This is a genomic window from Acinetobacter sp. WCHA39, from assembly GCF_002165385.1.
Lineage (GTDB): Bacteria > Pseudomonadota > Gammaproteobacteria > Pseudomonadales > Moraxellaceae > Acinetobacter.
The window spans coordinates 31,863-89,533 of the sequence record NZ_NHRP01000012.1 but is presented as its reverse complement, the minus strand read 5'-3'; the positions used below and the strand labels follow the sequence as shown (position 1 = coordinate 89,533).

Genomic DNA, 57,671 nt, shown 5'->3' with positions numbered 1-57,671 from the left:
AGGGATGTAAGCCGATTAACTATGAAGTATTAGTCGTCTGTCCGGGCTTAAAATTAAATTGGCATGGAATAGAAGGTTTAGTTGAAACGCTAGGTAAAAATGGTGTGACTTCAAACTATCGTTATGATCTTGCGCCCTATACGTGGGACTTGGTTCGTAATATGAAGCAGGGTAAAGCTGTTTTTACACAGCCACCTATGCCAATTAAATGTGCTGGTGCTCCACAAAAAGCAATGTATTTGTCAGCTGATTATTGGCAAAAACAAGGTGTATTAAAAGATATTGAAATTGATTTTTATAATACAGGTGCGGTGTTATTTGGTGTACAAGCTTATGTTCCAGCTTTGATGGAATATATTAAACGTTACAATGCCAATTTACACTTTAATCATCAATTGATTAAAGTCGATGGAAGCCAAAAGCGAGCTTGGTTTAAGGTCAGTGAAGGGGAAAATACTTCGGTGATTGAAACTGATTTCGACATGATTCATGTTGTTCCTCCACAGCAAGCACCTGATTTTATCCGAGCGAGTAACTTGGTTGATACTGCAGGTTGGGTCAGTGTTGATCAGCATACCTTACAGCATAGTAAGTATCCTTATATCTTTGCTTTGGGTGATGTCACTAATGCACCAAATGCGAAAACGGCAGCAGCTGCACGAAAGCAAGCACCTATTGTTGCAGTGAATGTATTGCAGTACTTAAAAGGTAATCAGAATTTTGCGCAATATGACGGTTATGGATCTTGTCCGCTCACAGTTGAGCGTGGAAAGATTGTGTTGGCAGAATTTGGTTATGGCGGAAAACTGTTACCTAGTTTCCCTAAGTGGTTGCTCGATGGGCAAAAACCTTCACAGCTTGCATGGTTGTTAAAAGAGCAAATTCTACCACCGATGTATTGGGATGGAATGCTCAAAGGTCGTGAATGGCTGGTGAAGCCAAAACTATAGTTTATTCAGCTTAAATAAATCAAATACTTAGTCCTGATTCAGAGCTGAGTTAGGGTAGTATTTTCTCCATAAATGGGTTCATCCTTGTACGAGGACATTGCATATCATGTGGTTATTAGTCTTAGAAGGTCTTGCGATCGGATGTTTACTTGGATTGACAGGTGCAGGTGGCGGTATTTTGGCTGTACCAGCATTGATGGCGAGTCAAGGATGGACAGTGTCTCAAGCTGCACCAGTAGGTTTGTTGGCAGTAACACTTTCTGCATTTGTTGGCATGGTTCAAGGCTTATTCAAGAAAATCGTACGTTATCGTGCCGCAATATGGATCGCTTTAATCAGCTTGCCATCAGCACGTTATGGGATCCATCTTGCGAGTATTATTTCTCCAGTTTGGTTAAGCCTTGGTTTTAGTATCGTGATGATGATTGTGGCTTATCGTATTTTCTTCAATAAGGTGAATGATTTTGAAGATCCGCCGTGTAAGGTCAATCAATCAACAGGGCAACTGATTTGGAATGTTAAAACTGCTTCAGTGTTGGGTATTATCGGTGTGATTGCAGGTCTATTAACTGGATTATTAGGAGTTGGTGGTGGTTTCGTGATTGTGCCAGCTTTGCGTAAAGTCACTGATCTAGATATGCGTAGTATCGTTGCAACGTCACTGATGATCATTTTCTTAATTGGTGGTGTAAGTATTTCAATACACATCATAGATGGCTTTCAGTATCCAATCGTTGTAACTGTTAGCTTTGTTGTGGCTTGTATTATCGGCATGCTAATTGGCAGAAGATTAATCAGCCTGATTGATATCAAAACGGTACAAAAGGTATTTGCTGTAGTGGTAATTTGTGTTGCGATTTATTTGGTGATTTCAAGCGTATCGAAAATCTTGCCCATGATTTCACTTTAATTATATTGTTATCTATTTGACTTTTAGTTTCTAAAACTGAGCCTAGACTCAAACGATCAGGTTTTGAGTTTAGGTTAAAAGATACATACATTTATGTTTCCTATGTAATTTTGTATTATGATGCTAAGAGTTCACTAGCATGCCTAAAAGGATGCTTCACATAAACTTCATATGATTTCTATTAATATCATAAATATAAAAAGAGATTGGGTCAGGAAGAATCAATGTTTAAATTTTTTCTGCGATGGATGGATAGTTGGTCACTGACTGATACTTTAGATAAACAGCATATTCCTTTTCAAGAAAGCTCAAAAGATACCAAGATTCAGTGGTTTAGAATTTTACCATTCATTTTGCTGCATATCGCTTGTCTTGCAGTTTTTTGGGTGGGTGTGTCTTGGTTTGCTATCGCATTCATGCTGTTTTTTTATTTTATTCGTATGTTTGCGATCACTGCTTTTTTTCATCGTTATCTTTCGCATAAAACCTTTCAAACTTCGCGTCCAATACAATTCTTTTTTGTGTTGATCGGAACCATGAGTGCACAGCGAGGGCCTTTATGGTGGGCAGCTCATCATCGTTATCATCATCGTTTTACTGACACAGATCACGATCCGCATTCATCTACACATGGATTTTGGTACAGTCATATTGGATGGTTTTTAAATGAACAGAATTTTTCTACACGAAAAGAAGTCATTAAAGACTGGCTAAAGTTTCCTGAAATTGTTTGGTTAGACCGTTTTAGTTTACCTGTGGTCTTGTTCACTGCTTTTGCAATTTATGGTTTAGGTGAGTGGTTGAGTATTGCTTATCCGAGTTTAGGTACTTCAGGCTTACAGCTATTGGTATGGGGATTTGTGATTTCAACTGTTTTGCTGATTCATGCGACTTTATGTATCAATTCACTTGCGCATTTGTATGGCAGTCGAGACTTCGAGACGAAGGATAACAGCCGAAATAATTTATTTTTATCGATTATTACATTGGGTGAGGGCTGGCATAACAACCATCATTATTATGCGGGGAGTACTCGGCAAGGTTTCTTCTGGTGGCAAATCGACATTACTTATTACATTTTAAAAATGATGTCTTTTTTCGGTTTGATTTGGGGAATTAAACCTGTACCACAACGTATTTATGATACCCATAAAAGTCATCAATTAAATCTCAAAATAAACACGAGTAAAATTCAAAGCGAGGAGTCTTGATGAAGATTGCAATCGTAGGCTCTGGTATTTCAGGTATATACGCTGCGTGGAAATTATCAAAACAGCATGAAGTCACTATCTTTGAGAAAGAACAGTATTTCGGTGGACATACGGATACACATGATCTTTGGATTGAACGTAAAAACGTTGCTGTAGATAGCGGTTTTATTGTATTCAATGATTATAATTATCCTCTATTTAGCGCCATGCTTGCCGAATTAGGTGTGGAAGCACAGAATAGTGACATGAGCTTTTCAGTCAACAATCAAGTGACAGGGCTTCAATATAATCCATCAAAAAAATGGTCACTATTAACGCGACCTCAGAATTTTTTAAATAAGAAATTTCGGACCATGCTGTCCGACTTGATTCGCTTTTATCAAGACAACAAAGATATTCAGTTAGATCAGTGCAACGCTGAACTGAGTATCGAAGACTATCTGAATCAAAATGATTATTCAGAGGTATTTCGCCAAGAACATTTATACCCAATGTGTGGTGCATTGTGGTCAAGCCCAGTGGATCAAGTTGGAAATATTCCTTATAAATTTGTCGTAAGCTTTTTTCAACATCATCGTATGTTGCAATTGGAAGACCGCCCTCAATGGCAGACGGTCAAAGGTGGTTCAGCTTCTTATATACGAGCGATTCAAAAAGCTTGTCCATCAATTATTTGGAAAAAATCGCAAGTTCAACAAGTGATTCGTGAAAATGATTTAGTTCATATTGTCACGAATCAAGAACAAGAAACTTTTGATTGGGTTGTGTTTGCGAGTCATGCTGATGATACGTTAAAGCTGATTCAAGATCCTTCGGCAGATGAGCGAGATGTATTAGGTTGTTTTGATTATCAAGATAACTTTATGGTGGTACATTCTGATACTTCGATTATGCCGAAGCGTCAATCTCAATGGGCAAGTTGGCATGTGCATGTCACTGCTCAAGAAAAACATCAAAAAAATAGCAAAGCTCATCAAGTACACTATGGATTTACTTACTGGATGAACAGTTTGCAGAAGCTACCGTGTAAGACTCAGATCTTTTCTACACTCAATCCGAATATGCCGATCGCAAAAGATAAGATTTATGTCGAACGTCGTTATCGACATCCTGTTTTTGATAAAAAAGCAATTGAATCACAAGCGCGTTGGGATTTGATCGATGGTCAAAACCGCAGTTCATTCTGTGGGGCATATTGGGGTTGGGGCTTTCATGAAGATGGGGCGAGAAGTGCTCAACGTGTAGTCGATGAACTATTAAAATTGAACGGCTAAATTTGGAGGTGATCACATGTTTGAAGATTCACTTTCCATAGCCAAAGCTCAGATTAGACATCGGCGCTTTTATCCTAAAGCACACGATTTTGAGTCTAGTTTGAGCTATTTATGTTTTGATCCAGATCGTATCGATCAAAACCTAGATCGTTCATGGCTTTGTTCAACTTCGCGTTGGAATATCTTAAATCTTTATGAAAATGATTTTCTAAAAGGCTATACAGGTTCGATCAGAGAACGAATTAAGAAAATCCTTTTGCAGCAAGCGGATACGATTTTATCGACACAATCAGAAATTCGTGTGCTCGCATTGCCAAGAACTTTAGGATTTAGTTTTAATTCAGTCATCTTTTATTTTGTACTCAATCCTCAAAAACAACCTGTTTTCATATTGAGTGAAATCACCAATACCCCTTGGAATGAACGTAAAGTTTATGTGCATGACTGTCGTCAAAAATTAAAAGAGCACAGTCATTTCAAAAGTTATGAATTCGAGTTTGAAAAGAGTTTTCATGTCTCTCCATTCATGCCAATGGATATTCAGTACAAATGGCGATTTAACTTTTCAGATGAACAAAATGTGATTCATATGCAGCTTTATCAATCAGATAAATTTATCTTTGATGCAACGATGCGTTTCACTTTAACCAGCATCACAGTTCCTTCACAACTGAATCGTTATGCTATTTATCATATCTTTGAACCTTTCAAGATGTTAGCTTCGATCTACCTTCAAGCTTTTCATCTATGGCGAAAGAAAGTTCCATTTTATCGGCACCCAAAAAAAGATAAGGATTTAAAACAATATGATGAAAACGCTTATTTTCGGTGAACAGGATTCACTGCCTTTGGTTCTTCGAAGCTTGCTCAAACTTCGTCATGGACAAATTCATTTTCGTGGAGAATGGAATGGTACCGTGGGAGAGCTTTCTGATTTAGAAGCGACGATAGAGATTCATAATAAAGAATTGATTGATCTGATTTTTAAAAATGGTGTACTTGGTGCAGCTGAAGGTTATATTCGCGGCTATTGGAGCAGTGAACACCTCGTTGAAGTCATTCAAATTTTGGCGAGAAACCGTCATGTGCTTGATAAGATTAATCAGAATGTGATTTCTCAAACCAGCCAACTTGTATTAAAAGCTTGGTACAAAACACGTAAAAATTCATTGTCAGGAAGTCGAAAAAATATTGCAGAGCATTACGACCTGAGCAATGACTTTTTCAAACTCTTTCTTGATTCTTCAATGATGTATTCCAGTGCAGTATATAAGCACAAAGATATGACTCTAGAAGAAGCTTCTGATTATAAAAAAGAGCTGATTTGTCAGAAATTACAACTCAAACCGATGGATCACTTGGTTGAGATCGGAAGTGGTTGGGGCGGATTTGCGATTTACGCTGCTCAGCATTATGGCTGTAAAGTGACCACGATCACCATTTCTCAAGCACAATACGATGAAGCAACTAAACGTATCGCCGATGCGGGTCTCAGTCATCGTGTCAATGTTCAGCTCAAAGATTACCGATTGTTAGAAGGCAAGTTCGACAAGTTGGTTTCGATCGAAATGATTGAAGCGGTGGGTGAGCAATATCTATCGACTTACTTTAATAAATGCCGATCCTTATTAAAACCGAACGGTTTGGGATTGATTCAAGCTATTACGATTGAAGATGCACGCTATAAAAAAGCCTTGAATACCGTGGATTACATTAAACGCTATATTTTCCCAGGGAGCTTTATCCCTTGTATCAGCGTTTTAACTCAAGCGGCATCTGAACAACAGTTACGCTTAAAACATCTTGAAGATATTGGCTTGAGCTATGCTGAGACGATTCATCAATGGCGTGAGCGTTTCTTAAATGCTAAAGAACAAGTTTTGGCTTTGGGATTTGATGAAAACTTTATTCGGATGTGGGATTTCTATCTTTGCTATTGCGAAGGTGGCTTTAAAGAAGGGGTGATCAGCGATGTACACCTGTTATTTGAAGCAAGTCCTTATTAATTTCTCATTATTTTAAGCATCAAGGAGGCAGTTATGATATGGCAATTGTTTTTACTTGATGCCGTTGTGATGACGCTTTGTTGGTTGTGGGCAACAGTTAACCATCGTGCTGGTATCGTAGATGTCGCATGGAGTTTTTGTATTGTTCTCAATATTGCCATTACAGCATTGTTTGTTGAGATCGCTCCGTTAAATGTCAGATTGTTTCTCGGCGTATTCAGTTCAATATGGTTCTTGCGTCTAACTTTGCATCTATTCCGTCGTTATTTAGCTGAGCATGAAGAAGATCGTCGATATGCCAACATGCGTAGAGCAATGGGCAAATATCAACATTTTGGTTTCTTTCTATTTTTCATGTTTCAGGCTGGATTAGCCATTTTATTTAGCATTCCGATGTGGAGCTTGCTCAATGTGCCAAGCATGTCTTGGAGCATGGATACCAATGATTATCTGATTATTGCAGGTCTAATTATGTTTGTTGCATTCGTCGGTGAGACGGTTGCAGATCAACAATTATATCGTTTCAAGCAAAATCCTAAAAATCATGGCAAAACAATGGATCAAGGTCTGTGGAAGTATTCAAGGCATCCAAACTACTTCTTTGAATGGCTGCATTGGTTTGTTTATCCCATCATAGGAGTAGCTGCAGGATTATTAAGCTTGTGGATCTATCCAATTTTGATGTGGTTATTCTTGTATTACATCACGGGTATTCCATTCAGTGAGCAACAAGCATTAAAAAATCGAGGTCAAAATTATCTCGATTATCAAAAACGAACTTCAATGTTTATTCCGTGGAAACCCAAACAGTAGGTACTGCACATGGACTTTATTATTCAAAAATCTTTAAAACTCGTTGAAAGCGGTTTAGTTCCAGATCAGGCAATTCGTGCAGCAATCCGTGCATTGAGTAAAAAGCGTTTGATTCAAGAAGGGCGCTATGATCCTGAGCAAGGTGCACAGCGTTATATGGACGTGCTCAATATGTTGAAGCACAGTGAGATTGCGATTGAAACGGACAAAGCCAACGAGCAGCATTATGAATTACCTACAGCATTCTTTCAGGCGGTTCTGGGAAAACGTTTGAAATATAGTGCATGTTTCTTTCCCCATGATCGAACAAATTTGGATGAAGCTGAAGAGTTTGCACTACAGATATATAGTGATCGTGCTCAATTACATGATGGTCAACAAATTTTAGAGTTGGGTTGTGGGTGGGGATCATTTACCTTATGGATGGCAGAGCGTTATCCAAATGCAAAAATTACGGGAGTGTCTAATTCAGCTACTCAACGCCAACATATTCTTGCAGAAGCTCAAAAGCGTGGTCTAAACAACGTAGAAATCTTAACCTGTGATGTTAATGTGCTTGAGTTAAAAGCGAATACTTTTGATCGTGTGGTTTCGGTTGAAATGTTTGAACATGTTCGAAACTATCAAAAGCTTTTTGAGAAAATTCAGTCTTGGCTCAAAGCAGATGGGATGTTGTGGTGTCATATTTTTTGTCATCGTTTCTTACATTATCCATTTGAAATTAAAAGTGAATATGATTGGATGTCGCGCTACTTCTTTACAGGTGGTCTGATGCCATCAACGTCTACATTCTTACATTTCCAAGATCATTTAGAGCTATCTAAACATTGGCAATGGTCGGGTACTCATTACGAGAAAACAGCGAATGCTTGGTTAGAAAATATGGATCGCAATGTCGAACAATTAAAACCACTTTTTGAACAAGTTTACGCTCAAGATGCAGATGCATGGTGGCAACGTTGGCGTATTTTCTTTATGGCTTGTGCAGAATTATTTGGGTTTGAACAAGGGCAAGAGTGGGTTGTCGGTCACTTCCTGTTTAAAAAGAAAGTCGTATAATTAAAGATAGCTCTGTAAGTAGATCAGCCAATGTTTAGATCGAAACAAAATGACGGAAATCATCATCCACTCGGTGAGATGTTTAATCGCTATTATTGGTTGCAGATCGGGCTGATCGCACTCTCAATTATTATTGGTATTGCTTGTAGCGCATGGGTGATTAAAGGTTCATTACTCAAAACTGCGCTTGAACAAGAAATGGAACATTATTGGATACGTGTTGATCGTAATCCAAATGCCGATCTTCCAGACACTAAAAATTTATATGGCTATCGTTGGTCATCAAACAAGCCTCCGCAACCACTTCGTGATTTGACTTTACAGCAAGGCGTGCATCGTATTTTTGTAGATGGCAAAGATCGTATGACTGTTTATGGCAAGCGCAATGGTCAGCATGTGTTGTTGGTGTTCGGTGAAAGTAACGTCAATAAAATTGTTTGGATGTTTGGTCTTGCGCCATTAATGTTTAGTTTGATTGTGCTCTATAGCATTTTATGGTGGTCAAATCGCCGTGCGAAACGTTATTTCTCACCGATTACCCGTCTTGCAAATGCGCTAGAACAAATAGACTGGGTTCATCAAAGTAAAGAGGCTTCTCCATTTCAAGATATTAGTACCAATGGCAACTTGGAAGCAGAATATCTAAAACAGGCATTAGAAAAGTACCATGAAGTATTGAGTGAGTTTATTTATCGTGAACGCGAGTTTACGGGGGATGTTAGTCACGAATTACGTACGCCTTTGACGATTTTGAAAGGTAATGTCCAAATCTGCCAAGCAAGATATGGTAATGATAAATCATTGAACCGTATAGCAAATACCATTGAGGACATGCAATTACTCGTAGATACTTTACTTGCAATTGCACGTAACACCACCAATACCCTAAATGCTGAGCAAACCCGATTATCTGCCATTATTACTGATCTCGTTCACGATTTAGATATGGTGAGCCAAAGTAAAGGAATAGAGATCTTGGTGCAGTATGATGATTCAGAATCAACACGTTTATTATATCCATCAATGACAAAAATGGTGTTTAGCAATATTTTGCGTAATGCGCTAAATTATTCTCAAGGCTCAAGTATTCATATTATTCAACAGAAAAATCGCATCATCATTGCTGATAACGGCATTGGAATTAGCCTACCAGATGAATTAAAAGTTCGAGAGTTAAGTCGTAGTCAGCTAAAACTTAATCCTAAAGGACATGGCATAGGTCTGCAGTTAGTAGAAAAACTATGTATGCAACTAGGCTGGAGAGTCGAGTTGTTCGATCGTCAATATTATTTAAATACACATACTGACCTTGAACTGCCCAATGCAACAGGATTAATTGTTGTGGTATATATGAATTAAAGCACTTAATCCTCAAGTGCGATTTTTAAACCAACACCCGAAATCGTATGAATGAGTTTTTGTTGAAAAGGTTTATCCACCATTTTACGTAAATTATAAATATGACTACGTAAAGCATCGCTTTCAGGCTCTTCATCACCCCAAAGCTCAATAATAATTTCTTGTTTGGTTATTACTCTTGGTGAGTTTCTCATTAAAATTTTAAGTAATTTAAATTGAATCCGTGGTAATTCAATGTGTTGCCCTGCACGAATAATGGTTTGTGTGGAGCTATCTAAAATTAAGTCATGGATTTGAATTTTATTTTTGGAAACTTCGCCTAATGAACGCTTAATTAGGGCACGAATACGCATGACTAATTCATTGAAATCAAAAGGTTTAACTAGATAATCATCTGTACCTGCAACAAAACCTTTCAATTTATCATCTAAGGTGTCACGAGCGGTAAGCATAAGCACGGGAATATCCATACCTTGTTCTGTTCTTAACCATTCGCATAAATCGTAACCAGAGCCATCAGGTAAATTTATGTCTAATAAAAGCAGATGATATGCCTGTGTTTTAAGAAAATTACGTGCAGCATCCAAGTTACGCGCATGATCAATTACAAAACCATGTTCCTCTAAAAACTCACATACAGTTGCCGCAAGTTCATAGTGGTCTTCAACCATCAGGATAAATTGGTTGCTCATAATAATATCCACTATGGATTAAGTAATTGTTGTTTTAATTTAGCATTAAAAGGTGAATTTCCAAACCAAATTTTAAAATACTGATTTGCTTTTTGATCTGTAATCGCACCGAGAGTCTTTTGATTTAAAGATAATGTAAGTGTATTGCTATTTTGATTGTAGCTGAGGCTATAGAGATCACCTTTTTTTACAGGGTGATATAATTCTGTGATGTTATTCAGTGGTGAGTTATCTGAGAAGTCTGCAATATTTTTCTTAAGGAAATGAGTCGCTGCGCGTTTAAATGCCCATTCAGGAATGTTTTGACGATAAGAAAAGTCTAGGCGTATGTTTTGGTTTTCCCAGTTTTTTTTACAATCCTCTGCAAAGTATGTCACTGAACCAACAACTTTTCCCGTAACAATTAGTGGGGCATTCCGACAAGTTTGAACACTTGCATGCACTACATGAGTACCTACTATTAAGTTAATGGCACAAAATGAAAATATTTTCTTCGTTAAATTAGAATTCATTTTTAGCTCCATTGTGCAAAGAAATACTCAATTCAAAGCTCATTTAATAAGATATATTTTTAATAGGCATAAAAATTCAGATTTTTTTCAATACGTTCAATTTCGTAACGTGCATATGCAGGATTTGTTAGAGTATGATCTAAAATTGCATATAAAAATAGGTTTTGATTACTTTCAAGGGGAGTAATCATATGATATTGATTGTGTAAACTGATAAATATACCTTCAAGATAATCCATTGGATCAAACTGACGTGTCAGCTTTATTTGCATGTTATATATATTCGTAACTTCAAGTATAGCACTATCTATATTTATATGATGATCTCCTATAGATTTTAATATAGAACCATCATAATTATCTATCACAGCAAGGAAGATTAAACCATCAATGTGACTAAATTGATTTAATAAGAAATTATCGTTCATATATATCACCCTTGAATTATTACAAATTTATGATGGCCGAATTTTAAACTATTTTTTGAAAGGTAAAACCAGAGAGTAACCCTTTCCAATATATGGTAATGAACGATATAAGCCATTGGCAGGATCCCAATAATCTTGTTGAAAAACTATTTGGCTAGAGGAGTTGATTTTGATTTCGCTTATGCCATACGATGCCATAGTTTTACTACGACCAAACATTTTAAAATCATAAGACATATACCAATGTATATAGGCTGAATCTTTTTGATAAGTGGCACTAATAAGTTTGACATTGACGTTACTCACATGCTCATTCATACCTGAAAAATGTTTTACCAAATCTTGTTTGTTCGAAAACTGGGATAAGGTGTCATTAATGTATAGGTCATTAGCATAAAGTTGGCTTGCATTTTTAATAAAACTTGGTGTTCCAAGCGTATTGAACGCTGAAGTGAACCGCTTACCGATCTCAGTCGCTTGTTCTTGCGTCAAAGCAATGCCTGATATTTCTTTACTTGCTTTGCTATAGTCAGATGAATAGCTTGGTATACTTTTACACGAAGCTAAAGAGAATAAGGCTAATGTTGAAACCGCTAAAGTTCGTATAAATGCCATGCTCGTAAACTCATTTCATTTTATAAATAGTTTAGAGCGCGTTATGTGAATCTGATGTGAACTGATTATTAAACCTAATACGTTATTCATAGCCTAAGAAAATAATTTCTTGGTGGTGTTTCAAAAAGTATGCTGAAACAAAGCAGGTTGAATTTTGATAAAAATAGAGAAATGCGAATAACTCTAGAAATCAAATGTCCAACCTGCCTCAGTGACAGTATCAAGAAAAATGGCATCAAAGTAGATGGGAAACAAAACTATCAGTGCAAAGACTGTAAACGTCAGTTTATTGGTGACCATGCTCTGAGCTATCTAGGATGTAATTCAGGCATTACTCGTAAAATATTACAGTTAATGGTCAGAGGCAGCGGTATACGAGATATCGCTGAAGTTGAGCGAATCAGTATCGGTAAAGTTTTACGTACTTTAACCGAATCGACCTACCAAATTCAGCCTAAACAAAGTCATTATGAGTCTCTTGAAGTTGATGAGTTTTGGACTTTTGTGGGAAATAAAAATAATAAACAATAGCTTATTTACGCCGACCATCGAGAAACAGGTGAGATTGTTGCTTATGTTTGGGGTAAAAGAGACTTAGCTACAGTTCAACGATTGAAAACAAAGCTTAAACAATTAGGTATTCACTACACTCGAATTGCAAGTGATCATTGGGACAGTTTCATAACTGCTTTTAAAAACTGCAAGCAAAGTATTGGTAAATTTTTACTGTAGGTATTGAAGGTAATAATTGCAAAATAAGGCATCGAATTAGGCGTGGTTTTAGAAGGAGTTGTAATTTTTCAAAAAAGATTGAAAACCATTTTAAAGCTTTCGACTTAACCTTTTTTACATCAATAATGGCTTCATTTAATGTCAGCGTACTTTTTGAAACACCACCAATTTTCTTTGCTTTTGAAACGGCCTTAAGACACATGTTTTAAGGTCGTTTTTTCATTGTTGGATCAATCCAAAAAGAAATCTTTCTGTAGATTGGTATTTCCAGCGACACATGCATATTGAGAAAAGTCAGTGATGCCAATACGAGACAAAGCTTGTTCATCAGTGAGGCTTTGTCCTGTAAGTTCACCTCTAGCCGTGCTATAAATCGCAAAAGCTGCATCAGCCATGATCTGTGGTTTACGGCTGACCTGTAAGGTATTTTCTTCGCCTAAATTCTTCGAAACGGCTGCGGTTGCGATATAAGTTTCAGGCCAAAGCGTATTACATGAAATACCATAGTGACGAAATTCTTCCGCCATGCCTAAAGTCAAAATCGTCATACCATATTTAGATAGGGCATAAGGTGCAAGCATCCCGAGCCATTTCTGTGACATATTTACAGGCGGTGATAAGCTTAAAATATGTGGATTTTCAGCTTGCTTTAAAAAGGGCAATGCAGCTTGTGCGCAGATAAAGGTTGCACGATGGTTAATGGTTTGGATCAGGTCATATTGTTTTAATGAGGTGGATTCCACTCCCATTAATGCAATTGCACCTGCGTTATTAATCAGCACATCAATTCCGCCAAAGGCTTTGGCGGCTTGTTGAATAGCGGTATGGATTTGCTGTTCATCTCTAACATCTAGTAACAGTGGCAATGCTTTGCCACCAGCAGCTTCAATTTCTTCAGCCACACTATAAATTGTACCTGTTAATTTAGTGGTCTCGACTTCGGTTTTTGCTGCAATCACGACATTCGCACCTGTCTGAGCTGCTTTTAACGCAATCGCTCTGCCAATACCTCGACTGCCGCCAGTGATAAAAACAGTTCTTCCTTGCATATTATTCATTGATATTTCCTAGATTTGACTTGTTGTAAACGTTGAATTAGATCATAAAAGGGTGAGCAAATTTTTCAGGATCATAGAGTCGACGTTGCTTGGCAATCTCTACAATTCGATGGCGGAGCTGACGTTTGATCACGGCATAGGTTTGGCGGTGTTTTTGTGCCATATCTTCTGCAAATTTAAACACCTCATGACTTAATGCTTCGATCGGTTCAATTTGGTGAACGATTTGGGATTGTAGACATTCAGTGCCTGTCATGGTTTTGCCTGTCAAAGACATTTCCCAAATTGCATGTTGATTAGGAAGTAGTTGCACAATTTCAGCAATGATATCTGTAAAAGGAATGCCCAGATGGACTTCTGGAAAGCAAAAACGTCCTCGATCTGATCGCATAAATCGGAAGTCACAAGCAGACGCGAGAATTGCACCGCCTGCATAAGCATTACCACCGATTTCAGCAATTACAGGTAAGTTGAGTAATGCTAAACGGAGCAACATATTTTCAAGTTGCAGGGTAAAGGCTTTTTTACCTTCCAAAGATTGTTGCATTAACCAAGCAAGGTCTAAGCCGTTACAAAAGGTTTTAGGATGCTCACTTCGAATAATTAAACAGGCATTATTTTTATCACTTTCAATTTCATCAAAAATAGCAAAATATTCTTCTAATACCGCTTTATTTAAAGCATTTTCCTGATTGCCATTCGTCAAATTCAGCACATAGGTCGATTGCTGTTTATCGAGTGTCATGGTTGCCATTTCAGCAATTCCCCATTGTTTTAGTCATCAATCTTGAGGTTATTATTTCGAAGAAAATACTCGCTCAATAGGGGAGACTATGCCATATTAATGATCATTTTAGGACATAGGATGTGTCATGCGTGATCCTTTTGGATTGTTTCAAGAAACCATCTCTGTTTCTTATGCCCATGTATTATTAGAAATCGTTTATGAATACGGCATTGATGCACACATCGCTTTGTATGGAACGGGATTGATTCCGACTGAAATGCAACAAGCCGATGCCAAGATGAGTGCGCATCAATGGTCAAAATTGGTGGTGAATGCGTTACGATTGACGGGGAATCCGCGTCTTGGGATTGAATATGGGTTTAGGTTACGTCCAACTTCGCATGGGGCTTTAGGGTTTGCATTTCTCAGTTGTGCGGATGTTGAAACGGCGTTAAGTCTTTGTCAGCAGTATTTTTGTACTCGAATTCAAAATTTTACCCCTGAATGGCACATTGATGAAACGTTTATCTATGTTTATCTAGATGATGTTCATCCAGTGAAATTAGGTGATACAGAACAATCTGATCAGTTAAGACATTTCCTGATCGAGAGCTTATTATTTGGAGCAATTCATTTTCTCACTTTATTTTCTGACAAAATTGCAGAAAGTTGTGAGGTTTTTGTGGATTGGGCAGATGCTCAGAATTATGAAAAAATTGATTTATCCCAGATAAAGATTCATTTTAATCAACCACGTAATGGTTTTCGATTTTCTAAAAAATATTTACATTGTAAGAATTTGAATGCAGATCAAGTCGCATTCCAACAGGCTATTTTGTATTGTGAAAATGACAAGCTTAAACTCGTAAAAGTAAGTACACGTGACTTACAAAAAAGTATTCGTTCTGAGTTGTTGCATCATTCTAGTCACGGTTATCCCTCACTTCCATTGATTGCACAGCGCTTAAATATGTCAGAACGAACGATTAAGCGGCATTTGCAAGCACAAGGCATCACATTTTTGCAAATCTTGGCTGAGGTTCGGTTTAATCAAGCCAAGAAATTACTACAACAGCAGCAATATAGTATTCAGGATATTGCTGGCTTGGTAGGGTATGAAGAAGCCACCAATTTTATTCGTGCCTTTAAAAAGACGTTTGGGGAAACACCGAGTCAGTATCGCAAGAATAATCTATCCAAACTGAATTAATTGGGTATTTGACGTTGAATCGTTGTAATGAATAACTCTAGCGAATGCTGAATTTGCTCTGTCCATTCAAAAGAACAATTCATACGAATAAAATGTTGATGTGAGGGCAACACATTAAATAAGGGACTTGGCGCAACACCAATATGATGCTGAATCAGTTGCTCATAGATTTGCATACTACTGACTTTGTCAGGGAGTTGAATCCAGAGAAAATAACCATTTGGATAGTTATACACCTTACAGTCTTTCGGTAGATGTTGTTTGAGATATTGAAAGAATTGCTTTTTATTCTTTTCTAAGGCACGTCGCAGAGTTCTTAAATGCTTTTCATAATGATGATGAGAGAGGAACTCCACCAGCGCATTTTGAATCAGCGCATTGGCAGAAATAGTACTCATCAATTGTAAATGTTGAATATGTTCAGAGAATTTACCTGCATAGACCCAGCCCATACGGAAACTTGAACCTAAGGTTTTAGAAAAAGAAGAGCAGTGTAATACCAGATTTTGTTGGTCAAAATACTTCATTGGCAATGGTTTTTGGCTGCCATAAAACATTTCTTCATAAACATCATCTTCGATTAAATGAATTTGATGTTCATGCAACAATTTAGCGATTTTATATTTAATGTCATCGCTGACAGTAAAACCAATTGGGTTATGTGCATTCAGCATAAACCAACAGACTTTGATTGGATAATTTTTGATGACTTGTTCAAAAGCTTCAATATCAAAGCCATGCTGTGGATGTTCTGGGATGGTGATGACTTTTAAACCCAAACGTTCAGCAGCTTGCCAAGCACCATAAAAAATTGTTTGCTGCAATAAAATATAATCACCAGGTTGCGTAATGGCTTGTAGTGAAAGATTTAATGCTTCTAGTCCACCTGATGTAATGACAATGTCATCTGCATCGGTTGGAATGCCTTGCATACAATAGCGTTGCGCAATTAGCTTTCTGAGTGCCAAATTACCGGGAGGTAAATTTGAAGTTTGGTCATAACTATGGCGATTGCGGGAAAGTTGTCCCATGATCTGAATCAGTTTTGGGGGATACAGCAACTGACTGTCTGGAAAGGCAGAACCTAAGGGGCTAACGTTGGGAGATTGAATTGATTTGAGATATTTAAAAACGAGTGAGTTAATTTCAATTTTCGGATTTAAAGACACCACTGAATAGGCTTGTGGAATCTGAATATGATTTTGCTCAGCCACAAAATAACCTGACTTTTCTTTTGAATAAATCAGCCCTTGTGCTTCCAGTTCTTGGTAAGCATTCATGACGGTAATAAGACTGAAACCTGATCGTTGTACTTGCTCACGTAAAGAGGGTAACTTGGTGTGTGGCTGCCAAGAACCATTTTCAATAAGCAGTTTCAAGTTATGTGCTAATTGTTCTGATTTATACATAAAATAAAGTAAATCCGTATTGATGGAATAGACCTCATCTAAAAGCTATTCCACCCATTTTTTAATAAGCAAACATCAAGAGTAATCTAAATAGACCTGCAAAGATGGCGAGTGCAAAAAATCCGAATAACCATAAGATTATAAACCATTGGGCTGGATTTAAATGCAGCGATTTTATTTTCATACAAAGCTCCTAGTGATAGCCTTCATCATCAATACGGACTTTATTCCGAAATACTCAGTACGACTTTCTATGCTAAAGTCTTGCGGTGTTTGCATCCAACTGTTAGAGGATACTATCCAAAACATGGAAATACAGATGCCGATTGCAACCATGAGGGTAGCAAAAAATGCGCTTTGGGGTTGACCCGTCCCCAACCAAAGAGCATGATGCCGAGGAACCCCGCATTATAAATGGGATTTTGACTACATAGCCATTTGCATTCCAGCATAGCAAGAAAACAAGCGAGACCAATCGAGGCGGCAGGAAAGATAATGTGAAATGAAACAGTAAATGCAAACTGTATTCGAGCTAATTCTAAAGCAGTTAGACCAAGATTCATAAATGATCTGTTATATTTTTTTAGCGAAACTCTGTAGCTATTCAGTTGTTTGTACCTGATTCAAAATAGCATCAAGCAACGATGCAGTGTGTTAAATATTGATCAAGCATTGTAAGTCGTTTGAATGACACTAATTCGGACTGAATAGCGTATGACTATGTTTATCACTAAAGAACTTAATGCGTTGACTCAGCTTTTTCAAAGCAAAGTCCCTTCGCAAGCAGTACAACAACAGCTAAGTCTAGAATATGTAAATCTGGAAGCCACTTTATTAAGGGGCAAGATACTGAGAGATTTTTCTAAGGAGAAGGTCGCTTATATTGCTCAAGCTGAAATAGTGGAAAATGATAATAATCTCGCCTATTTATTTGCACCATTTATGATTGCTAATTTAAATCAGCCTGTGATTTATACCACGCCAGTCTCATCCTCTGTACTTAAGATATTGAATCAATACTATCAAGCTGAGAAAAGTGTCAATCTTAAAATCGAAGATGTCATCCATAGCCTCAAGCTTTATATCGAGCTGGTCGATGATGCAAAAGCAGAGCAAGATTTTCTGTTCCGTTGTTTAGTCAAAGCATTGTGTCGTACAGATATTTTTCATATTTTCTTGGTTACACATTTATCTTTAGATCAGCAACAGATTCAAATCCTAGAAGATTGTTTTGATGTAAAAATTGATGTGATTCACGCTGATCGTAGGCCAAGCATGCTCAATGATGAATTGATTGATATGCGTAGGCTGCTATTTAAAAACAAAGATGAAGCACACAAAAGCTTATGTACTTTGTTTTCCAGTCTTAATGCAAATCTAGTCGCGAAGATTGGTCAGTTTAGTCCGGCCCAAGCGGCACATTTAATCGAGGATATGTTCTATTCGGAACATATTTTTGAAAAGTTATCGGTCTATGCCGAATACATGCAAACCCGTATTCAAAATGGCGCTAGTTTTAAGGCTCTATCCACTATGTAGATTGTTATGAATTAAATTTTAGTCTTTCAATAGGAGCAGAACTTATGTCTCAACAGCAATCAAAATTCCCATACCTTGCGGTTGGAATCAGTATTTTATTGGGTTGTTTATTTTTAGTCTTTTTCTTTCTGGCTGTGAGCAACCAACCTGATTATATGCCATCGCAACAGAAGCAAAATGCTGCTCATGTACAATCATCAGCTCAATCGAAGCAATAGCTTATGTTTTTTAATCCTAAGCTTGGTTTTTCTCTTTTACTGGTGATTTTGAGCAATTGCCAGTAAGTTTTTTGTTTTGGGCTTGGTTGTAATTGTTAAAATCAAGAGAGATTTTAACGCTCTAATTGTTCGAATGAGACAAATCAAGAATAGATAAGAAGCATAATTCATGTTAATCCTATCTGTAGCAAATGTTAAAAAATAGCTCAGATGAGGGCAACATGATTGATAACTCAGAACAAACCATTCATAAGCAAGAAAATACTAATTTTGCCAGAATTGAACCCTATACCCAACCCGCAGGTGGATGGGGCGCATTACTGAGTGTCGCTCGAAATCTAAAAAGGCAAGATATTTTAAAAAAAGGTTCGATTACTTTACTGAATATTAATCAACCTACAGGTTTTGATTGTCCGGGTTGTGCGTGGCCTGAAAAAAAAGATGCGCATGCTTTTAACTTTTGTGAGAATGGTGCTAAAGCCGTTGCTTTTGAAGCCACCAGTAAAACAGTGACTCCTGAATTTTTTGCACAGCATACCGTGAGTTGGCTGGCTGAACAGAATGATTTCTATCTGGAAGACCTTGGACGTTTAACTGACCCGATGCGTTATGACTCTGTGTCAGATAAATATGTGCCGATTTCTTGGGATGAAGCCTTCCAGTTGATTGCTAAACATCTACAAGCACTCGATCACCCTGATCAAGCTGCATTTTATACGTCTGGTCGTGCCAGTAACGAAGCGGCTTTTTTATATCAACTTTTTGTCAGAAGCTTCGGGACCAATAACTTTCCTGATTGTTCCAATATGTGCCACGAAACCACCAGTGTTGGCTTAAAAGATGCGATTGGTTTAGGTAAGGGCACGGTCATTTTGGATGATTTCGATCAAGCAGATGCCATTTTTAGCTTTGGGCATAATCCAGGCACCAACCATCCACGTATGTTAGCAACCTTGAGAGAGGTCTCAAGACGCGGTGGTAACATTGTTGCGATTAACCCGATCAAAGAACGTGGCCTAGAGCGTTTTCAAGACCCGCAAGCACCACTGGAAATGATGACCAATGGCAGTACGCCAATCAGCCGTTACTATTTCCAACCTAAAATTGGTGGTGACTATGCGCTGATGTTTGGGGTGATGAAGCATTTATTGGAGTGGGATAGAAAGGCACGGGCTAAAGGAAAATCAAGTGTTTTTGATCGTAGCTTCATTGAAATGAATACGATTGGTTTTGATGAGATGCTGGCTGAGATTGATGGTACGGCTTGGTCTGAAATTCATAAGCATACAGGGCTTTCACCTGAGCATTTAGAATCAATTGCCAAGATGTATTTGGAGGCAAAAACCGCCATTTTCTGTTGGGGTATGGGAATTACCCAACACAGGCATGGCACAGCCAATATTCACATGCTGGCGAATCTGATGTTAGCAAGAGGACATATCGGACGGCCAGGTTCGGGGCTTTGTCCAGTGCGTGGGCATAGCAATGTGCAGGGTGACCGTACTATGGGTATCAATGAAAACCCAAGTGATAAGCTACTCGATAGTATTGATCGCGTATTTGGCATCAAGTCGCCGCGTAAACATGGTTTTGGTGTGGTCGATACCATCAAGGCGATGTATGAAGGTGATGTAAAAGTCTTTATTGGTTTAGGCGGAAACTTTGCGGTCGCAACGCCTGATACACCTTATACTCAAGAAGCTTTACGCCGTTGTAATTTAACGGTCAATATCACGACCAAGTTGAATCGTAGCCATCTGGTGTGTGGTAAAGATGCTTTGATGCTGCCGTGTTTAGGGCGTACCGAAGTGGATATGCAGATGCATGGACCTCAAGCGATTTCAGTAGAAGATTCGATGAGTAATGTGCATCTTTCAGCGGGACGTAATCCACCAATCTCTGAAAATATCTTATCTGAGCCTGATATTGTAGCCCGTATGGCTGAAGCGGCTTTGCCTAACAGTCAAGTGAAATGGCGTTGGTATATTGAAAGTTATGATCGTATTCGTGATTCGATTGCCGATGTTTTTGATGAGTTTCATGACTTCAATCAACGGGTCTATCAACCGAATGGTTTTCATTTAGAGCATCCAGCCAATCAGCATGTCTGGAATACGCCAAGCGGTAAAGCACAATTTTTGATTACACCATTGGCTGAAGTATATGAAGATAAAGAAAATCAGTATGCCGCAGCTTATAGTGATCAACAAGTTTATACCTTGATGACCACACGTTCGCATGACCAATATAACACTACATTATATGGTTTGGATGACCGCTATCGTGGTGTATTCGGGCAACGCAGAGTGTTATTTATGAATCAGGCGGATATCGATGCAGCAGGCTTTGAGGCTGATCAGTGGGTCGATATCGAAAGTGTGTTCTCGGATGGGGTTAAACGGATTGTCCATAGTTTCCGTATCGTGCCTTATAACATCCCGCAAGGTAGTCTGGCGGCTTATTATCCTGAAACCAATCCATTGGTAGCATTGGGTAGTCATGATAAATACGCCAAAATTCCGGCATCAAAAAGCATCCCTGTGATCCTGCATGCGGGTCAGGCGCCTGAACATTTTAACTTAGCGATTGCAGTTGATCCTGAACACGCCAATGAACGCGTTAGTGGCGCATAGTTGCACGGATAGAGAAGAGGTCAATTGTGGATACCAAAACACGTGGCTATGAAACGATGCAAGTGCATCGTTTTCATCAGGATCATTCTGAAAATGATATGGATTATATCGTTCAGGAGTATCCTGTTGCACTGATTTACAATGGAATTTCCCATGCCGTGATGATGGCAACACCGTCGGACCTTGAGGTATTTGCCAAAGGTTTTAGCCTTTCGGAAGGGATATTGCATAGTCTAAGCGAGCTATATTCACTTGAGATTCGTCACAATTCATTAGGGGTTGAAGTCGATATGACGATTTCCTCTCGTGCATTTATGGCGCTCAAAGAGCATCGCCGAATGATGGTGGGACGTACAGGCTGTGGTTTGTGTGGGATTGAGAGTTTAAAGCAATTCTATTCCGAGCTGCCGTTGGTCAGTAGCAAAGTTCCATCTGTGTGGCTTAATCAAATTCCAAGTGCCATTGCTCAACTGAAAGCCAGACAAAGAATTAGTGAACTCACTGGTGGTGCACATGCTGCGGCTTGGGTGGTGAAAGGACAAATTGTGGTGCTATTTGAGGATGTCGGGCGACACAATGCCTTAGATAAATTACTCGGCCATCTGGCAGAGCAAAAGTTGAATGTTAAGGAGGGTTTTGTGGTGATGACCAGCCGTGCCAGTTATGAGCTGATTCGTAAATGCGCACAATATAATATTGGACTATTGGCAACTATTTCCGCACCAACCAGTATGGCGATTGAGATGGCAAAAAAATTAAATCTGACCTTGGCCAGTTTTTGCCGTGGTGATAGCTTTGTTTTATATACGCAATAATAGTAAAAATTTGTGATTTGCTTGATTTCTAATGCATTGATTTGTGTAGGATATGAGCATTAAGTTTTTTTATTCCCAAATATTATGAATATACCTTTAAGACCTCAACCTGTGATCAATAATCTTTCAGGTTAAAATGCTTTATTTATCGTACTTGGAATCAATACCAATCCTGATCATTCAGGAGTGATCGATTTTCTCTCTAATTTCTGAGCGTTGGTCCGCAGTCTAAGCAATCGTTTTCCAAACAGTAATTTCAGTGCTTCGGTGGGGATTGGCTCAAATGCTTGGGATTTGCTGTTTGCAGATTTAAATAAATTTTTGAGATCTGTCGATGCATAGGTTAAATGCAAGCGTAAAGAGTGGTTGGTTGATTCAATTGATCAATTATTTCGCTTCTTTTTCAACAAATGTATGAATAATAAAACGGTTTTACTATAACAGGCATCTACAGGTTTTTTACAAATGATAGTCTGTAAGAAAAAAATCACCTTTTTGTTAATTTGCGTGTTCAAGTCGATATTTTTGTAGTATTCTTTCGTGAAGATTGTCAATAAAACCGTACAATTTATCAATAAAAAATCAATTTTACATTTTTGTGGGTTATGAAACATGATAAGCCGATTCAAAAAAAGTGCTGTCTCAAAAACTTCATTTATCGCTTTATTTGGCTTGTTTATTGGATTTCATAGTTCTATTGCATTTGCTCAACCAAAAGCAGGAAGTAGTATCACCAATATTGCAAGTGGTGACTTCTATGATGAACAAGGTAATTTGCAAGTTATTAATTCAAATGCAGTTATTTTAACTGTTCAACCAATTTACTCTTTAACTTTACAAAGTAATCAACAAAATATCGGGACTATTGGAAGCAAAGTTAACTTCCCGCATGTTTTAACCAATACTGGTAACATTGTAGACGACTATAAATTAAGCCTTACTCAGTTAACGAATGATCAATTTGATCTGGAAAATATCGCAGTTTACATCGATCGGGATCAGAATGGCGAGCCTGATGATAATAATAATTTACTGAATTCAACCACAAGTTTTCGCTTAGAAGGTGGCGAGTTTGCCTCATTAATTGTCGTTGGAAGTATCCCAACCAACCTAACTGCAAATAACGTCGCTAATTTTACTTTAACAGCTACAAGCCAGCATGATAATGCAATCGCTATGACCGTAAGTGATACAGCAAAAGTTGTGGATGATGCTGTAATTCAAGTGACGAAATCACAGAATATCAGCACAGGTAAAACTGGCACGGAAATTACTTATACCTTAGCGTATACAAATACGGGTACTGCGGCAGCAAGACTCGTATTAAGAGATATATTAGCTACAGATGTAACATATAAATTGGGTAGCGGTAGTTGGGGGAATGGTTCAGGATCGTTAACTGATGCTGATGATGTTGAGACGGGTGCAAATGCGCCAATAAAATATAAAGTGAGTAATGGGCAAGTAGATGTAGAGCTTGCAAGTGTGGCAGCTTTAAGTAAAGGTACGGTGAGTTTTAAAGTCACTGTGAATGCGAATGCTGCCGAAAAAGTTGCGAATACCGCCGATTATCAACAATACAATGCATCAAATGCTATTCTGAAAAATACGCTAACCAATACTGTAATTTTTAACGTTCAGCAAACCTTAGGTGTTGTACTTAATAATAGCCCAAGTAACGCGAATGATGACGGAGAGCCAAACGGTGGCTTGAATAACTTACAAACCCAAAACAATACTTTCGGGGGTGTAGCAAAAGAAATCCAGTTTGATAATTATGTTTGGAATACAGGGCAGGCGACAGATACTTATAATTTAAGCTTCGTTAAAAGTAACGTACCAAGTTGTGCTGTAGTTCGTTTATATCATGCAGATGGTCGGACATTGCTGACAGATACTAATGGCGATGGTGTCATTGATACAGGTGGATTGGCTAACGGCACTTCAAAAAGAATTAAATTAGGGGTTTATTTCCCAGCGAATTGTACTTCTACAAGTACAATGGATTTCGACATTACCGCGACTTCCGTAACAGACACTAGTGTAAAAAATAGTACGCGTGATCGATTAGTTAATACAGTTGCTGTGGGCGAAAGCGATTTGTATAACAGTAACAATTCAGGTGTGGGAGTTGGAAACGTTACTGGTTCAGGTGGGCAAGCCTTATTGGTGAAAAATGCTGTAAAAGGTGCAACCGCTGTTTTCCCACTTGTTATTCGGAATAATAGCACGGCCTCAAATAATTATAATTTGTATGCATCGAGTACAGAGATTGACATTAATAGTATCAATACGACATTACCAACAGATTGGGTAGTGAAGTTTTATAATGGTGATGCAACATGTCAGACCTTACAAGGTGAAATTACCAGTACTGGCAACATGGCGGCTGGAACAACTAAACAGTATTGTGCCGTTGTCACTGTTCCTGCAAATACGACTTTAACAAGTTTACCAATTTGGTTTGCTATGAAATCACCGATGAATGCTCAAGGTGATAGTATTAAAGATCAAGTTGATGTAGCAGTACGCAAGTTGACTTTAGCAAATGATCAACAAGGGCGGATTAATGTCGGCGGTACGGTTGTATATCTGCATACATTAAAAAATATGGGTACATTTGTTGAAGGTGATACAAGCGGAAAAGTAAGTCTTAGCGTAGTCCCTCAAAACATTAATGATGGTTTTATTTATACTTTGTATTACGATGCCAATAATAATGGTGTATTAGATACTACAGATCCGATCGCTACTGATTTGTCTATAACAGGTGGATTAAACCCTCAAAGTTCAGTTCAACTAATTTTAAAAGTTCAAGCTCCATTAACTGCAGTAAATGGTATTTCTAGTGCAGCAAATATCGTCGTCTCTGCCACGAATACAATCCAAGGTTTAACACTTACAACAATTCAAAATACAGATTTAACAACAGTTGATCCTACGCAACTTCGTCTGACCAAAGAACAGTCTAAAGATGAAGCATGTGCACTTATGAATGTTGCCACTGCGACCTATGCAAGTAACCCATTGACGATTAAGCCAAATCAATGCGTTACCTATCGTTTAACAATTAAAAATGATGGTTCAACACCAGCAGCGAATGTTGTGATTAATGATGTTGTACCTGCTTATAGTATTTTGCGAAATGCATTGCCGCCGTCAGTGAGTAAGGGTTCTGTAGCTGTGAGTGGAGATCAAATATCTGGAAATATTGGAGCACTTGCACCACAGGAGCAAGCAGCGTTGTATTTTTCTATTCAGGTTACACCTTAAGTTAGGCGGATGCTAGAAGATGAATATAATCAATACATTAGAAAATATCCGCAATAGCAAGATCACTTTAGGGATTTTGTTGGTTACTTTGTTGGGAGTGTATCAGTCTAGCTCTGCTGCTGTTCCTACACGCCAAATCATTAGTAATATGGCGATCGGTGAGTACACTGAAGAAGGTTCAACCGTTGTTCAAGTCAGCCGTTCGAATTTAGTTCAAACAACGATTCTTCCAGTTTATTCTGTTAATTTGACGGCAAATAATACTAAAAATGTCGTAGCGGGTCAGACTGTATATTTTAACCATACTTTGACTAACACGGGTAATGAAGTCGACCAGTATACCTTTGCAGTAACAAATAATACTGGAGATAGCTATGACTACAGTAATCTATCTGTATTTTTAGATAAAGATAATGATGGCGTGCCTGATGGCGCAGCGATTACTTCTTATTCTTTAAGTGCGGGCGAGTCAGTTGGTCTTATTGTGGCGGCAAATGTACCGAGTGGTGCAACGGTTAGTCAAAATGGATCATTAACATTAACTGTAAATTCTTTAAATAGTGCATCTGGAACAAAGACCAATGTCGATACAGCAACTGTTACGAATCAGTCTGCTTTAGTTGTTCGTAAAAAGTTTTCTCAAACAAGCGTGGCAAATGGAGACGTTGTTACCGTTCGTTTAGATTATCAAAATTTAGGTAGTACAGCGACAGGCTCTGTAACTTTAACAGATACACTCAATTCAAGTTTGGTTTATCAACTAAATGCTGGTGAGAATTGGAACGGTACAACTGTAAATCCAAGTACTGGGAGTAACGATCCAGCAGGAATCAATTACAGTGTGACATCAAATACTGTAACTGCAGTCATTAGCTCAGTACCAGCAAATACAACTGGCTATATTGAATTTAAAGTTAAAGTAAATAAAACAACTGCTGGACCAATTAATAATACCGTTAATTTTGGGTATGATCATGATAATAATACAACAACAGCAAATATATCTGATCTCAGTAACATAGCTGTACTTAATGTTGCTTCAATTTATGCTGTCAAAATTAATGGTAGTGCAACTGATGCAAACAATAGTGCTACGGTTTTTGCTTCTGCTGCGGCTCAAGGTGGGGAGCTTAGCTTTAATAACTATGTTTGGAATAATGGTAATAATACTGATGTATTTAATGTAACAATGACAGGTAGTACATTTCCGACAGGTAGCCAAATTGAATTTTATCGTGCAGATGGCGTAACCCCATTATTAGATAGCAATGGAGATGGTATTCCTGATACAGGTTTATTATCCGCAGGCGTAAATTTACCAATCGTTGTTAAAGTACGTTTACCTAGTAGTTATGCTGTAACGACTGATACGACATTCGAAGTTTTACCTCAAGCTCAGTCTTTAGGTGATATTAGCAAAACGAGTTTGATTAAAGATCAGGGTAATTTACTTGCCACAACGGTAGCACGTTTAGTTGATTTGACGAATAGTCCTGAAAATAATGGTTCGGGTAATGGGAATGTTGATAATGCTGGTAATCCGTGGAAAATCGTGATTGCCGCAACAAGTACCAATCCTGTTGCCGGTGGGCAAGCAATATTTCCATTAAAAGTGAGCCATATTGGTATTGGAACTGAATATTTACTTAGTGCGAACTCGACGAGTAATTTTACAAGCTTAACTTTGCCTAATGGTGTGAACCGTGTTCGTTTTTATGTTTCTGGAAATGGTTCAAACTGTAGTGTCATGGGTAGCGAAACAGGTAAAACCATCTATCTGAATAATGGTGAAAGTCAGTTAATCTGTGCTGTTGTTGAAGTGGATCAATTGAACAGTAGTGTAACTACACCGATCTATTTCCGCGCTCTTTCTACAAGTTTTGTAAGTGGTAATAATAGTAGTAATCCGAGCCAAGATATTATTATGGATGCGATTACTATTCAAAGTGTCAATTCTGTAGCTAAAGTAGAATTCACTCCAAATTCTCGTGGACAAGTCTCGCCATTAGGCACCGTCATTTATAGTCATCTTTTAATCAATAATACTGATGTTGATTTTACAGGGAACTATAGTTTTCTTTCGAATAACGATCAGGTTGAGTTTAACAGCACTCTTTTCTATGACGTAAATGGAAATGGTGTTTTTGATGCTGGGGATTTGGTGATGAGAAGTTTAGCTGACTTGCCGGGTGGAAAATTAGCAGCACATACACAAGTCAAATTATTGCTTCAGGTTAAAAATCTTGTAGCAAATAATATTGCCCAAGCGAATACCACCACGATTAATTTAACGAATAATGCTAATGGTCAAGTTTTGGCATCAATTACTGATGTAACTACAGTGAATCAGAGACAATTGAAGTTGAGTAAGTTGCAAGCACGTGATTTTGATTGTAATGGCACAGCTGATGAGTCCTATACAACAAATAGTCTCAATATCGGTAAACAAGCAAATGGCCAAGGTCAATGTGTTTTGTATAAGGTGATTTTAACCAATACAAGTGCGACTGCTATGAGTACTGCATTTACCTTTAGAGACATGACGCCTGCCTATACAGTTTTATCTCAATCACCTATCTGCACATCATGTAGTAGTATGACTGCTCCCTCAGTCGGTAATGCTGGTGCGGTTTCAGGAACATTAAATAGTGTAGCTGCAAACCAAAGTTACGAATTTAGTTTTGGGGTGCGCTATGTGGGTCAGTAAGCAAAAAATGAAAAAGAATATCTCTAATTACAGCATGATGAATCATAAAGTTAGTTATATATATACTTTGGTTTTGTTTATCTTAACTTGTTTGATGTGTAGTCAAGCTGTATTGGCTGCACCGCCAACGATTGAGATTTTTGGAAACTCAGGTTCAGGAAATGGGCCAACACAAGGTCCTGTAACGCATACTTTTAAGTTAAATACAAATAACCCAACTGATAATGTAGGCACAACATATGCTCCGACTACTACAGTTACTTATACTGTGACAAATTCATTAGCTACAGCAGCTGACCCGGATATAGTTATGGGGGGAACGCTAGATACTAGTTCAGGAGTAATATCTACAAGTTCTGTTCTTAAAGATTTAAATGCAATTGGTGGTGGCGGAAATACTATGTTTGCAGCTTCCCTGCAAAATGCACCAACAAGTTGTAGTAATGGTATGGATAAAGTTGCATGTGCAAGCACAAATGGTGGAATTGAGGTAACAGCCAATCAGGGCGTGGCAATGATTGTAAAGACCAAATCATTAAGAGATGTGACAAATGCATATAAAGGTCGAGTAAAAATTGGAGCAATCAAAATAGTATTTAATCGTCCTGTAAATAATCCTATTTTACAAGCATCGGGGATGGGAGCTGGAACAGATAATGCAACAGCAAATAATGATTTAGGTTTTTCTGCCGAATTTACATTAACAACTAGTAATACTCCAGTTATATTGCAACGGATTGCAGGAAATAAAAATTTTGCTGTGAATGGCAATAATATTATTAATACCGCAGATAAAATTACATCACAATCAACTCTTAATGGTGCAAGTGGTAGCGTGTATATCAAAGGTAAAGCTATTACGGAATTAAATTTTGATATTTATGTTCGTGGAGATGGTGATAAGCGGACATCTGCTCCAAATTACTTATTAACAACAGGCGATGCTTTTTTCTTTGGTATGTCCAGTATGGACGCTGATAGTGATGTCACCTTGGTTAAAAAACAACGTGTAGGCAACACAAGCACATTTGTATCAACTCAGTTGAACAATGTGCCTCTCGGTTCATTAATGCAATATCAATTGGAAATTACCAACAATACGCCATCAGGTGCAACATTGGGTGGCACAGTTGTAAATTTACCTTTTAATGACACACTCCCAGTCAGTTTAAAAAATGTTTCTATTGTCGGAACACCAGCTACGACACAAGGTACAGGAGGTTCAAGCCCTCTTACTACCTCCTGTACTCCTACATTAACAGGCGATAATACCGCAGGCTGGAAAGTCTCTGGGCTATTTACGGGAGCAACAACTGCAACCTGTATAATCACGATTCAGGGTACAGCAACCGCAGCAGGTACGTTAACCAATACAGCAACAATAGAGTCAACCTCATCGAATGCGCCTGTCAGTAGTTCAGTCAATGCGATCATTGTAGCCCCGACACCTGATCCAGCGGTTAAGGAAGCTCGTTTTACAATTACTCCTGATTTACCCACGATTGTACGAGGACGAGTTGGTACACAAACCATCAATATTAAAAATGAAGGGCCGAACGATGCAACCAATGCCATCGCAACCTATATTGCCGCACCACAAACTGGTGTGACAGTAACGGGTGTAAGTGTTGTCGGTGGGGGGGTGTGTGCCCAAAGTGGTAGCAACTGGACATGCCCTTTAGGGAGCGTGGCGAATGGAGCTACAAAACAATTATCTGTGAGTTACAGCACAACAGCGGCTTCCTCTACAGGTACTGCTCAGCAAGCGACCGTTAAAGTTTCGAGTGATGAGTTTAACCCGGGTAGCGGCGCAGGCGAAACACTGTATAAGGTTTGGGGTAGCAACCAGCAAAATGAGTCAACAACCAATGGTGCCTTTTGGGTGGGTTATGAAGGAACTGGGGGAAGTACGCCTGTAGGCAGTAATGTAAATCAGGGAAGTTCACTTGCAGCAGCTTGGCCTCCAAGCCAAGCTAGCCCGACGGGTGCTTATCTTTCCTATGGTGGGCCAGCACTCGGCGACTCAGTTTATTTGGCATCCAGCAGCACCGCTGCACCCATGATCCAACGCATTATTGGCAATATGGGGGCAGCTGCTGAAAGAACGGTATCACTCCCTACAATGCAGACTGCCGATAACCGCCGTGCTTGGGAATTTACCACAGGGGTCTATATTCCGAGTTCGCAAACATTAACAGTTTGTACTGGAAATACGAGTGTTGGCGTGGATGATGGCGCATATATTATGGTGGATGGTAATGTCGTGGCGAGCACAAACGGATGGGCACCAGGTGGTGTAACTGTTACCACAGCTTCCGCCTTCAGTGCTGGTTATCATCGCATTAGCTATCGTATCGTCAATCGTAATACCTACAATTTATCAGGGTCGGATGCAGAAAACTCCGCAGGTGGTTATGGACCAATTGGTTTGTCTTTAAGTGGGAATTGTTCGACTGCAAACTATGACACAGTCACAGGTACAGGTGTTCCTGTCAGTATTAACATTATAGATGGTGCAAAAATTAAAATTGCTAAAAACTCTGTGAATGGGACGGGTACGTTTAACTATATTAATCTTAGCAATCTTGTAAATAGTACAACAGCAGTTACCACGGATTCTGTAACTACAGTCACAGCAGGAACCACAGCAACCTCTGCACAACAGCTTTGGGCGCAAACATTGAATACAGATGTTTCTTTTACAGAAAGTGCTTTAGCAGGATATGTTTTATCAGGTGTTAGCTGTGTAGATGCAAATAGCGGTGTAACAGGGAATACAGGTACTTTTTGGACGCGTGTAAATAATATTGTGACGATTCCCGCTGTTCGCATAAAAGAGGGCGCCGATATTACTTGTACGTTTACAAATACGAAGCTTATTTACGTTGATATTACTGGACGAGTATTTGTTGATAATAGCGGAACAACGCTAGATGCGAGTAAAGCATATAATGGCATACAAGATGCAGGTGAAGTTGGGATTGCAAATAGCAAAATTCGTTTGATTAACTGTAATACTACTACACAACTAGCTTCAACAGTGACAAGTGCAAATGGTGATTATGCTTTCTCAATTGAACAAAGCTTGTTGCCATCATCATTTTGTATTGTTCAGCAGAATTTACCTGAATATATTTCTGTCAGTGGCGCAACGGGCTACACCCGTTCATCAGATACAATTGCTTTAACCAAGACAAGTGCGACAAGCTATGCAGCAAATAATTTTGGTGATGTGATTGTTAATGTTGTGTTGAATGAAGATGGGCAGCATACAGCTATTGCTGGAGATGTCACGGACTATCCTCACCGTTTAAGCACACAAATTCCAGTTCAACTCACTCAATTAGTACAGACTCAGACTCAGCGACCAAATGCTAGCGCCGATCAACCTTGGCAAGCATTGGTTTATCGAGATACGAACTGTAATGGTCAAGTAGATATGGGTGAAGTTGTATTTAACCCAACTGCTGCAAGTACTGTTCTATTACAGCCAGGTGCTGATATTTGTTTAGTACAGCGAGTTCATGTGCCAACTAATGTTGTTGCGGGCGCACAACATATTGGAACTCTTCAAGCAAACTATCAATTTGCTCTGACAAATCCATCACAAACGATTCCAGGGCAAACGCTTAAACGTCAGGATGTGACACTAATTGGCAGTGCTGGTTTGACACTGACAAAAAAGGTACGTACAGTAAGCAGTTGTCCATCTACTTCTTCCGATACAAATCCATTTGTCATCACGAATCAAGCTGCTAAGCAGAATAATTTAGAATATGAGATCACCTATAAAAATAACAGTACCAAGAAATTACAGAACGTAAAAGTGAAGGATAGTTTACCAATTGGTACCAATTTTGGTAGTGTAAGTTGTGGACTGACACCAAGTGGAAATACTTGTAATACAAGCGCTTCTGGTTCTTCTCTTGAGTGGGGGTTGACTGGGTCATTAAATCCATCAGCTTCAGGTACTCTGAGATTTTGTGTGTCTCAACAGTAAATAATAGATAAAGTATGTCGAAAATATTATTTACTTGGCATACTTTGTGCTGATAGCTGGTATAGAGTTTTTCAATTGTTTGAACCAGTAGATGTTTTTTTACAAAAAAAGTGATTTTTTTCAACAAAAATACATAAAAGTATTGTATTTTAGTAATGTTAAAAATTATTTTGAACTTTGTCTATAGAATAGAATATGTTCAGAAGTTTAGGATGTTGAGTGTGGAAACAATAAACATGCATTTAAAAGATAATTGGAAAAAAGGTTTACTTGGTGCAGCTAGTTTGGTTTTGGCGGTTAGTGTTTCTGCTGAAACTAAAGTTGCAAAAGATCCTGTATCCGTAGAATTAAAAACCTATCTCATTAGTGTAAGCACAGATGGGAAGCCAGTAGCTAAGTTAGTCAATAAAGTGAAGCCAAATGATGTAATTGAGTATCGTGCAACGTATACAAATAATACATCAGGAAAAATTAAAAACTTAGCTGCGACGTTACCAATACCCGTAGAAACTTTATTTTTGGCGAAATCTGAGCCAGAAAACGCGCAAGCAAGTACAGACGGTACAAATTTTGCCCCGATGCCTTTAAAACGCAAAGAGGGTAATCAAATGGTGAATGTTCCACTGAAAGATTATCGTGCATTACGTTGGACGATCGCAGAACTTCCGGCTGGGAAATCTGTAACGGTATCAGCACAAACGCGTATTAACAGTGACAAAACCAAAAATTAAACAAACTGACATTGAATATTCAACAGGGGTAAGTTCCGAATGTCAAATCAAACTCAACGTTTAAAACTCACGCAATTAGCAGCGTCTATTGCATTTGTCGCAGGTGGTGCCGCTTTCGTTCCTTCAGCGCACGCAGCAGCTCCTAGTGCAGGCACTAACATTAGTAACATTGCATCTGCAAGCTATACGGACAGCAATGGTTCTAGTAAAACCGTTACATCAAATGTAGTAACAACTACAGTTTTACAAGTGGCTAGTTTTACTTTGATTGCAGATCAAACTAAAACTGCTAACGCAAATGGTCAGGTTTCGTTGTCTCATACATTAACAAATACGGGTAATGGTAGTGATACTTTTAACGTAGCTGTTGTCAATAATGATACACGTGATAACACGACAGATAATTACGATTTCAGTGGTTTAAACGTTTATCTTGATGCCAACAAAGATGGTGTTCCAGATAGCCAAACTCCTGTAACAAGCGTAACTTTAGCAGCAGGCCAATCTGTTAACTTGATCGTGCAAGCAACAACAGCAAGCAACAACGTTACTGCTGGTGATCTTGGTAAGTTAACGGTTTCAGCAATCAGTGGTTTTGATACAAGTGTAACTGCTAAAAACGTAGATACAGTTAAGATTACCAATGGCGCTGTAATTAGTTTATTAAAATCTGCAAGTGTTAGTAATGTGGATGCAACTTCATCAAGCCCTGCAGCACGTGAAGTTGAATATACTTTAGCTTATCAAAATACGGGTAACACGACTGCAACTAACGTTACGATTACAGACGTACTTCCAGCTGGTTTAACTTATGTTACTGGTTCTGCTACTGTAAATGGTACTGCTGTAAGTGATGCAGCTGATGCTGATGGATATAACTTCACTTCAGGAACAGCGACATTAGTTATTCCTGCTGTTGCAGCTAACAGTACTGGTGTATTGAAATTTAAAGTTCAAGTGGTTCAAAATACTCCAGCCGGTATCATTAGAAACATTGCTGAAGTTGATCCAGATGGTCCAGGTACAGAAGGCAAAACACCTTCGAACCCGAACGATGTAACTGTATTAGGTGTTAAAAAGGGTACTATTAACGATAGTGCGACCGATGCTTTTGCTGATGGACAATCAACAACAACTCCAACACCTGATGTCATTACTAAGTCAACAACTCAAGGTACTCCAGTTACCTTCGGTGTTACTGCGGGTGGTGGTGAGCCAATCGTAATCCATAACACTGGTAATGTTACAGAAGCATTCAACATCACGGTAAACAAAAACTCTTTACCTACTGGTAGCATTGTTGAATTATTCAAAGCTGATGGTGTAACGCCATTAACTGATACGAATGGTGATGGTGTTGTTGATACTGGACCTATTGCAAGTGGTGCAACTTATCAGATTATTTCAAAAGTAACGCTACCTTCTAGCTATTTTACACCTACACCAGCGCCTGTCACACCAATTAACGCAATTTTAACATCTGCACCTGTAACTAATTCGTCAGCTACAGATACTATTAAATTAGTTATTGATCAAGTAGTTGCGTCTACAGTGGATTTGCACAATGGCGATCTAACAGATAGTACTGGAGCTATTGCTGGTGCATCTGGTAAAGATACAGGTCAATTTATTGATACTAAATCAACTAAACCTGGTCAAGCAACTAACTTCCCATTAACTATTGATAATAAAGGTGCAACTGGAGATAACTATAATTTATCTACATCACCGACATTACCAACGGGTTGGACAGTTCAATATTACTTAGCTGACGGTGCAGGTAATCCAACAGGTGCTCCAATCACGAATACGGGTAATATACCAAGTGGCGGTAGTGTTCAACTTGTTGCAGTTGTAACACCTCCTGCAAATGCTCCAGCTGGTGATCAAGAAGTTATCTTTAAAGTGGCTTCGCCTGCTACTGGCTTAACAGATGTAATGTCTGATCGTGTAACAGTCGAAACTAATCGTATCCTTAGCTTGCAAAATGACCGTACTGGTCAAGTTGCACCAGGTGGTACGGTTGTTTACAAGCATACCTTAACCAACAACGGTAACATTGTTGAAGGTGCTGCAGCGAATACATTACCTTTCACATTAACCAACGACCAAGCTGCAAATGGTTGGGTAACAACCTTATATGTGGATTCGAATAACGATGGTATAGCTGATTCTGGTGAATTAGTCACAGGTAGTGATCTTGCAGTGAAAACTGGAAGTATTGCTCGTGGTGCATCTGTTAACTTACTCATCAAAGTTCAAGCTCCAACAAATGCAACTGCTGGAACACCAAGTTCAGTTGTATTGACGATCAAACCAACAGTTGTTGGTGGTCAGTCTGTTGCTGATCTAGTGAACACTGACTTAACGACTGTAACAAGTGGTCAAGTGCGTTTAGTGAAAGAGCAATCTTTAGCAAACTGTTTAACAGGTGCTGCGGGTACTTATACTCAAAATACAGTTTCTGCTAAACCAGGCGAGTGTGTGAAGTATAGAATTACTGCAACGAATGAAGGTAATGCTGACGTAACTAATGTTGTGATTAGCGATGCTACACCTGCATATACAACGTTGAAAGTGATTGCAAGTGCATCTCCAGTAGCTACAAATGCGACATTAAGTACTTCAACTGCTGCATTAACTGATGGTTCAACAGGTACTATCGCTGCTGAGAAAACACCTCTTGTACCTAATACAAGTGCGGTATTAGAGTTTGTAATCAAAGTAAATAATTAATATTCATTAAGTAATTTCGATTGCTCAAAATGAATTGATTAAATATGTGGGCATTTGCGCAAAGCAGGTGTCCACAATAATAATTTTAAAGTTTTTCATTTAGACTATTTAGTTGAAGGGTAGAGCGCTGTGCTACAACAGAAGCAAATCCGTGTAAGTCGAAACATGTCTTTCATGTTATCAACGTTGACAATATCTATATTGTCTGCGCAGTATGGTCATGCCGCGAATATTCCTGATGTAGGTAGTAAAATCAAAAACGTTGCTTACGCAACTTTTACAGTAGCAAATGGTAAAGAACAACAATCAGTTTCTAATACAGTCGAAGTTAATGTTTCAGCTTTGTACGCTATTACTTTAACTACACCGCCAGTACTCGATGTCGAACCTAGTGTGCGAGTAATATGGGCCAATACTTTATCGAATAATAGTAATGCACCTGTTAATGTTCAGCTAGAAGCATTAACAATTAATGAATTAAATAATATTAAAATCTACATAGATAGCAACAAAGATGGTCAATTTGATACGAATGATCAACAGTTAACAACTAATGTAGCTTTACAAATTGGCCAAAGTGTCAATTTGTGGGTTGTTGCTACCACAAGTTCAAATTTAACAGAAGGTCAGCAATTTAATTTACCAATTAAAGCAACAGTTGTTGAAGATACAACAGCAATTGCAATCGCTACAGATAGTGCAATTAGCTATGGTGCAAAATTAGTTGCAACTAAAGAAGTACAACAAAAAACTTTTGAGCCTTCTGCAAGTGCAAATTATGACTTAAATTACACGCTCAATATTAGCAATGAAGGTAAGAAGCCAGCTAGACCAACTGATGTCATGGTGGATGGTCAAACACAAAAAATGGTTTTGTTGGTTGATGATTTACCACCTAATACAACATTTAAATCTGCTTTAGTAAAAAATACTCAAGCAAAAATTTTATACAAGCTTGCCAATAATAGTTATAGCACTATTGCTCCAAGTGACATTACACAGATCAACCAGCTTGTTGTCGGTTTTCCACAAATTGCTGCAAATACATCTGAGCAAGTTGATCTTGTTGTTAGTATGAACCGCAATATTGCAAAAACCACAGTAAAAAATACTTATAAAGTTTCGTATGCTGTCACTGATAGTCAGAAAGATGTGTTATCAAACGTTGCATCTACTTTAGTTAGCGGCTCAGCAGATATTACAAATAATTCAAGTGATTTTAAGAATATTTTGGCAACTGGTAGTGTAAATAAGCCACTGAATATAGAAGCTAAAAATGCAAGTTGTAATGCTGATCGTTATATTCCAGATCGTGTGAAAATTAGAATTAAATCTACAAAAACAGATGATTTAGAAGAAGTTGTTGGTATTGAAACTGGACCAAATACAGGTGTATTCCACTATACATTACCAACAACTCTTTCAGATAAAGGCATTCGATATGATGCAGTTTTGCAGACACTTAAACGTGATAAAGTTGATATTAGTTTAACGGATTGTTTGGATGCGCAAGGCCAATCTACAGGAACAATTACCGACATTAATACAAGTGTGTTAATCGATCCGTATGGTACAGTATTTGATGCTAAAACGGGTTTACCTGTAGCCGGTGCTACAGTTACTTTATTGGATCAAAATGGTCAACCAATTGGTGATAATGTAGCATTTGAAATTGATCCTCAAACAGGTGATAAGATTTCTATTCCTGCAAAACAAGTGACCAATAGTGCTGGTGAATTTATCTATCCACTGGTGAAAGCAGGTACATATAGTTTTATTGTAGACACAAACACTATCCCGGGTGACAAACGTTATACTTTTATTAGTGATCGCAAGGTATATTCAAGTTTCCCAGCAGATAAAGCGGTTGATTTAAAGTGGTCTTATGCAGGACAGTTCACATTAAATAATGGTGACCCTGCACTCAATATTGATATTCCAATTGACCCTGAAGTGGATAATACGAATTCATCTTTATTTGTAAAAAAAGTTGCTTCAAATAAAACTGCTGAAATTGGTGAATTCGAAGAATATACGGTGAATGTTGCAAATCGTGGAACGGCAGATTCAACGAATGTTTCGATTACAGATACACTTCCTCGAGGCTTTATTTATGTTCAAGGCTCAATGCGTGTTGATGGTAAAAAGGTAGAAGATCCATTAGGTGGTAAGGGACCTTATTTAACACTTGGACTAGGTACACTCACTCCAAATAAAGAAGTTAAAGTACAGTATCGCGTTTATATTGGACCAAATGCACTCAATGGTGATGGTATTAACCGTGTTCGTGCCAAAGATGCGAAAGGTATTGAGTCTAATGAAGCATCAGCAAAAGTAGAAGTTACGCCTGGTATGATGATGTCTGAGGGTTTTATCGTAGGTAAAATCTTCACCGACTGTAATCGGAATGGCGTCCAAGATGCTGGTGAAATAGGTGTTCCTGGTGTTCGTATTTATCTTGAAGATGGTAGTTATGTTATTACTGATAGCGAAGGTAAGTATGATTTCTATGGAATTAGTGCAAAAACGCATGTTTTAAAAGTCGATCGTACAAGTTTACCAATTGGTTCTGAATTAGTATTAATAAATAATCGCCAAGCAGGTGATCCAAATAGCCGTTTTGTCGATTTAAAACGTGGTGAATTGCATCGTGCCGATTTCGCGATAGCTGAAGGTGTTGGTCAATGTTCAGAATCTTTAATTGAACGGGTGCTAGAGCGTAAAAAACGTATTGAACAAGATAATACAAATTTAGAGCAAATATTACGTTCTGATTTAACGATTGATCCAATTTTTTCTAAAGTTACGGATGTTCGTGGACAGCCATCGAGTGGCTGTATTTCAGCCGTTGGAGTTCAGGCAAATTGTAATCTTGATTTTTCAAAAGAACAAATTAAAGAAATCAAGCAAATACAATTTGAACCCGAAAAGTCTGGTGTTCAAGCATCTAGCGCTTTACCAAGTTCTTCAACTCTTGCTATGCCAAATGAAGAGTCTGTAGATACTGTTAATTCTGCCAAAATGATTAATCTTGAAGCAGCTTTAGAAACAGCTGTAAATAATCAACTAGAAATTTTAAATCTTAAAGATGGGCAAGTATTGCCTTATCCTCAGACCTCCATTCAAGTTAAAGGCGCAGCAGGCACTCAGCTTGAGCTCTGGGTAAATGGCACACAGGTTTCTGAGAAACGCATTGGTAAACGTGCTGTATTGCCGAACATGCAGGTTGCAGGTTTAGACTTTATTGGTGTTGATTTAAGTACGGGTCACAACACGATAGAAGTACGTCAAGTAGATATGATGGGCAATACTCGAGACATTAAACGTATTAATGTTATTGCACCTGATCAGTTAGATAAGTTACAACTTGAGCCGAGTAAAACGATTCCACAGGCAAATGGACGCGATCGTTTTAATGTTAATTTAAAAATTGTCGATCGACATGGTACGCTTGTATCAAACCGTACACCTATCACATTAGATAGTTCAATCGGTAAGATTGACTTAGTAGACTTAGATCCAAAACAGTCAGGTATTCAAGTATTCGTTGAAGGTGGAACTTTACTTGTTCCAATTCAAGCGCCAATTGAAGCCGGTGAAGGAACATTATCAGTTGAAAGTGGTATCTTCCACTCAAGCACACCTATTCGTTTCTTACCTGATTTAAGACCGATTATCGCTGTAGGTATGGTTGAAGGTTCTTTTAATTTTAAAAAGTTTGACCCTAAAGAATTGAGTGGTATTAATTCAAATGATGGTTTTGAAGAAGAATTAAATGAGATTTCAGCTTCAAAAGACGGTAAGCGCAATATAACGGGTCGTGCTGCATTATTTTTGAAAGGTAAGGTAAAAGGTGAATACCTGCTTACACTTGCATATGATTCAGATAAAGATAAAAACCAAAGATTATTCCGTGATATTCGTCCAGATGAATATTACCCAGTTTATGGTGACTCTGCTGCCAAAGGCTTTGATGCTCAATCTACTAGTAAATTGTATGTTCGTGTCGATAAAGGACGTTCATATGCAATGTATGGTGACTACGTAACACGTACTGAAAATGATGAGGGCTTATCTTTAGGTCAATACAACCGTTCATTGACAGGTGTTCGTAGTACAATAGAAGCTGATAAATATAAAGTTACTGCGTTTGCTGCACAGACAAATACACAGCAAGTTGTGAATGAACAACGTGCTATGGGTATTTCAGGTCCTTATAGTTTAGGCAATGGTGTCAATGCGCAAGACGTGCGTGAAAACAGTGAAAAAGTAGAAGTTATTACGCGTGATCGTAATAATTCGGGTTTAATTATTGCACGTACAAGTTTGACTCGTTTTACTGATTATGAGATTGATACTTTCAGTAATAGTATTTATTTGAAAGATCCAGTTCCAAGTGTTGATGCTGACTTAAACCCAGTATATTTACGAATTACAGTTGAATCTGATCAAGGTGGTGAAGAATATACGGTTGGTGGTGTGTCTGGTTCTGTAAAAGTCACCGATAAAGTTAAAGTAGGTGGTTCTTATGTGAAGAGTAATAACCCACTAACTCAAGATCAGTTAGCAAGTGTGAATACTGTCGTTAAATTTGCGAATGATAAAGGTAAATTCATTGCTGAGTTTGCTCGTTCAGAGAATATTACTGATGACTTAAATTCATCGACGTCAGGAAATGTGAAACCAGATGCAACTGGTAAGTTATCGGGTGATGCTGCACGAGTTGAATTAAACTATTCTTATAAAGACTTGGAGATGAAAGTTTATCATAACCAAGCTGATAGAGAATTTTATAATACAGCGGCACCTATTACTGCTGGTCGTAAAGAGAGTGGCATTAAGGGACGTGTACAATTAAATAAAATCGGCTTAGCTAAGCTTGAAGCGATTCGCACAGAAGATCAGTTAAGTGGCGTAAATCAAGGTGTATCAGCAAGTATTGAACGGGCAATTAACCGTATTTTGGCTGTAGAACTTGGTTTAAAGTATTATGATGAGTCATCTAATTCAGCAACACTGAATACAACACAAGTTGCACCATATCATGGTGTCACAGTTCGCTCTAAATTAATCAGTCAACTACCTTGGCAAGGTTCGAATGTCTTTGCTGAATATGAGCAAGACATTTCTGAAGCGGGTCGTCGTATTTTCGCGTTGGGTGCAAATTATCAAATTAATTCCAAACTCCGTGCTTATGGTCGTCACGAATTAGTTTCAAGCATTGGTGGTCTTTATGATCTGAATAGTAATCAACGCCGCAATGTAACAGTATTCGGTCTTGATAGTAAATATAACAATAATGGAACAGCCTTCAGTGAATATCGTGTTCGGGATGGTATTAGTGCGAGAGAGGCTGAGGCAGCAATTGGTTTACGTAATCGTTGGGAACTTGAAAAAGGTTTTTATGCCAATACGAGTTTTGAGCAAACTAAATCATTATCAAATGCCAATAACTCAAATTCTGATAGCACAGCAGCATCTTTAGGTATTGAATATTTAAAGAATCCTAACTGGAAAGCTGTTGCTCGCATTGAAGCTCGTTGGACAGATCAATCAGATACGATATTGAACAATTTAGGCGTTGCTTATAAATATTCGGATGATGTGACATTATTGGCAAAAAATGTTGTTAGCCTAACAGATAGCAAAAATGAGAGTAGCGGTGATCGTTTAGTGGATCGCTTCCAATTAGGATTGGCTTATCGTGATACAGAACACAATCGTTTTGATGCACTAGCTAAAGTTGAATATCGTTATGATGATAATAAAACTGATTTAAACAATCCGTATCTTAAACATGTTTATATTTTCTCGAACCATTTAAATTATCATCCAACACGTGATTTTACCTTGTCGGGTCAATATGCGGTGAAAAATGTGCAGGCTACATTCTCTGGTTTAGAGTCTACAGGTATGACACACATGTTCAGTGCAAGAGCTATATATGACATCAATGAAAGATGGGATGCAGGAATACACACAGGTGTATTATGGTCTGATATGAGTTCAGGGCGTCGAGTTCTCGTGGGTGGTGAGGTTGGGTATCTCGTTGCAGCAAATTTATGGTTGTCAGGTGGCTATAACTTCTCAGGTTATAAAGATGATGATCTGGTAGATAGTGATACTACAATTCAGGGCGCTTATGTTCGTTTTAGATTCAAATTCGATGAGAATCTATTTGCTGGTAATAACGCTGGAATAAATGCTTCGAGAGAACCATAAACATGAAATATCTTCACAATAATTTATATAAAATGTGTTCTTATTTTTATATAGGGGTTTCTGCTAGTTTGCTTGCAGTAAGCACTTCTGTATTTGCTGAGTCTGCATCTGAGCAAATTATTGTTGGAGAGCAATCTAGTTCTTTGGTACAAGATGTCAATCAACAGAAGCCTTATAATCCTAAAGATAAGCAAGTTGCGGCATTACAAACACGTCTGATACCTTATTTAAAACCATCTGAAAATATTGCATATTATCAAGCGATAAAAGCCTTAACATGGTTAAGTTACGCTGCCCACGAAGGAAGTGAAAAGAGTCTAAGTTCTGCGAGAACTGAAGCACTTCAACAAGCAAAATATATTATTGATGCTTTAGAACAAGGACAAATTGAAAAATTTACGCTGACAACGGCTATTCTTTCTGATTCAAGTGTCATGCGCAGAGACCTTTGGGCAAATGCTGAATTATTAAAGCAAACTGAAGGTTTTTCATGTGCTCAGGCTGAGATTGCTCAAGCAGAAGTGATGTTGGTTTGGGCAGCAGCAGAGCATTGTGAACTTGGATGGAGACACTCAAGAGAACTGTTTCTATCCGCTCAAAGTTTAATTGATCAATCAAATCTCAAAGCATCGGCGTGCAAGTCTGCAACAACATTAGAATTACCTAAAATTAATTATCCATCTTTACAAGAATTGAATGGTGATGCTAAAGGTTGTCATGGAGTGAAAGGCAAGTGGCCAATTTGGTCGCCTGAACAGAAAGTTGTTACTGAACCACTGGTAGCTAAAATTCCATCCAATGCACCAAATGTCGTTCACTTTGCTTTAGATCAATCAAATTTGTCAAAAGAATCGATTGATGTGTTAAATCAAGTTGTAACGTTCTTAAAAGACAATCCAACCTACACCTTGACTCTGTATGGTTTTACTGATGCTCGTGCAAGCGAACAGTATAATTTGAAACTTTCCATGAGACGAGCGCAAAGTGTGCTTGCATATCTTCAACAACAAGGGATTCATTTAGATCGAGTTGCTGTTGAGGCAAAAGGTAAAAATCAAACAATTAACGATGAAAATCAGAAGTTTGGTCATGCATTAAGTCGTAGAGTCGAATTAGTCTATGTTGATCCAGAAGGTAAAGAGGTATCAACTTTCAAGCAACGTCAGGATCTCCAAGTAGAAAAATAATACTCTGTTGAAAACAGTGAAAGTACGTTAAAAAGAGAGCTTTAAAGCTCTTTTTTAACGTTCAGCTTTAGCTAATTCTGCATCAATATAGCTAATAATCATCGTGCTTAAGCCTTTGACCATTTCATCGAAACTAATTTGTGGATTAGGCAAAATGAGATGTCGTGCCACATTAAAAATACTACTATTGATACTGATATAGGCCGTAACACTCAAATTGCTCACTTTCAAATATTTAGGGTGGCGCATCATGTATTTCATCAGAACTTCCATCAATGCCATTTCAATTTGCCCAATATAGCGTTCATATTTAAGTTCAGTTGCATATCGTAGACAGATGAGATAACGATCATTATCACGGGTAAGTAAGTCACGGAAAGTATAGAAAATCATTTCAAATAATGGTTCTAACTCCATTTCGACTATAATAGGTGTTAGTTCTTTAACCATGTCTAGAACTTCTTTGACAAATGATTTTGCCATTGCATCGTAGATTTCTTCTTTATTTTTAAAATATTCGTATAAAGAGCCGACGCTGACGCCTGCAATATCTGCGATGTGACGTGTTGTGGTTCCACTCGTACCATTTGTTGCAACAGCGATAAAGCCTGCTTCAATAATCGTATCTACTGTTACTTTTGATCGAGTTTGACGTGGTTTTCGAGTACCCATAAATATTGTTATATAAATCCGAACATAATGTCAGATTAGCATGCTCCACATGGAAGTAAAAGATCAGCCTACATAATCCGAACAAACAAAATTACATACTTTTAAATATCAAGTTATGCAGTATAATAAAAATAATAATTTTTTTTATATCAATGAAACATATAGATGACTTAAAGTATTTTAAATAAAATAAATAATTGATATATATTGCATTATTTCAAATTTAGTCAATTTGATATTTTAATTTTAAATAAAAATATCTAACTTTTTGTGTTTATCATTACCTTATTAAATTGATTGTTTTACCCGAATTGAATCCGAACATAAGATCGGTTTACATTGTTTCTAGTAGGAAATTAGGTTCACAAAAATCTCCCGAATGTTTTTTCGTAACTCAAAGAATATGTAGCTATACAAAAAGAGATGAACCTGATTCAAAGAATGTAAAGGGCAAGTGACGCTCAAGTGAAGTAGGTAGGTGTAGCCATGATTAGCAACACATTAAAGAAAGGTTTAAGTTTATTTAAATCTAACCCGATAACTGAGCAAATTGATTTTGCAAGTAAAAAAAGTATTCCAATCCGCCATCTGGCAATTGGGTTTGAAGGCAAACAGGTTGATCTTTCGTTTTACATGAATAATCAGTTTGCGACACTTTTCTTTGCGACACTTTCAGTATTCCTGACTTATGGTGAAGATTTAGTGATTGAAACTGCACGTCACCATCGTGATTTACTCAAAGATCCTATTTTAAGACAGCGAGTAACGTCATTGATTGGTCAGGAGGCGATTCACTCAAAACTTCACAATGAGTTTAACGATGCGATTGTTGAACTGGATTATCCGGTAAAGCTCTATCGTTTTCTGGGAGAAAAATTCTTTGATCATATTTTCTTAAAGTTTCCACAACCATTGAAACTTTCATTAATGGCTGGAATTGAGCATTTTACTGCTGTGCTGGCGGAATACATGATGGCCCATGAACAGAACTTCTATTTCTCCGATGATGCCAAAACACGTGCTTTGTGGATGTGGCACATGCTGGAAGAGTCTGAGCATAAAGATGTGGCCTATGATGTGTATCAGACTTTAAATGGTAATTATGCTTTGCGTATTGCAGGTTTCTTTTTGGCATACGGGACAATTTTAGGTCTGATTCCATTCGCAACGCTGTTTGTTCCTGTACTGCGTAAACCATATGAAATGTCGACTCCTAAATTCTGGAAAGATGCGGCACGTGGCGTGAAACTGGTATTCAGTCCAAAAGATGGTGTGTTTGGTACTACACAGGGACGAATCTTTGATTATTTACGTCCAGATTTCCATCCAAATGATCATGATGCGTCTGCTTATTTTGCATATTACGAAAAGAAATTATTATCAGAAGGTGGAGCACTACATCCATTTTTTGTGAAGGAATTTACGCCAAAAGTGCAAGCTGCTTAAAACAGTTTTGAGATGGAAATAAATTTGTATTGATCAATACATTGGTTAATTATGGAATTACGATGAGACTATTTGGTAAGAAAAAAAATAAACCAAGCCAACAAGCCTTTGCTGTGGTGACAGGTGCAGGCAGTGGCATTGGGCGTAGCTTTGCCCTTGAACTGGCAAAACGTGGCGGCACAGTGGTGTGCTCAGACATCAATCTGGATGCAGCAAAAGAAACGGTGGCTTTGATTGAAGCACAAGGGGAACAGGCCTTTGCGGTGCAATGTGATGTTGCGAAAGAAGAGCAGGTTAATCAATTGGCTGAGCAAGCTGAACAATTGATGCGGAGCCCTGTTACTTTGGTGATTAATAATGCAGGTATTGGTCTTGGTGGCAAGTTTGATGAAATGTCATCAGAAGACTGGAAATGGTGTATGGATATCAACCTATGGGGGGTGATCTATGGTTGTCGTGCTTTTGTACCGAAATTCAAACAATTAGGTCATGGTGCAATCATTAATGTTGCTTCAGCAGCATCCTTTACCGCAGCACCGGAGATGACTGTTTATAACGTTTCCAAAGCGGGTGTACGTGCATTATCTGAAACGCTGTCAGCAGAACTTAAAAAGTCGAACATTAAGGTTAATGTACTTTGTCCAACGTTGGTCCCGACCAATATCATCAAAAATGGCAAAGTACCACATAAGGGTCTTTTAGATTATGCCTTGACCAATCTTGCGTTTACGACCAGTGATAAAGTCGCAAAGTTGACATTGGATCGTTTAGACAAAAATGAGCTTTATACCATCCCACAAATTGATGCCAAATTATTCTGGTTGATGAAACGTACTGCACCAAATTTATATGCAAAATTTTTGGGCACATCGTACCGATTAATGAAGTGAATCCTATCGGGTAAAAGATTTTGATGACTGAAATAAGATTAAAGATACGCTTATTTCAGAGCAATAAATGAAAGGAAATTTTAATGACAGCTCAAGCAAAAAAATTAAATTCTGCTGACAAAAAAGCATTGCCTCCGCACATTTACGATACATTTATCGTAGGTGCAGGTATTTCAGGTATTGCAACTGCAATCCGTCTTGATCAAGTGGGTTATACCAACTATAAGATTATTGAAAAAGCGACGCGTGTCGGCGGCACATGGCGTGAAAACACCTATCCAGGTTGTGGTTGTGATGTTCCATCAGCATTATATTCATACTCATTTGCGCCAAGCGCTAAATGGAGTCATTTATTTGCTCGTCAGCCTGAGATCTTAAGTTATTTAGAAGAAGTTAGCGAAAAATTCAATGTAAGTTCGAAAATTGAATTCGGTACAGAGTTGTTGGGCGCTAAATGGGACAATGAACGTAATTTATGGGTGATGGACACCAATAAAGGGCAATTCTTGTCGCGTACTGCGATTTTTGCCACAGGTCCAATTACTGAGGCACAAATTCCAAAACTGGATGGTCTGGAAACCTTTAAGGGTGAAATGTTCCATTCAGCAGAATGGAATCATGATTATGATCTAACGGGTAAACGTATTGCGGTGATTGGAACTGGCGCATCAGCCATTCAGTTTGTGCCACAAATCCAGCCAAAAGCTAAAGAACTCTATGTATTCCAACGTACTGCGCCGTGGGTCGTACCAAAGCCTGATACTGACTTGGGCGATATCAGCAAAAAATTAATTGAAAAATTTCCATTGATTCAAAAAACTTGGCGTCAAGCGGTTGCTCAATCATTGAATGCAATCAACTTTGGTTTGCGTAATCCAGCCGTATTAAAGCCTGTCGGTGAGTTAGCGAAACTGATTCTACGTTTCCAGATTGAGGATCCTGAATTACGCAAAAATGTAACGCCAAACTTTACCATTGGTTGTAAGCGTTTATTGTTCGCTAACAACTATTATCCAGCCTTACAACAACCAAATACTAAACTCATTCCACATGGATTGGTCAAGGTTGAAGACAATACTGTGGTGTCTGCCAATGGTGAACGTCATGAAGTGGATGTGATCATTTGGGGGACAGGCTTTGAAGTTTCACATCCACCTATTGGTAAGCGTGTTTCAAACGAGAAAGGTGAATGCTTGAATGATTTATGGAAAAGTAGTTCTCCAGAAGCATATTTAGGTACAAGTATTGAAAATGTACCAAACGCATTCTTGGTATTAGGTCCAAACGTACTGGTCTATGACTCATTCATTGGTTTGGCAGAAGCGCAACTGGATTATATTGTTGATGGTTTATTGAAAATCAGAGACCAAGGCATTGCCAAGTTGAACATCAAGCCTGAAGTGATCAAGCATCATAATGAGCTGGTGCAAAAACATCTTAAAACCACTGTATTTAATGCGGGTGGCTGTAAGAGTTATTATTTAGATGCAAATGGTCGTAACTTTGCAGCTTGGCCATGGTCATTGAAGCAGTTAAAACAGCGTTTAAAACGTATGGATTTGAACGATTATCAAGTAACTTATCAAACTGAAAAACAAACTAATCATTAGATAAGTGCTAAAAGGGCAGTAAATTTTATCTAAGGATAGAGTTTACTGCTTATTTTTTGCATGATAGAAATAAATTAGGAAAGAAATATGAAAGAAGGACAATCCAGCCGAACGGCTGAGGCTGCGGCGGCATTAAGAGCAAATCACTTTCAGAATGCTGAAAATCCAGTATTTTCTGATCCGTTTGCATTTGAGTTGACTAGTCAGGGCTGGAAAAAATTACTAACGACACCACTGACCGTTAAAGTAATGAACTCATCCACGTTTAACCGAAGCTTGGGATTGTTGACAGGGCAGGTGGTTGGGCGTTCACGTTATGCCGAAGATGCTTTGCAGCAAGCAATTCAACACGGTATCCAGCAATATGTCTTGGTTGGGGCTGGGCTGGATTCGTTTATTTTACGCCAAGCTCAACACTATCCTGATCTCAAAATTTTTGAAGTGGACCATCCTGATACTCAGGCAGCAAAACAAAAAAAGGTGAAAGAGTTTGGAGAAATCCCGACCAATGTTGAATTTGTGCCAATTGATTTTGAAAAAGAGTCTATTGCCAATGCTTTAGCTCGAAGTGGCTTTCAACAAAATCAACCTGCATTTTTCTCATGGTTAGGTACAACCCATTATCTTGAACCGCAAACGACACTCCATACTTTAAAAATTATTAGCAGTATTGCTGCTGCAAAAAGTGAAGTGGTGATGGATTATTCAATTGATTATCGTGAATTGGACGGGGTGGAGCGTTTTGGAAGTATGTTCGTTTCTCAATTCACACGTTTCTTAAAAGAGCCGTTAAAAGGACAATTTAGACCTAAAGCTTTACATCAAGCTGTAAATCAAATGGGCTATCAAGTGGCTGAAGATCTGTCGGGATATGGTTTAAGCGAACGATATTTTAAAAATCGGGCAGATCATATTCGTCATACCATAGCGACACATATGTTGCATTTACGTTTAAAGGTATAAGTTGGCATCACAAACTGCTTTATCATCTTTGCTAAAGCAGAGTTAGGTTATTGAAACACCACCAATTTATTCAGTTGTCGAATTGTTGGTTGGCAAACTGGCCATCGAATAGACCGTCAATTGGTGTTTGACACATTTAATTATGCGCTTGCACCTCAATATCCAACGAATATCATGGTCCATTCAGACCAAGGCAGTCAATACTGCAGTCGTGATTTTAGAGCACTATTATTAACGAATAACTGTCTTGAAAGTATGTCGCGCAGCCTTGCGCAGTATACTGCTCATGCTGGGGTAACGCAGTAACAGAAAGTTTTTTTCATACATCAAAAGGACATGTGGTACATGACAGTGTATTTTCTACAAAAAAAGAGGCAAACTCTGTCTTGTTTGAATATATTGAAGTTTACTACAATCGCGTCAGAAGGCATTCCGCAAACGGCTGGTTAATCCCAGAAGCCTTTGAACAGAAACATTTTAAGAGTTTTGAGGGCACCGACTATCCACAATACTGTGTAGGATCAAACAAAGCCCATTTCTATTTAGGCTCTTGTCTCTGAGCAGAATTCATTTCATGTCTGACGATACTTATATTTTCGTATATTACTTTACGTAATCTATTTATCGCACCTAATGGTTTATGTTCAGGTAGAGAATGCCAAGGCGTAAATGAAAGGTTTTCACAAAATTTATTCTGATCAGGCGTACTAAAAACCTGTTGAGGAATATGAATGGTTGCAACTTTATAAAAAGGAGCCTTGTCTTCTTTCCATTCATTCATCGAAGTTTCTACAAGCATTTTATTTGATGTTCTTGGTTGTATAAGAAATTCCATACATACATCTTTCTTATTTAAGGTATTTTGTAGAGCTGCCCTCAAAAAGTTAGGATCTGATTGATTAAGCATAGTATCCGCACTTAGGGAGCAAGGTCTTACTGAATACTTTACTGCTTGACGATCAGCACCTAATCCTAATTGATAGGGAACCATTGACCAATAGCGAGCTTGAACTGGATTCGATATTTTTGAATTGCTTGCTCCCAATGCGTTGAGTGTTCCTTTAAAACCTAATGCGAAAGGGATATGCAATTTTTTTAAAGTACTTTTGCTATTTGTATCTTCTATAAAAGATAAATAACGTAAAGGTTCATCTACGAAAAATACAGGGTGGTTGATCATGATAAAATCTTGAGTCAGCGCTTGTTCATCATTTTCCAAGATTTTTTTACCTTGGACACCTAACAATTTTATTGCCATACCACGCGCGTCCTTTGTACCATCTGCTCTTGTGGCATCACCAGAAGCATTAGAAAAACGAATCCATGCTGAATAGGTCTTATCAGGAACAAAAATTCCTTGGGCTAAGTTTTTGGGTATAGATTTTGATACATGAAACTCTGCACGTACGCAGCCATGCGCTTTTGGGTGCGCATCTCTCAATGCATTGCCAGAGGAGTATTGACTTCGAATTGATTGAACAATTTGCTCTGTAATTTGATTCGCTATTATTTCTTCATCAGGCTGTAATTTTTCGCCGAGCTCTCTATCAATGGTTGGATAGGGAAGTTGTTGCATATTCGTTATGGTTTTTCTTTGCTGAAGGTTGTTAGAACAACCGCTTATGTTTATCAAAATAGGAGTCATGGCAAATAACAACAAACCGTAACGTATCGATGGCATATAACTTGACATTTACTTGCTCCTTATCCCATCGCAGTTATTGTTGAGTGCGATGGATCGATACACTGTGTGGTAAAAGATGTTGTTATCGGAATTATTGCTATCCTGTATTTTAGTACATCAAAACTTGAGTAAGAATACAAGCTGTTCTTAGTTATTGATTTTATATTTAACTTTTATCGAAATGTGGGTGTTTATAGATGATGTTTATGTCTGACTTTTAAAATATGCGCATAAAATCTTCGTTCATAACTGCATAATCAAGTTGTTTTGCTACGGTTTGATGTGCTTGCCAAAAAGGGTTGTCGGTCCACCTTTGTTCTTGCTTGTATAGGAGGTAACGACGATTTTCATAAGTATTGATAATTTTATTAGGGTGTATTGACACTTTTAGCTTAAAAAATAGCGAAGTAGTAAAATCAAATCTCCAAACCCAATTTTACTATTCGCTATGCCTCGTACCATGCTGACAGATCAACACTGGCAAAAGTTGAAAGTTATTCTGCGTAATTTATCCATTCACCACAACTCAAATTTACGCAATTTTATTGAAGCTATTCTCTATAGAATTAGAACAGGCTGTCCGTGGCAAGATATTCCTTCTTGTTTTGGTCATTCCAATTCTATTTTCAAACGTTTTAATCGTTGGTCAAGCAGCGGTAAGTTACTTAGATTATTCAAATTACTAGCCTCATGCCCCGATATGGAGTGGATTTTTATTGATGGCTCTCATGTACGTGCTCATCAACATTCTGCCGGCATAGCGAATCAATCTATTTCTAAAAGTGTAGGAGGAAACTCCTCAAAAATACATTTGATTGTTGATGCACATGGCAATCCTATTGATTTCATGATTACCGATGGAACCACACATGATGTTAAAGTTGCACCTGATTTAATATCAACATTAGATTTAAAAGAGACAAAAGTAGTATGCGCAGATAAAGGCTATGATTCAGAACCACTTAGTTGAAAATATGTTTTGTAGATTAAAGCAATTTAGAGGAATAGCTACTCGATATGACAAGCTCAAAAGAGATTATCAAAGTTCTGCTATTAATGTCCTTTGGTTAAGTGTTTTTTTACAAGCTGCATAAAAGCTATTGATTGTTTATGATAAATAGATCAAGCAAAGATATTTGAATAGTATGGGTAAAGATTTTAAGTCAGAAACTTATAAGGTAGATGAAAGTACGACTGATACCATTCTATGGTTGATGCAGCATCAGGATATTTTTGATTCTTTCCATTTTGATGTACATACTCAAGAGTTGTCAGTCACACATGCAGCAGGTGTGGATATTATTCGTGTAGGAATGTTTTTAAATGCCAAATACGGCATTTTAGTGACATCAATTTAATATGATCGAAAAAAAGCCTTGTCAAATAACAAGGCTTTTTTGTTTATGCACTCATTGCATCAATTGAAAGTTCTGCAACAGTTGGTTTTGGCTTTTCTGCGCTTAAACCCAGTTTGGCAAACAAGACCTGATCTTTGCCTTCACCAGCATTTGGTGTGGTCAGAAGCTTATCACCAGAGAACAGTGAATTTGCCCCAGCCATAAATGCCAATGCCTGATCAGAGTCGCTGAGTGACTCACGGCCAGCAGATAAACGAATGTAACTGTGCGGCATAATAATGCGAGCAACAGCAATAGTACGAATCCATTCGGTCACATCTAACTTTTCAACTTCAGCAAGCGGTGTACCTTCGATCGGTACAAGCATATTGATTGGCACTGATTCAGGATGTACAGGCATAGTTGCAAGTTCTTGTAATAAACCAATACGGTCATTACGACTTTCACCTAAGCCAACGATACCACCACTACAGACTTTCATACCCGCTTGACGTACATGATCTAATGTATCTAAACGATCATCAAAGGTACGCGTACTAATAATATGTGAATAGTATTCACGAGAGGTATCAAGGTTATGGTTGTAATAATCTAAACCTGCATCTTTTAAGCGTTCAGCTTGTGACTGATTCAACATCCCCAAAGTCATACAAGTTTCTAAACCGAGTGCTTTTACTTCTCGAACCATTTCTAACACATAGGGCATATCTCGTTCGTGTGGATTGCGCCAAGCAGCGCCCATACAGAAACGTGAAGAACCAGAATCTTTTGCTGTTTGAGCTTCACGAATGACTTTATCTACTGCAATACGCTTTTCTGCTTCTAGTTTTGAGTCGTAATGTGCAGATTGCGAGCAATACTTACAATCTTCTGGGCATTTACCTGTTTTGATTGAAAGCAGTGTGCTGACTTGAATGGTATTTGGCTGAAAATGCTCACGATGAACACTTTGTGCTTTGAATACTAAGTCTAGAAAAGGTTGATCATATAAAGCTTGGATTTCATCACGAGTCCAGTCATTACGTAAAGTCATTGTTATATCCATGATGATTGATTACAAACATTGAGATTAATCATACAGAAATCGTGCCAAAGCCAAAGGGCAAAAAACATCATTTTTCTATTCAGGTACGTTTATTTGCTGCAATTGTTGTTGAATTGCCCACTCAATATGTACATTGACAATCTCATCGTGTAGAGCTTTTGCTTCTTGCAATTGGCTCACGATTTCAGCCGAGTATGGAGCATTTCCCAAGCCGATTGCAATATTCCGTTTAAAGGATTGATAGCCTGTGCGCCGAATTGGACTACCTTCTGTTTTTGCAAGAAAAGTGGCTTCATTCCACTGCCAGATCTCTAACAAGCTAATGTCATCTAAACTATGTCTTGGGTCAAAGTCTGGAATGGATGCAGTTTTAGCAAAGCCATTCCACGGGCAAATCAGCTGACAATCATCACAGCCAAAAATACGATTACCTATACCTGAACGTAATTCTTCAGAAATAATTCCTTTATATTCGATAGTTAAGTAAGCAATACATTTCCTTGCATCCAACATATAAGGTTCAACAATGGCTTGTGTTGGGCAAATGTCGATGCAAGCAGTACATGAGCCACAATGGGCTGTTGCGGGTTGATCAAAAGGGAGGTCAAGCGAAGTAAATAGTTCACCTAAAACGAAGAAAGAACCTGATTTTTTATGAATGAGTAAAGTATGTTTCCCTGTCCAACCCATACCTGCACTTTCAGCAAGCGATTTTTCAAAAATTGGTGCTGAATCAGCAAATGGACGTGATTCGAAATCGCCCACTTTTTCTTTAATACGACTGGCCAATGTTTTAAGTCGACCACGCATGATTTTATGATAATCACGCCCACGCGCGTAGCGTGCAATAATGGCTGAATTTGGTTCAAATGGTACATAACGGGGCTTAGGTGATGCCACAAGATAATTCATTCGCACACAAATAATGCTTTTAGTTCCAGGTACAAGCAATGTTGGATCAGCACGTTTTTCTAAATTCTCTTCCAAATAGTGCATATCTGCATGGTAACCCCGTTTTAAATATTCTTTAAAACGTGGCATTTGATCTTGAGCATCAGGTTTGGCAATGACACAATCAGAAAAACCCAAAGCCAAAGCCTGTGCTTTGATCCAGTCTTTAAGCTCTTGAGGATCAAGCTGTTGTAGCCTGATTTTTTGAGACAGTTTCTCGGATGATGTGGTAGAAGCCATAAACCAATAATAGGGGATAACATGCAACGTTCAGTTTACCATAGCCAAAGCATTCAAGCATGGGAGCAGCGTTGGTTTGCACAGCAAAATTCATCTTTAGGACTGATGCAACAAGCAGCTTGGACAATCTCACAGCAGTTAATTGAACCATTTAATAAAAATAAAATTCAAAAGATCGCGATTTGGTGTGGACAAGGTAATAACGCAGGTGACGGTTACTATATCGCTGCTTTTCTAAAGCAACATGGATTTCACATCACGGTTTATGCAGTTGAACTCGGTGAATCTTTAGATTTAAAACAAGCTGTACAATATGCACTGTTAAATCGAGTTGATATTCAAAGTATCGATTATTTATTGTCGGAAAATGCGAATCACCAAGAAATTCCAACTTTTGATTGTCATATTGATGCTCTGTTTGGCATAGGTCTCAATCGAATGCTAGATCAAAAATGGCAGTCGATCATCCAGTTATTTAACTCACAGATTGGTTTAAAGATTGCTATCGATATTCCGAGTGGGCTACATGCCAATACAGGTCAGGCTTTACCCTGTGCAATTCAGGCAGATCAAACCTTTACAATTTTAGGTTATAAAGCAGGTTTGTTTACAGGTCAAGGCAAGGAATATGTGGGAAACCTACATTTAGTCAGCTTGATCCCAATTGATGCAGAATTAAAACCACTTGCATATCTATCACCTGAAAAAATTGTATTACCAAAACGCCAAGCTTTTGGACATAAAGGAAGTTATGGGCATGTACTTGTCGTTGGTGGTCATGTGGATATGGGCGGAGCCGTGATTATGTCTGCTGAAGCAGCGTTTCATGCTGGAGCAGGGAAAGTCAGTGTGGTCTGTCATGCCAAACATCATCAAGCTATTCTGGCGCGTTCACCGAATATTATGGTGCGAGATATTAATGCTTTAGATCAAGAATCGATCCAACATCTATTAACTCAAATTGATGCCGTCTGTTTCGGGATGGGCTTAGGGAGGGATCAATGGGCAGAGCAGATTTATCAGCAATGGTTCGATTTACTCAACCAAAAGTCGCATTTAGAAGTGGTATTGGATGCAGATGGGCTTTGGTTTTTAGCAAAGCATCCGAAAAAATTGAATCCTCATCTCTACGCAACGCCGCACTCAGGTGAAGCAGCAACTTTATTGGGTGGTACGGCTGCGGACATTGAGCAAGATCGTATTGCAGCAATTTATCAGCTAGAGCAAAAATATGCAGGACAATGGGTGCTTAAAGGGGCAGGTAGCTTGGTCTTAGAAGCTGAATTATTTATCTGTACCCAAGGCAATGCAGGAATGGGTACAGGTGGAATGGGGGATGTGCTCGCAGGTATGATTGCCAGTTTAAAAGCACAATTTCATGAGCAAGTCGCATTGCATGAAATTGTGAGTTTGCATGCACAGGCTGGGGATTTACTTGCTGAAAATGGTATGAGAGGTTTACAAGCACACGAAATGGGCAAAATGATTTACACAGTGGTAAATCAAGAAAACTAACGCCTTCTACTACTTGAACGACTCCGTCCACGAGCCATACCACCGAGCGCATTTAACACTGCCATTTTGCTCATACTTCCCGAAGCATGGGCATGACAGATTGCAGCAGCTAACGCATCGGCTGCATCAGCCTGTGGTTGAATGCTTAGGTTCAATAAACGCATTACCATCATTTGTACTTGCTCTTTTTCAGCAGCGCCGTAACCCACCACTGACTGTTTGATTTGACGAGCAGTATATTCCGCGACTTGTAGGTCTAAATTGACTAACGCCGCAATTGCCGCACCACGGGCTTGTCCAAGTTTTAACGCAGAATCAGGGTTCTGCGCCATGAAAACTTGTTCAACGGCAGCCTCCGTAGGCCCGTGAAATTTAACAATACGTTCAACACCTGCAAAAATACGTTTTAGTCGTTCAGGCATTGCTTGCGTTTCAGTACGAATGGTTCCTGCATCGACAAAACGTAGTTTATTGCCATCTTTTTCGATAATTCCATAACCTGTTAAGCGTGAACCAGGATCAATACCAATAATTAATGACATGTCGAACTATAAAAATGAAAGATTGTTGATATTGTTACATAGCAGGCTTCTCGATACATAATATTTTTGTAGGATTTTGAATTATAAGAAAATAGTGGATTTATTAAACAGAGTCGGTTTTATTGAGTACATATTCCGAAATTCGATCTCTTTTGAACAGATCAACTAATAAGGCTTATTTTGATTTGTTTTTAATCAATTTGTATTTAATTTGAGCGTTAGGCAGTAAATTATGTGATTTTTCAAAAAAAAAATTGCATTGTGGGGGATATGGGCGTATAAAGCATCTCATTGATTAAACATGTTGATCAAGATGTTGATGCGGGATGGAGCAGTCTGGTAGCTCGTCGGGCTCATAACCCGAAGGTCGTTGGTTCAAATCCAGCTCCCGCTACCACTTTAAAGTTAATTGAATATTAGCTCTGTGATTATTGAGTTGTTGTTATCTGAAAGATTAGACGGCAATTAAGTTAGCTGAAATAACCCTAAAGAAAGCTAAAAATTATTAGATTCTAGAATTGTAGTTTACCTCTCTCCATATATCTAGCGTTATAGTAAATCCAAATCGATCACTTGAGCTCAGAAATGAGTGATTTTGTTTTGAAAATTATTAATGAATGGCGTGTAGCCAAAGCCAGCAATGGCAATGAAATTTGTGTGCAAATTATCCCGATGAAACGTCAACAAAATACGTTGGATGGTTTCAAATGGGTAGAGGTTGGAAAGAAAATCCAGCTAGCGTCGGGTCGAGAAGTCAATTTTAATCTAGATGGGAAAAGCTTCTATACCGATGTTAATCAGCTTTATCGATTAATATAGATAATTTAAGCACTTGAAGCATCTATTGGTTAAAGATAGGTTGGGTTAAATCAATATTCATAATTTGATTTAATTCATAAATGAACAAAGTTTAAAGGTTTAAAAGTATGTCTGATACAGTTACTGGTACTGTTAAGTGGTTTAACGAAACTAAAGGTTTTGGTTTCATTCAAGCTGATTCTGGTCAAGATGTTTTTGCTCACTTCAGTGAAATCCAAAGCAATGGATTCAAAGTATTAAACGAAGGCCAACGCGTTTCGTTTGTACTTGGTCAAGGTAAAAAAGGACCACAAGCAACTACAATTAAAGTTATCTAATAAGATTGCTTGAAAAAAAAGCTCACTTTATGTGGGCTTTTTGTTATATCCAAAAACTATCTTTTGATTTCTAGTTGTGCTTTGCATGAGATTCTAAGCTTTATAGAGGTTGATCTTCTGACTAAAAGCCGAATTTTGTATAAGAAAGCAATCAGTAAATTTGTATATAAGAAAATCTTAAATGGGAAAGATAAAATATTTTTTAGGATCTCTTTTCAGTAAATCTTAAGTTTTATAAGTTGTGTAACTACACTATCAAAGCTAATTTTTTGATTTAGCAAAGAACGTTATTTTACATGATTTGGTTTATTAAAGCTCAACCTCTTTCATTCAAGAGATAAAACTTTCAATACTTTCATAGATGCACTATCTCGTATGACTTAAAATTTGCTATGCTTGCAGTATCTGTCAAATAAAGATAGATTAAGTTAAGTCAGAATGAAAATTTTGATTTAATTTATAAATGAACAAATTTTAAAAGGTTTAAAAGTATGTCTGATACAGTTACTGGTACTGTTAAGTGGTTTAACGAAACTAAAGGTTTTGGTTTCATTCAAGCTGATTCTGGTCAAGATGTTTTTGCTCACTTCAGC

42 protein-coding genes, 1 tRNA gene and 5 pseudogenes (1 of these 48 only partly in view) are annotated in these 57,671 nt (G+C 38.1%); 35 read left to right on the top strand and 13 right to left on the bottom strand.

Features of this window, described 5'->3' with window-relative positions; translation table 11 throughout:
* The 9 genes from CDG56_RS08135 to CDG56_RS08095 form a co-directional block, all read left to right on the top strand.
* A protein-coding gene (locus CDG56_RS08135) for a bifunctional protein tyrosine phosphatase family protein/NAD(P)/FAD-dependent oxidoreductase (protein WP_087547548.1) crosses the window boundary here: on the top strand, positions 1 to 950 show its 3' portion. It extends 709 nt beyond the left edge of the window; 950 of the gene's 1,659 nt are visible here — the last part of the coding sequence; its start codon lies off the left edge, out of view; its stop codon occupies positions 948 to 950.
* A gap of 106 nt (positions 951 to 1,056) precedes the next feature.
* A complete protein-coding gene (locus tag CDG56_RS08130; RefSeq protein ID WP_087547547.1) occupies positions 1,057 to 1,860 on the top strand; it encodes a sulfite exporter TauE/SafE family protein in 804 nt (267 codons plus the stop codon).
* 224 nt (positions 1,861 to 2,084) lie between these two features.
* Positions 2,085 to 3,071, top strand: a complete 987-nt coding sequence (locus CDG56_RS08125) for an acyl-CoA desaturase (protein WP_087547546.1) — start codon at positions 2,085 to 2,087, stop codon at positions 3,069 to 3,071.
* Entirely contained in the window at positions 3,071 to 4,345 is a 1,275-nt protein-coding gene (locus CDG56_RS08120; protein WP_087547545.1) for an NAD(P)/FAD-dependent oxidoreductase, read from the top strand. The genes CDG56_RS08125 and CDG56_RS08120 overlap by 1 nt, the downstream gene beginning before the upstream one ends.
* A gap of 16 nt (positions 4,346 to 4,361) precedes the next feature.
* Complete coding sequence (locus CDG56_RS08115) at positions 4,362 to 5,177, top strand: DUF1365 domain-containing protein (protein WP_087547544.1); 816 nt, start codon at positions 4,362 to 4,364, stop codon at positions 5,175 to 5,177.
* The gene (locus tag CDG56_RS08110; protein WP_087547543.1) at positions 5,152 to 6,351 is read left to right on the top strand and encodes an SAM-dependent methyltransferase; all 1,200 of its coding nucleotides are present in this window, start codon (positions 5,152 to 5,154) and stop codon (positions 6,349 to 6,351) included. Before CDG56_RS08115 ends, CDG56_RS08110 begins: the two co-directional genes overlap by 26 nt.
* A 33-nt stretch (positions 6,352 to 6,384) precedes the next feature.
* Positions 6,385 to 7,164 carry a DUF1295 domain-containing protein gene (locus tag CDG56_RS08105; protein WP_087547542.1) on the top strand — a complete coding sequence of 260 codons (780 nt, stop codon included), beginning with the start codon at positions 6,385 to 6,387 and terminating at the stop codon, positions 7,162 to 7,164.
* Positions 7,165 to 7,173: 9 nt separating this feature from the next.
* Positions 7,174 to 8,223, top strand: a complete 1,050-nt coding sequence (locus CDG56_RS08100) for an SAM-dependent methyltransferase (protein WP_087547541.1) — start codon at positions 7,174 to 7,176, stop codon at positions 8,221 to 8,223.
* Positions 8,224 to 8,253: 30 nt separating this feature from the next.
* A complete protein-coding gene (locus CDG56_RS08095) occupies positions 8,254 to 9,582 on the top strand; it encodes a sensor histidine kinase (protein WP_087547540.1) in 1,329 nt (442 codons plus the stop codon).
* Between the two features lie 5 nt (positions 9,583 to 9,587).
* Here the strand turns inward: CDG56_RS08095 and CDG56_RS08090 are convergent, their stop codons facing one another.
* The 4 genes from CDG56_RS08090 to CDG56_RS08075 are packed head-to-tail and all read right to left on the bottom strand — an operon-like array spanning position 9,588 to position 11,829.
* Positions 9,588 to 10,274 (bottom strand): response regulator transcription factor, encoded by a 687-nt coding sequence (locus tag CDG56_RS08090; protein ID WP_005159494.1) that lies wholly within the window; start codon positions 10,272 to 10,274, stop codon positions 9,588 to 9,590.
* A gap of 11 nt (positions 10,275 to 10,285) precedes the next feature.
* The gene (locus CDG56_RS08085) at positions 10,286 to 10,786 is read right to left on the bottom strand and encodes a chalcone isomerase family protein (protein ID WP_087545871.1); all 501 of its coding nucleotides are present in this window, start codon (positions 10,784 to 10,786) and stop codon (positions 10,286 to 10,288) included.
* A 59-nt stretch (positions 10,787 to 10,845) separates the two neighbouring features.
* Complete coding sequence (locus tag CDG56_RS08080) at positions 10,846 to 11,214, bottom strand: hypothetical protein (RefSeq protein WP_087547539.1); 369 nt, start codon at positions 11,212 to 11,214, stop codon at positions 10,846 to 10,848.
* Positions 11,215 to 11,262: 48 nt separating this feature from the next.
* The gene (locus CDG56_RS08075) at positions 11,263 to 11,829 is read right to left on the bottom strand and encodes a DUF2358 domain-containing protein (RefSeq protein ID WP_087547538.1); all 567 of its coding nucleotides are present in this window, start codon (positions 11,827 to 11,829) and stop codon (positions 11,263 to 11,265) included.
* Positions 11,830 to 12,000: 171 nt separating this feature from the next.
* Here CDG56_RS08075 and CDG56_RS08070 point away from each other — a divergent pair.
* A pseudogene (locus CDG56_RS08070) lies at positions 12,001 to 12,700 on the top strand (IS1 family transposase).
* Positions 12,701 to 12,791: 91 nt separating this feature from the next.
* Here CDG56_RS08070 and CDG56_RS08065 read toward each other — a convergent pair.
* Together CDG56_RS08065 and CDG56_RS08060 are read right to left on the bottom strand one after the other, a co-directional pair.
* The gene (locus CDG56_RS08065) at positions 12,792 to 13,619 is read right to left on the bottom strand and encodes an SDR family oxidoreductase (RefSeq protein ID WP_087547537.1); all 828 of its coding nucleotides are present in this window, start codon (positions 13,617 to 13,619) and stop codon (positions 12,792 to 12,794) included.
* Between the two features lie 37 nt (positions 13,620 to 13,656).
* Positions 13,657 to 14,373, bottom strand: coding sequence for an enoyl-CoA hydratase/isomerase family protein (locus tag CDG56_RS08060; RefSeq protein WP_087547536.1), 717 nt, complete (start codon positions 14,371 to 14,373; stop codon positions 13,657 to 13,659).
* A gap of 118 nt (positions 14,374 to 14,491) precedes the next feature.
* On the opposite strand from CDG56_RS08060, the gene CDG56_RS08055 reads away from it, so the two are divergent.
* A complete protein-coding gene (locus tag CDG56_RS08055) occupies positions 14,492 to 15,556 on the top strand; it encodes an AraC family transcriptional regulator (protein WP_087547535.1) in 1,065 nt (354 codons plus the stop codon).
* Here CDG56_RS08055 and CDG56_RS08050 read toward each other — a convergent pair.
* Both CDG56_RS08050 and CDG56_RS17155 read right to left on the bottom strand, forming a co-directional pair.
* Entirely contained in the window at positions 15,553 to 16,965 is a 1,413-nt protein-coding gene (locus tag CDG56_RS08050; RefSeq protein WP_005159513.1) for a PLP-dependent aminotransferase family protein, read from the bottom strand. The genes CDG56_RS08055 and CDG56_RS08050 overlap by 4 nt on opposite strands.
* 246 nt (positions 16,966 to 17,211) lie before the next feature.
* Positions 17,212 to 17,528: pseudogene (locus CDG56_RS17155) on the bottom strand (cytochrome ubiquinol oxidase subunit I); the annotation flags it as partial.
* A 151-nt stretch (positions 17,529 to 17,679) separates the two neighbouring features.
* On the opposite strand from CDG56_RS17155, the gene CDG56_RS08040 reads away from it, so the two are divergent.
* From CDG56_RS08040 to CDG56_RS07980, 12 genes and pseudogenes are all read left to right on the top strand, one after another.
* The gene (locus CDG56_RS08040; RefSeq protein WP_087547534.1) at positions 17,680 to 18,504 is read left to right on the top strand and encodes a hypothetical protein; all 825 of its coding nucleotides are present in this window, start codon (positions 17,680 to 17,682) and stop codon (positions 18,502 to 18,504) included.
* 44 nt (positions 18,505 to 18,548) lie between these two features.
* Entirely contained in the window at positions 18,549 to 18,722 is a 174-nt protein-coding gene (locus tag CDG56_RS16890) for a cbb3-type cytochrome oxidase assembly protein (RefSeq protein ID WP_143225229.1), read from the top strand.
* A 224-nt stretch (positions 18,723 to 18,946) separates the two neighbouring features.
* Positions 18,947 to 21,355 (top strand): FdhF/YdeP family oxidoreductase, encoded by a 2,409-nt coding sequence (locus tag CDG56_RS08030; RefSeq protein WP_171295130.1) that lies wholly within the window; start codon positions 18,947 to 18,949, stop codon positions 21,353 to 21,355.
* A gap of 26 nt (positions 21,356 to 21,381) precedes the next feature.
* Complete coding sequence (fdhD, locus tag CDG56_RS08025) at positions 21,382 to 22,170, top strand: formate dehydrogenase accessory sulfurtransferase FdhD (protein ID WP_087547532.1); 789 nt, start codon at positions 21,382 to 21,384, stop codon at positions 22,168 to 22,170.
* A gap of 84 nt (positions 22,171 to 22,254) precedes the next feature.
* Positions 22,255 to 22,488 (top strand): annotated as a pseudogene (locus tag CDG56_RS08020) (peroxidase); the annotation flags it as partial.
* A gap of 294 nt (positions 22,489 to 22,782) precedes the next feature.
* Positions 22,783 to 25,443: a DUF11 domain-containing protein gene (locus tag CDG56_RS08010; RefSeq protein ID WP_087547530.1), complete on the top strand. Its 2,661-nt coding sequence runs from the start codon at positions 22,783 to 22,785 to the stop codon at positions 25,441 to 25,443.
* A gap of 19 nt (positions 25,444 to 25,462) precedes the next feature.
* Positions 25,463 to 28,150 carry a hypothetical protein gene (locus CDG56_RS08005; protein WP_087547529.1) on the top strand — a complete coding sequence of 896 codons (2,688 nt, stop codon included), beginning with the start codon at positions 25,463 to 25,465 and terminating at the stop codon, positions 28,148 to 28,150.
* Complete coding sequence (locus CDG56_RS08000) at positions 28,137 to 32,150, top strand: SdrD B-like domain-containing protein (RefSeq protein WP_087547528.1); 4,014 nt, start codon at positions 28,137 to 28,139, stop codon at positions 32,148 to 32,150. Before CDG56_RS08005 ends, CDG56_RS08000 begins: the two co-directional genes overlap by 14 nt.
* A 236-nt stretch (positions 32,151 to 32,386) precedes the next feature.
* Positions 32,387 to 32,881: a hypothetical protein gene (locus CDG56_RS07995; protein WP_087536132.1), complete on the top strand. Its 495-nt coding sequence runs from the start codon at positions 32,387 to 32,389 to the stop codon at positions 32,879 to 32,881.
* Positions 32,882 to 32,920: 39 nt separating this feature from the next.
* On the top strand, positions 32,921 to 35,617 hold the full coding sequence (locus tag CDG56_RS07990) for a beta strand repeat-containing protein (RefSeq protein ID WP_087547527.1): 2,697 nt from the start codon (positions 32,921 to 32,923) through the stop codon (positions 35,615 to 35,617).
* A 129-nt stretch (positions 35,618 to 35,746) separates the two neighbouring features.
* A complete protein-coding gene (locus tag CDG56_RS07985; protein ID WP_087547526.1) occupies positions 35,747 to 41,839 on the top strand; it encodes an SdrD B-like domain-containing protein in 6,093 nt (2,030 codons plus the stop codon).
* A gap of 68 nt (positions 41,840 to 41,907) precedes the next feature.
* A complete protein-coding gene (locus tag CDG56_RS07980) occupies positions 41,908 to 43,026 on the top strand; it encodes an OmpA family protein (protein ID WP_227519052.1) in 1,119 nt (372 codons plus the stop codon).
* Between the two features lie 54 nt (positions 43,027 to 43,080).
* Here CDG56_RS07980 and CDG56_RS07975 read toward each other — a convergent pair whose 3' ends face one another.
* Positions 43,081 to 43,698 carry a TetR/AcrR family transcriptional regulator gene (locus CDG56_RS07975; protein ID WP_087545191.1) on the bottom strand — a complete coding sequence of 206 codons (618 nt, stop codon included), beginning with the start codon at positions 43,696 to 43,698 and terminating at the stop codon, positions 43,081 to 43,083.
* Positions 43,699 to 44,184: 486 nt separating this feature from the next.
* Between CDG56_RS07975 and CDG56_RS07970 the strand changes: the two genes are divergently transcribed.
* The 5 genes and pseudogenes from CDG56_RS07970 to CDG56_RS07950 form a co-directional block, all read left to right on the top strand.
* Complete coding sequence (locus tag CDG56_RS07970; protein WP_087547524.1) at positions 44,185 to 45,144, top strand: metal-dependent hydrolase; 960 nt, start codon at positions 44,185 to 44,187, stop codon at positions 45,142 to 45,144.
* Positions 45,145 to 45,206: 62 nt separating this feature from the next.
* A complete protein-coding gene (locus CDG56_RS07965) occupies positions 45,207 to 46,034 on the top strand; it encodes an SDR family NAD(P)-dependent oxidoreductase (protein ID WP_087547523.1) in 828 nt (275 codons plus the stop codon).
* 83 nt (positions 46,035 to 46,117) lie between these two features.
* On the top strand, positions 46,118 to 47,644 hold the full coding sequence (locus CDG56_RS07960; protein WP_087547522.1) for a flavin-containing monooxygenase: 1,527 nt from the start codon (positions 46,118 to 46,120) through the stop codon (positions 47,642 to 47,644).
* A gap of 87 nt (positions 47,645 to 47,731) precedes the next feature.
* Positions 47,732 to 48,607 carry a class I SAM-dependent methyltransferase gene (locus tag CDG56_RS07955; protein WP_087547521.1) on the top strand — a complete coding sequence of 292 codons (876 nt, stop codon included), beginning with the start codon at positions 47,732 to 47,734 and terminating at the stop codon, positions 48,605 to 48,607.
* 63 nt (positions 48,608 to 48,670) lie between these two features.
* Positions 48,671 to 49,126: pseudogene (locus CDG56_RS07950) on the top strand (DDE-type integrase/transposase/recombinase); the annotation flags it as partial.
* 19 nt (positions 49,127 to 49,145) lie between these two features.
* Here the strand turns inward: CDG56_RS07950 and CDG56_RS07945 are convergent.
* Entirely contained in the window at positions 49,146 to 50,300 is a 1,155-nt protein-coding gene (locus CDG56_RS07945; RefSeq protein ID WP_087547520.1) for a catalase family protein, read from the bottom strand.
* Between the two features lie 439 nt (positions 50,301 to 50,739).
* Between CDG56_RS07945 and CDG56_RS07940 the strand changes: the two are divergent.
* A pseudogene (locus CDG56_RS07940) lies at positions 50,740 to 51,385 on the top strand (IS5 family transposase).
* A gap of 51 nt (positions 51,386 to 51,436) precedes the next feature.
* Positions 51,437 to 51,649 (top strand): hypothetical protein, encoded by a 213-nt coding sequence (locus CDG56_RS07935; protein ID WP_087547519.1) that lies wholly within the window; start codon positions 51,437 to 51,439, stop codon positions 51,647 to 51,649.
* Positions 51,650 to 51,692: 43 nt separating this feature from the next.
* Here CDG56_RS07935 and bioB read toward each other — a convergent pair whose 3' ends face one another.
* Positions 51,693 to 52,682: a biotin synthase BioB gene (gene bioB / locus CDG56_RS07930; protein ID WP_087547518.1), complete on the bottom strand. Its 990-nt coding sequence runs from the start codon at positions 52,680 to 52,682 to the stop codon at positions 51,693 to 51,695.
* An 87-nt stretch (positions 52,683 to 52,769) separates the two neighbouring features.
* Positions 52,770 to 53,885 (bottom strand): tRNA epoxyqueuosine(34) reductase QueG, encoded by a 1,116-nt coding sequence (gene queG / locus CDG56_RS07925; protein WP_087547517.1) that lies wholly within the window; start codon positions 53,883 to 53,885, stop codon positions 52,770 to 52,772.
* A 21-nt stretch (positions 53,886 to 53,906) separates the two neighbouring features.
* Here queG and CDG56_RS07920 point away from each other — a divergent pair, with 21 nt between their 5' ends.
* Positions 53,907 to 55,400 (top strand): NAD(P)H-hydrate dehydratase, encoded by a 1,494-nt coding sequence (locus CDG56_RS07920; protein ID WP_087547516.1) that lies wholly within the window; start codon positions 53,907 to 53,909, stop codon positions 55,398 to 55,400.
* On the opposite strand, the gene ruvC is transcribed toward CDG56_RS07920, so the two are convergent.
* Positions 55,397 to 55,942, bottom strand: a complete 546-nt coding sequence (gene ruvC, locus CDG56_RS07915) for a crossover junction endodeoxyribonuclease RuvC (RefSeq protein WP_005159580.1) — start codon at positions 55,940 to 55,942, stop codon at positions 55,397 to 55,399. The genes CDG56_RS07920 and ruvC overlap by 4 nt on opposite strands.
* A gap of 320 nt (positions 55,943 to 56,262) precedes the next feature.
* Between ruvC and CDG56_RS07910 the strand changes: the two genes are divergently transcribed.
* The 4 genes from CDG56_RS07910 to CDG56_RS07895 all read left to right on the top strand — a co-directional run.
* A tRNA-Met gene (locus CDG56_RS07910) sits at positions 56,263 to 56,339 on the top strand.
* Positions 56,340 to 56,527: 188 nt separating this feature from the next.
* Positions 56,528 to 56,761 (top strand): transposase, encoded by a 234-nt coding sequence (locus tag CDG56_RS07905; RefSeq protein ID WP_087547515.1) that lies wholly within the window; start codon positions 56,528 to 56,530, stop codon positions 56,759 to 56,761.
* A gap of 107 nt (positions 56,762 to 56,868) precedes the next feature.
* Complete coding sequence (locus tag CDG56_RS07900) at positions 56,869 to 57,078, top strand: cold-shock protein (RefSeq protein ID WP_004661816.1); 210 nt, start codon at positions 56,869 to 56,871, stop codon at positions 57,076 to 57,078.
* Positions 57,079 to 57,569: 491 nt separating this feature from the next.
* On the top strand, positions 57,570 to 57,671 hold a 102-nt coding region (locus CDG56_RS07895; RefSeq protein ID WP_143225703.1), incomplete at its 3' end, for a cold-shock protein.

Bases quoted from the DNA above. Each gene is read 5' to 3' on its own strand.
- CDG56_RS08040 (WP_087547534.1), top strand. From the start codon at position 17,680: ATGACTATGTTTATCACTAAAGAACTTAATGCGTTGACTCAGCTTTTT.
- queG (WP_087547517.1), bottom strand. From the start codon at position 53,885: ATGGCTTCTACCACATCATCCGAGAAACTGTCTCAAAAAATCAGGCTA.
- CDG56_RS16890 (WP_143225229.1), top strand. From the start codon at position 18,549: ATGTCTCAACAGCAATCAAAATTCCCATACCTTGCGGTTGGAATCAGT.
- CDG56_RS08095 (WP_087547540.1), top strand. From the start codon at position 8,254: ATGTTTAGATCGAAACAAAATGACGGAAATCATCATCCACTCGGTGAG.
- bioB (WP_087547518.1), bottom strand. From the start codon at position 52,682: ATGACTTTACGTAATGACTGGACTCGTGATGAAATCCAAGCTTTATAT.
- CDG56_RS08105 (WP_087547542.1), top strand. From the start codon at position 6,385: ATGATATGGCAATTGTTTTTACTTGATGCCGTTGTGATGACGCTTTGT.
- CDG56_RS08065 (WP_087547537.1), bottom strand. From the start codon at position 13,619: ATGAATAATATGCAAGGAAGAACTGTTTTTATCACTGGCGGCAGTCGA.
- CDG56_RS08085 (WP_087545871.1), bottom strand. From the start codon at position 10,786: ATGAATTCTAATTTAACGAAGAAAATATTTTCATTTTGTGCCATTAAC.
- CDG56_RS07945 (WP_087547520.1), bottom strand. From the start codon at position 50,300: ATGTCAAGTTATATGCCATCGATACGTTACGGTTTGTTGTTATTTGCC.
- CDG56_RS07935 (WP_087547519.1), top strand. From the start codon at position 51,437: ATGGGTAAAGATTTTAAGTCAGAAACTTATAAGGTAGATGAAAGTACG.
- CDG56_RS07905 (WP_087547515.1), top strand. From the start codon at position 56,528: ATGAGTGATTTTGTTTTGAAAATTATTAATGAATGGCGTGTAGCCAAA.
- CDG56_RS07965 (WP_087547523.1), top strand. From the start codon at position 45,207: ATGAGACTATTTGGTAAGAAAAAAAATAAACCAAGCCAACAAGCCTTT.
- CDG56_RS07970 (WP_087547524.1), top strand. From the start codon at position 44,185: ATGATTAGCAACACATTAAAGAAAGGTTTAAGTTTATTTAAATCTAAC.
- ruvC (WP_005159580.1), bottom strand. From the start codon at position 55,942: ATGTCATTAATTATTGGTATTGATCCTGGTTCACGCTTAACAGGTTAT.
- CDG56_RS08100 (WP_087547541.1), top strand. From the start codon at position 7,174: ATGGACTTTATTATTCAAAAATCTTTAAAACTCGTTGAAAGCGGTTTA.
- CDG56_RS08055 (WP_087547535.1), top strand. From the start codon at position 14,492: ATGCGTGATCCTTTTGGATTGTTTCAAGAAACCATCTCTGTTTCTTAT.
- CDG56_RS08120 (WP_087547545.1), top strand. From the start codon at position 3,071: ATGAAGATTGCAATCGTAGGCTCTGGTATTTCAGGTATATACGCTGCG.
- CDG56_RS08115 (WP_087547544.1), top strand. From the start codon at position 4,362: ATGTTTGAAGATTCACTTTCCATAGCCAAAGCTCAGATTAGACATCGG.
- CDG56_RS08075 (WP_087547538.1), bottom strand. From the start codon at position 11,829: ATGGCATTTATACGAACTTTAGCGGTTTCAACATTAGCCTTATTCTCT.
- CDG56_RS08010 (WP_087547530.1), top strand. From the start codon at position 22,783: ATGATAAGCCGATTCAAAAAAAGTGCTGTCTCAAAAACTTCATTTATC.
- CDG56_RS07990 (WP_087547527.1), top strand. From the start codon at position 32,921: ATGTCAAATCAAACTCAACGTTTAAAACTCACGCAATTAGCAGCGTCT.
- CDG56_RS08080 (WP_087547539.1), bottom strand. From the start codon at position 11,214: ATGAACGATAATTTCTTATTAAATCAATTTAGTCACATTGATGGTTTA.
- CDG56_RS07975 (WP_087545191.1), bottom strand. From the start codon at position 43,698: ATGGGTACTCGAAAACCACGTCAAACTCGATCAAAAGTAACAGTAGAT.
- CDG56_RS08060 (WP_087547536.1), bottom strand. From the start codon at position 14,373: ATGGCAACCATGACACTCGATAAACAGCAATCGACCTATGTGCTGAAT.
- CDG56_RS08050 (WP_005159513.1), bottom strand. From the start codon at position 16,965: ATGTATAAATCAGAACAATTAGCACATAACTTGAAACTGCTTATTGAA.
- CDG56_RS07900 (WP_004661816.1), top strand. From the start codon at position 56,869: ATGTCTGATACAGTTACTGGTACTGTTAAGTGGTTTAACGAAACTAAA.
- CDG56_RS07920 (WP_087547516.1), top strand. From the start codon at position 53,907: ATGCAACGTTCAGTTTACCATAGCCAAAGCATTCAAGCATGGGAGCAG.
- CDG56_RS08005 (WP_087547529.1), top strand. From the start codon at position 25,463: ATGAATATAATCAATACATTAGAAAATATCCGCAATAGCAAGATCACT.
- CDG56_RS08000 (WP_087547528.1), top strand. From the start codon at position 28,137: ATGTGGGTCAGTAAGCAAAAAATGAAAAAGAATATCTCTAATTACAGC.
- CDG56_RS08130 (WP_087547547.1), top strand. From the start codon at position 1,057: ATGTGGTTATTAGTCTTAGAAGGTCTTGCGATCGGATGTTTACTTGGA.
- CDG56_RS07955 (WP_087547521.1), top strand. From the start codon at position 47,732: ATGAAAGAAGGACAATCCAGCCGAACGGCTGAGGCTGCGGCGGCATTA.
- CDG56_RS08125 (WP_087547546.1), top strand. From the start codon at position 2,085: ATGTTTAAATTTTTTCTGCGATGGATGGATAGTTGGTCACTGACTGAT.
- CDG56_RS08090 (WP_005159494.1), bottom strand. From the start codon at position 10,274: ATGAGCAACCAATTTATCCTGATGGTTGAAGACCACTATGAACTTGCG.
- CDG56_RS07995 (WP_087536132.1), top strand. From the start codon at position 32,387: ATGCATTTAAAAGATAATTGGAAAAAAGGTTTACTTGGTGCAGCTAGT.
- CDG56_RS07960 (WP_087547522.1), top strand. From the start codon at position 46,118: ATGACAGCTCAAGCAAAAAAATTAAATTCTGCTGACAAAAAAGCATTG.
- CDG56_RS08110 (WP_087547543.1), top strand. From the start codon at position 5,152: ATGATGAAAACGCTTATTTTCGGTGAACAGGATTCACTGCCTTTGGTT.